Origin of the sequence: Kitasatospora sp. NPDC093550 (genome assembly GCF_044764985.1) — a bacterium.
GTDB lineage: Bacteria > Actinomycetota > Actinomycetes > Streptomycetales > Streptomycetaceae > Kitasatospora.
In genome coordinates this window covers 57,077-114,565 of sequence record NZ_JBIWJF010000022.1, presented here as the reverse complement: position 1 = coordinate 114,565, position 57,489 = coordinate 57,077, and the positions used below count along the sequence as shown (strand labels likewise).

At 73.3% G+C, this 57,489-nt stretch carries 48 protein-coding genes and 2 tRNA genes (1 of these 50 running past the window's edge); 36 read left to right on the top strand and 14 right to left on the bottom strand.

From position 1 onward, the window contains the following. Positions 1-672, top strand: partial view of a sigma-70 family RNA polymerase sigma factor gene (locus tag ACIRD3_RS29665; RefSeq protein ID WP_402222769.1) — the 3' portion only. Its footprint begins 300 nt before the window's first position; the window shows 672 of its 972 coding nt (coding positions 301-972); its start codon lies off the left edge, out of view; the stop codon is at positions 670-672. Between the two features lie 113 nt (positions 673-785). Further along, positions 786-1,040 (top strand): hypothetical protein, encoded by a 255-nt coding sequence (locus tag ACIRD3_RS29660; protein WP_402222768.1) that lies wholly within the window; start codon positions 786-788, stop codon positions 1,038-1,040. 25 nt (positions 1,041-1,065) lie between these two features. Here the strand turns inward: ACIRD3_RS29660 and mscL are convergent, their stop codons facing one another. The 4 genes from mscL to ACIRD3_RS29640 all read right to left on the bottom strand — a co-directional run bounded on the left by mscL (position 1,066) and on the right by ACIRD3_RS29640 (position 5,742). Continuing rightward, positions 1,066-1,485 (bottom strand): large conductance mechanosensitive channel protein MscL, encoded by a 420-nt coding sequence (mscL, locus tag ACIRD3_RS29655; RefSeq protein ID WP_402222766.1) that lies wholly within the window; start codon positions 1,483-1,485, stop codon positions 1,066-1,068. A 596-nt stretch (positions 1,486-2,081) separates the two neighbouring features. Continuing rightward, a complete protein-coding gene (locus ACIRD3_RS29650) occupies positions 2,082-2,387 on the bottom strand; it encodes an FmdB family zinc ribbon protein (RefSeq protein WP_402222764.1) in 306 nt (101 codons plus the stop codon). Positions 2,388-2,526: 139 nt separating this feature from the next. Then, positions 2,527-3,984, bottom strand: a complete 1,458-nt coding sequence (locus ACIRD3_RS29645) for an MFS transporter (RefSeq protein WP_402222762.1) — start codon at positions 3,982-3,984, stop codon at positions 2,527-2,529. Between the two features lie 273 nt (positions 3,985-4,257). Continuing rightward, positions 4,258-5,742, bottom strand: a complete 1,485-nt coding sequence (locus tag ACIRD3_RS29640) for a potassium/proton antiporter (RefSeq protein WP_402222760.1) — start codon at positions 5,740-5,742, stop codon at positions 4,258-4,260. Positions 5,743-5,984: 242 nt separating this feature from the next. On the opposite strand from ACIRD3_RS29640, the gene ACIRD3_RS29635 reads away from it, so the two are divergent. Continuing rightward, positions 5,985-8,702 (top strand): penicillin acylase family protein, encoded by a 2,718-nt coding sequence (locus tag ACIRD3_RS29635; protein WP_402222759.1) that lies wholly within the window; start codon positions 5,985-5,987, stop codon positions 8,700-8,702. Between the two features lie 56 nt (positions 8,703-8,758). Here ACIRD3_RS29635 and ACIRD3_RS29630 read toward each other — a convergent pair whose 3' ends face one another. Continuing rightward, positions 8,759-9,343 (bottom strand): 5-formyltetrahydrofolate cyclo-ligase, encoded by a 585-nt coding sequence (locus ACIRD3_RS29630; protein ID WP_402222757.1) that lies wholly within the window; start codon positions 9,341-9,343, stop codon positions 8,759-8,761. 62 nt (positions 9,344-9,405) lie between these two features. Between ACIRD3_RS29630 and ACIRD3_RS29625 the strand changes: the two genes are divergently transcribed. From ACIRD3_RS29625 to ACIRD3_RS29580, 10 genes are all read left to right on the top strand, one after another. Further along, a complete protein-coding gene (locus ACIRD3_RS29625; protein ID WP_402222755.1) occupies positions 9,406-10,365 on the top strand; it encodes a GGDEF domain-containing protein in 960 nt (319 codons plus the stop codon). Positions 10,366-10,416: 51 nt separating this feature from the next. Beyond that, positions 10,417-11,337 (top strand): UTP--glucose-1-phosphate uridylyltransferase GalU, encoded by a 921-nt coding sequence (gene galU, locus ACIRD3_RS29620; RefSeq protein WP_402222753.1) that lies wholly within the window; start codon positions 10,417-10,419, stop codon positions 11,335-11,337. Between the two features lie 22 nt (positions 11,338-11,359). Further along, positions 11,360-12,697, top strand: coding sequence for a gephyrin-like molybdotransferase Glp (gene glp, locus ACIRD3_RS29615; RefSeq protein WP_402222752.1), 1,338 nt, complete (start codon positions 11,360-11,362; stop codon positions 12,695-12,697). A gap of 126 nt (positions 12,698-12,823) precedes the next feature. Beyond that, positions 12,824-13,264 (top strand): cyclic pyranopterin monophosphate synthase MoaC, encoded by a 441-nt coding sequence (gene moaC / locus ACIRD3_RS29610; RefSeq protein WP_402222805.1) that lies wholly within the window; start codon positions 12,824-12,826, stop codon positions 13,262-13,264. Between the two features lie 34 nt (positions 13,265-13,298). Continuing rightward, the gene (locus tag ACIRD3_RS29605) at positions 13,299-13,817 is read left to right on the top strand and encodes a molybdenum cofactor biosynthesis protein B (RefSeq protein WP_402222750.1); all 519 of its coding nucleotides are present in this window, start codon (positions 13,299-13,301) and stop codon (positions 13,815-13,817) included. Positions 13,818-13,855: 38 nt separating this feature from the next. Continuing rightward, entirely contained in the window at positions 13,856-14,440 is a 585-nt protein-coding gene (locus ACIRD3_RS29600; RefSeq protein WP_402222748.1) for a GNAT family N-acetyltransferase, read from the top strand. Positions 14,441-14,590: 150 nt separating this feature from the next. Further along, positions 14,591-15,595 carry a hypothetical protein gene (locus tag ACIRD3_RS29595; RefSeq protein WP_402222746.1) on the top strand — a complete coding sequence of 335 codons (1,005 nt, stop codon included), beginning with the start codon at positions 14,591-14,593 and terminating at the stop codon, positions 15,593-15,595. A gap of 82 nt (positions 15,596-15,677) precedes the next feature. After that, positions 15,678-15,751, top strand: a tRNA-Ala gene (locus ACIRD3_RS29590). Between the two features lie 360 nt (positions 15,752-16,111). After that, positions 16,112-17,305 (top strand): glycosyltransferase 87 family protein, encoded by a 1,194-nt coding sequence (locus ACIRD3_RS29585; protein ID WP_402222745.1) that lies wholly within the window; start codon positions 16,112-16,114, stop codon positions 17,303-17,305. A gap of 60 nt (positions 17,306-17,365) precedes the next feature. Next, positions 17,366-18,985 carry a DUF2079 domain-containing protein gene (locus ACIRD3_RS29580; protein ID WP_402222743.1) on the top strand — a complete coding sequence of 540 codons (1,620 nt, stop codon included), beginning with the start codon at positions 17,366-17,368 and terminating at the stop codon, positions 18,983-18,985. Between the two features lie 88 nt (positions 18,986-19,073). On the opposite strand, the gene ACIRD3_RS29575 is transcribed toward ACIRD3_RS29580, so the two are convergent. Together ACIRD3_RS29575 and ACIRD3_RS29570 are read right to left on the bottom strand one after the other, a co-directional pair. Beyond that, positions 19,074-19,937, bottom strand: a complete 864-nt coding sequence (locus tag ACIRD3_RS29575) for a peptidase (RefSeq protein ID WP_402222741.1) — start codon at positions 19,935-19,937, stop codon at positions 19,074-19,076. A 2-nt stretch (positions 19,938-19,939) separates the two neighbouring features. Continuing rightward, a complete protein-coding gene (locus tag ACIRD3_RS29570) occupies positions 19,940-21,268 on the bottom strand; it encodes a VWA domain-containing protein (protein ID WP_402222738.1) in 1,329 nt (442 codons plus the stop codon). Between the two features lie 163 nt (positions 21,269-21,431). Here ACIRD3_RS29570 and ACIRD3_RS29565 point away from each other — a divergent pair, with 163 nt between their 5' ends. From ACIRD3_RS29565 to ACIRD3_RS29540, 6 genes are all read left to right on the top strand, one after another. Next, positions 21,432-22,289 carry an ATP-binding cassette domain-containing protein gene (locus ACIRD3_RS29565; RefSeq protein WP_402222736.1) on the top strand — a complete coding sequence of 286 codons (858 nt, stop codon included), beginning with the start codon at positions 21,432-21,434 and terminating at the stop codon, positions 22,287-22,289. Then, a complete protein-coding gene (locus ACIRD3_RS29560) occupies positions 22,286-22,972 on the top strand; it encodes an ABC transporter (RefSeq protein WP_402222734.1) in 687 nt (228 codons plus the stop codon). The genes ACIRD3_RS29565 and ACIRD3_RS29560 overlap by 4 nt, the downstream gene beginning before the upstream one ends. Positions 22,973-23,228: 256 nt before the next feature. Continuing rightward, positions 23,229-24,563: an FtsW/RodA/SpoVE family cell cycle protein gene (locus ACIRD3_RS29555; protein WP_402222732.1), complete on the top strand. Its 1,335-nt coding sequence runs from the start codon at positions 23,229-23,231 to the stop codon at positions 24,561-24,563. After that, the gene (locus ACIRD3_RS29550; RefSeq protein WP_402222730.1) at positions 24,563-26,071 is read left to right on the top strand and encodes a penicillin-binding transpeptidase domain-containing protein; all 1,509 of its coding nucleotides are present in this window, start codon (positions 24,563-24,565) and stop codon (positions 26,069-26,071) included. Before ACIRD3_RS29555 ends, ACIRD3_RS29550 begins: the two co-directional genes overlap by 1 nt. Positions 26,072-26,250: 179 nt before the next feature. Further along, on the top strand, positions 26,251-27,810 hold the full coding sequence (locus ACIRD3_RS29545; protein WP_402222728.1) for an amino acid permease: 1,560 nt from the start codon (positions 26,251-26,253) through the stop codon (positions 27,808-27,810). 128 nt (positions 27,811-27,938) lie between these two features. Then, positions 27,939-29,372, top strand: a complete 1,434-nt coding sequence (locus ACIRD3_RS29540; protein ID WP_402222726.1) for a glycosyltransferase 87 family protein — start codon at positions 27,939-27,941, stop codon at positions 29,370-29,372. An 81-nt stretch (positions 29,373-29,453) separates the two neighbouring features. Here the strand turns inward: ACIRD3_RS29540 and ACIRD3_RS29535 are convergent, their stop codons facing one another. Further along, entirely contained in the window at positions 29,454-31,214 is a 1,761-nt protein-coding gene (locus tag ACIRD3_RS29535) for a penicillin-binding transpeptidase domain-containing protein (RefSeq protein ID WP_402222724.1), read from the bottom strand. A gap of 229 nt (positions 31,215-31,443) precedes the next feature. Continuing rightward, complete coding sequence (locus ACIRD3_RS29530; protein ID WP_402222722.1) at positions 31,444-33,243, bottom strand: dolichyl-phosphate-mannose--protein mannosyltransferase; 1,800 nt, start codon at positions 33,241-33,243, stop codon at positions 31,444-31,446. Positions 33,244-33,348: 105 nt separating this feature from the next. On the opposite strand from ACIRD3_RS29530, the gene rsmI reads away from it, so the two are divergent. From rsmI to ACIRD3_RS29495, 7 genes are all read left to right on the top strand, one after another. Beyond that, positions 33,349-34,218 carry a 16S rRNA (cytidine(1402)-2'-O)-methyltransferase gene (gene rsmI, locus ACIRD3_RS29525; RefSeq protein WP_402222720.1) on the top strand — a complete coding sequence of 290 codons (870 nt, stop codon included), beginning with the start codon at positions 33,349-33,351 and terminating at the stop codon, positions 34,216-34,218. A 235-nt stretch (positions 34,219-34,453) separates the two neighbouring features. Further along, positions 34,454-34,879 carry a hypothetical protein gene (locus tag ACIRD3_RS29520; RefSeq protein ID WP_402222718.1) on the top strand — a complete coding sequence of 142 codons (426 nt, stop codon included), beginning with the start codon at positions 34,454-34,456 and terminating at the stop codon, positions 34,877-34,879. 84 nt (positions 34,880-34,963) lie between these two features. Continuing rightward, on the top strand, positions 34,964-36,613 hold the full coding sequence (metG, locus tag ACIRD3_RS29515; RefSeq protein WP_402222716.1) for a methionine--tRNA ligase: 1,650 nt from the start codon (positions 34,964-34,966) through the stop codon (positions 36,611-36,613). Between the two features lies 1 nt (position 36,614). Next, complete coding sequence (locus tag ACIRD3_RS29510; protein ID WP_402222714.1) at positions 36,615-37,493, top strand: TatD family hydrolase; 879 nt, start codon at positions 36,615-36,617, stop codon at positions 37,491-37,493. A 177-nt stretch (positions 37,494-37,670) separates the two neighbouring features. Then, positions 37,671-38,558, top strand: coding sequence for a 16S rRNA (adenine(1518)-N(6)/adenine(1519)-N(6))-dimethyltransferase RsmA (gene rsmA, locus ACIRD3_RS29505; protein WP_402222712.1), 888 nt, complete (start codon positions 37,671-37,673; stop codon positions 38,556-38,558). Further along, entirely contained in the window at positions 38,555-39,472 is a 918-nt protein-coding gene (locus ACIRD3_RS29500; protein ID WP_402222711.1) for a 4-(cytidine 5'-diphospho)-2-C-methyl-D-erythritol kinase, read from the top strand. The genes rsmA and ACIRD3_RS29500 overlap by 4 nt, the downstream gene beginning before the upstream one ends. 251 nt (positions 39,473-39,723) lie before the next feature. Beyond that, positions 39,724-41,541: an ABC-F family ATP-binding cassette domain-containing protein gene (locus tag ACIRD3_RS29495; protein ID WP_402222709.1), complete on the top strand. Its 1,818-nt coding sequence runs from the start codon at positions 39,724-39,726 to the stop codon at positions 41,539-41,541. Between the two features lie 76 nt (positions 41,542-41,617). On the opposite strand, the gene ACIRD3_RS29490 is transcribed toward ACIRD3_RS29495, so the two are convergent. Then, the gene (locus tag ACIRD3_RS29490) at positions 41,618-43,498 is read right to left on the bottom strand and encodes an FUSC family protein (RefSeq protein ID WP_402222707.1); all 1,881 of its coding nucleotides are present in this window, start codon (positions 43,496-43,498) and stop codon (positions 41,618-41,620) included. A gap of 315 nt (positions 43,499-43,813) precedes the next feature. Between ACIRD3_RS29490 and ACIRD3_RS29485 the strand changes: the two genes are divergently transcribed. The 4 genes from ACIRD3_RS29485 to ACIRD3_RS29470 all read left to right on the top strand — a co-directional run bounded on the left by ACIRD3_RS29485 (position 43,814) and on the right by ACIRD3_RS29470 (position 49,033). Beyond that, entirely contained in the window at positions 43,814-44,371 is a 558-nt protein-coding gene (locus ACIRD3_RS29485) for a hypothetical protein (RefSeq protein WP_402222705.1), read from the top strand. A gap of 160 nt (positions 44,372-44,531) precedes the next feature. Further along, positions 44,532-46,040 carry a WXG100 family type VII secretion target gene (locus ACIRD3_RS29480; protein ID WP_402222703.1) on the top strand — a complete coding sequence of 503 codons (1,509 nt, stop codon included), beginning with the start codon at positions 44,532-44,534 and terminating at the stop codon, positions 46,038-46,040. Between the two features lie 99 nt (positions 46,041-46,139). After that, positions 46,140-47,510, top strand: coding sequence for a S8 family serine peptidase (locus ACIRD3_RS29475; RefSeq protein WP_402222702.1), 1,371 nt, complete (start codon positions 46,140-46,142; stop codon positions 47,508-47,510). Positions 47,511-47,698: 188 nt separating this feature from the next. After that, positions 47,699-49,033 (top strand): MFS transporter, encoded by a 1,335-nt coding sequence (locus tag ACIRD3_RS29470; RefSeq protein ID WP_402222700.1) that lies wholly within the window; start codon positions 47,699-47,701, stop codon positions 49,031-49,033. Between the two features lie 51 nt (positions 49,034-49,084). Here ACIRD3_RS29470 and ACIRD3_RS29465 read toward each other — a convergent pair whose 3' ends face one another. Continuing rightward, complete coding sequence (locus ACIRD3_RS29465) at positions 49,085-49,681, bottom strand: flavodoxin family protein (protein ID WP_402222698.1); 597 nt, start codon at positions 49,679-49,681, stop codon at positions 49,085-49,087. 172 nt (positions 49,682-49,853) lie between these two features. Here ACIRD3_RS29465 and ACIRD3_RS29460 point away from each other — a divergent pair, with 172 nt between their 5' ends. The 5 genes from ACIRD3_RS29460 (at position 49,854) to ACIRD3_RS29440 (ending at position 53,882) form a co-directional block, all read left to right on the top strand. Continuing rightward, positions 49,854-50,294 carry a winged helix-turn-helix transcriptional regulator gene (locus ACIRD3_RS29460; protein WP_402222696.1) on the top strand — a complete coding sequence of 147 codons (441 nt, stop codon included), beginning with the start codon at positions 49,854-49,856 and terminating at the stop codon, positions 50,292-50,294. Between the two features lie 118 nt (positions 50,295-50,412). Continuing rightward, positions 50,413-50,485 (top strand) — tRNA-Thr (locus ACIRD3_RS29455). Positions 50,486-50,649: 164 nt separating this feature from the next. Further along, positions 50,650-51,318, top strand: a complete 669-nt coding sequence (locus tag ACIRD3_RS29450; RefSeq protein WP_402222694.1) for a LuxR C-terminal-related transcriptional regulator — start codon at positions 50,650-50,652, stop codon at positions 51,316-51,318. A 286-nt stretch (positions 51,319-51,604) separates the two neighbouring features. Beyond that, on the top strand, positions 51,605-52,567 hold the full coding sequence (gene galE / locus ACIRD3_RS29445) for a UDP-glucose 4-epimerase GalE (protein ID WP_402222692.1): 963 nt from the start codon (positions 51,605-51,607) through the stop codon (positions 52,565-52,567). 337 nt (positions 52,568-52,904) lie between these two features. After that, positions 52,905-53,882, top strand: coding sequence for a LuxR C-terminal-related transcriptional regulator (locus ACIRD3_RS29440; protein WP_402222690.1), 978 nt, complete (start codon positions 52,905-52,907; stop codon positions 53,880-53,882). 84 nt (positions 53,883-53,966) lie between these two features. On the opposite strand, the gene ACIRD3_RS29435 is transcribed toward ACIRD3_RS29440, so the two are convergent. After that, positions 53,967-54,464, bottom strand: coding sequence for a MarR family winged helix-turn-helix transcriptional regulator (locus tag ACIRD3_RS29435; protein ID WP_402222688.1), 498 nt, complete (start codon positions 54,462-54,464; stop codon positions 53,967-53,969). Positions 54,465-54,575: 111 nt separating this feature from the next. On the opposite strand from ACIRD3_RS29435, the gene ACIRD3_RS29430 reads away from it, so the two are divergent. After that, entirely contained in the window at positions 54,576-55,367 is a 792-nt protein-coding gene (locus tag ACIRD3_RS29430; protein WP_402222686.1) for a methyltransferase domain-containing protein, read from the top strand. Positions 55,368-55,440: 73 nt separating this feature from the next. On the opposite strand, the gene ACIRD3_RS29425 is transcribed toward ACIRD3_RS29430, so the two are convergent. Together ACIRD3_RS29425 and ACIRD3_RS29420 are read right to left on the bottom strand one after the other, a co-directional pair. Further along, positions 55,441-56,043, bottom strand: coding sequence for a TetR/AcrR family transcriptional regulator (locus tag ACIRD3_RS29425; protein ID WP_363576138.1), 603 nt, complete (start codon positions 56,041-56,043; stop codon positions 55,441-55,443). Positions 56,044-56,225: 182 nt separating this feature from the next. Beyond that, positions 56,226-57,227 carry an acyl-CoA desaturase gene (locus ACIRD3_RS29420; protein ID WP_402222684.1) on the bottom strand — a complete coding sequence of 334 codons (1,002 nt, stop codon included), beginning with the start codon at positions 57,225-57,227 and terminating at the stop codon, positions 56,226-56,228. Between the last annotated feature and the right edge of the window lie 262 nt (positions 57,228-57,489).

The window sequence follows — 57,489 nt, the reverse complement described above, 5'->3', positions numbered from 1 at the left end:
GTCGCGGTCGCCCGCCGGTACCCGCGCAGCGGCCTCCCGCTGCTGGACCTGATCCAGGAGGGCAACGCGGGCCTGGTGCGCGCCGTCGAGAAGTTCGACTACGCCAAGGGCTTCAAGTTCTCCACCTACGCGACGTGGTGGATCCGGCAGGCGATCACCCGCTCCATCGCCGACCAGTCCCGGACGATCCGGCTGCCCGTGCACCTGGTGGAGGAGCTGGGGCGGATCCGGCGCGTGCAGCGCGAGAAGTCCAAGGAGCTGGGCCGCGAGGCCGAGCCTGCCGAGATCGCGGCCGAGTTGGACACCACCGAAGCCCGGATCAAGGACGTGCTGGACTGGGCGCGGGACCCGGTCAGCCTCAACATGTCGGTGGACGACGAGGGCGAGACCCAGTTCGGCGACCTGGTGGAGGACACCGGGGCGACGTCCCCCGAGGACGCCGTGATGGTCATGCTCCGCCGTGAGGAACTGGACGACCTGATCGGGCGGTTGGACGACCGCACGGCCTCGATCATCCGCTCCCGGTACGGGATGGAGGACGGCCGCGAGCGCACCCTCACCGAGGTGGGCAAGCAGCACGGCCTCACCCGCGAGCGGATCCGCCAGATCGAGAAGCACGCGCTGGCCGAACTGAAGAAGATCGCCGACCATGCGGGATTCGAAGCCGCCTGACCGGCAGGCCGGTCGAGCCCACCCGGGCCCTGGTGCGGAGCGCTCCGCACCAGGGCCCGAGGCGTGCCGGCGGGCTCTTAGGCTGGAGTGAGCAGGACGGGACAGGACGGGACATGACGCACGACGGAGTGGACAGGGTGAGCGAGCAGGAGCAGGAGCAGGGGCGGCAGCAGCAGGGACAGGGACAGGACCAGGAGCACGGCCAGACGCCCGCGGCCAAGGCCAGGCTGGTCTTCCGGGACCCGCTGGACCAGCAGTCCCGGGACGACACCGACGCCGGCTGGAACGAGCGCTCCGGGTCGGGGGAGAGCGGCGGGCGGGGGCTGGACTGGTACCTGAGCCAGCGCCCGCCGCACCACGGGGGTTGAGGGACGGACGAGGACGGTCGGCGCCTCAGCGCAGCGGCGAGACCAGCGCGTCGCGGATCTCGGTCAGCAGTTGGACCTCCTTGGCTTCCGCCTCCGCCGCCACCTCGGCGGGGGTCTTGCGGCGCGCCGCCAGCCGGTTCATGGGCACGATCAGGGCGAAGTAGACGACGGCCGCGGTGATCAGGAACTGCAGGACGGCGCTGAGCACCGATCCCCACAGGATGAGGATTCCGGACGTGACCTCACCGGTCGGGCCGACCTCGCAGGGCCCCTTGAGGCAGGAACTGTAGGACCCCAGGTCCTTCGTTCCGAAGACGCCGACAATCGGATTGATCACGCCTTTGACGAAGGCGTTGACGATGCTGGTGAATGCCGCGCCGATGACCACGGCGACGGCGAGTTCGACGACATTTCCGCGCAGCAGGAATTCCTTGAAGCCCTTCATGCCGCCTCGAACGACGAAGTCGTCACCGGGTTACGGGTGATCTTCCGCAGTTCCGGACTGACAACCCGTCCGGCTCAGCGCACCCCCGCCCGGAGGCGGCTGCCAGGCCCGCGCGGGCCCGAGCGCGAGCGCCGCGGCCACCGCGAGAAGCACCAGCGCGGGCACCCCGGCCCGCCGCCGCACCGCGCTGCGCCAGCGGTGCCACCCGCCGCACCCGCGCCGGATCGGCGGGAAGCTGGGCACCTCCTGCCGGGGCGGCACGGTGGGCGCGGGCGGGGGGACGGAGTAGCTCGCGGTCGTCATCGACGCACCTCCGGAAGGTCGGGCGGTCGGCCCCGGTGGACCGGCTGACGACCCCCACGGTGCACACCCCGGGCGAGGCCGGAAAGCCCCTTCTCCCAGCCTGTGGACAAACCCGCCCCTGTGGACGACTTCGTACACTCACACAGGTGATTCCGGCCCGTCGGGCTGACGGGATCCGTGTCCCGAAGCCGCCGCCGCACCCCGCGGATCCCGCGAGGGAACGCGGAAAGACCCGCCGCCCCGCGTGAGAACGGGGTCGACGGGCCTTTCCGAGGACTACGGGGCGGCCGGCCTCAGCTCGCGGCCGGAGCCGGGCTGGACGGCGCCGAGGAACCGCTGCCCGAGGTGGACGGAGCGGACGACGCGGTGGTCGACGTCGACGAGGTCGACGACGAGCCCGAGCTCACCGAGCTGCTGGAGGAGGAGCGGCTGTCGGTCCGGTAGAAGCCGGAACCCTTGAACACGACACCCACTGCGGAGAAGACCTTGCGAAGCCGTCCCTGGCAGTCGGGGCACGTGGTCAGCGCCTCGTCGGTGAACTTCTGCACCGCCTCCAGGCCGTTGCCGCACTCGGTGCACTGGTACTGGTACGTGGGCACTTGTCTTCCTCCTGGCACTCTCGCCTGATGAGTGCTAACGATGGTCAATGATGCGGCATTCCGCTGGATCAGTCCAGCGACTCCGGTGTGAGATCGGCCCCGCTCCCGCCCCGGCGTCCGGCCGCGGACCACCGCCCGCTCAGCCCTTGGCCGCGCCCACCAGCTGCGCGGCGCCGGCGCGCTCCCCGGACCCGACGGCCGACCCGGCAGCCGGCCCGGACACCGGATCCGCGGCCGACCCGGCCATCGAAACCCCGGCCGAAACCCCGGCCGGACCCGCGGCCGAACCCGCCGCGGAGCCGGACCCGGAACCCGCGCCCGCCCCCGGCGCCACCAGCAGGTGCCGCAGCGAGAACAGCGCGAGCAGCCCCAGGCCGGCGCCGATCACCGGCACCAGGAACCCGGCCGACGGCCCGTGCCCGTCGATCAGCTTCCCCGCCACCATCGAGCCGACCGCCAGGCCCAGCCCGATGGCGCCGGTCAGCCAGGTGAAGGCCTCCGTCTTGGCGCCGTCCGCGACCAGTGTCTCGACCAGGGTGTAGCCGCTGATCAGGGTCGGCGCGATGGCCAGGCCGCAGACCAGCCCGGCGACGGTGAGCGCGACCAGGTTGGGCATCGCCCACAGCGTGGAGCAGCCCAGCACCAGCAGGGCGAAGCTGGCCAGCATCCGCTGCTGGACGGGCCGCCGCCAGGCGATCACGCCGTACAGCACGCCGGCCAGCATCGAGCCGCCCGCGAAGATCCCGTACACGGTGCCGCCCGCGTCGTGCTGTCCGACCGAGTCGGCGAAGGCGTTCACCGAGACCTGCATGCCGCCGAACACCGCGCCGACCCCGAGGATGGACCCGGCGAGCAGCCGGACGCCGGGGGAGGAGATCGCGGAGACGCGCTGGACGCCGGGCTGCGGCACGATCCGGGCGGGGGCGGTGCGCCGCTGGGCGGCGAAGGCCAGTCCGCCGACGACGGTCAGCGCGCCCTCGGCGATCAGGGCGGTCGCCGGGTTGGCGAGCGCGGCGATGCCGGAGGCCAGGATCGGGCCGATCACGAAGGTGAACTCGTCCGTGACGGACTCGAAGGCGAAGGCGGTGCTCACCCGGGCCGCCGAGGCGTCGGACGGGCCGTCGGCGGTGAACCGGGCGATCCAGCGGGCCCGGACCATCGCGCCGATCTGCGGCACGCTCGCACCGGCCGGCACGGCGGCCAGGAACAGACTCCAGGCCGGCGCGTGGCCGAGCGCCAGCGCGATCAGCGCGGCGACCGAGGCGCCGTGCACCAGGACGGTCGGGACGAGCACCGCGGCCTGCCCGTACCGGTCGGCCAGCCGCCCGGTCTGCGGCCCGATCAGGGCCTGGGCGACGGCGGCGACGGCGGTGACGGTACCGGCGGTGCCGTACGAGCCGTGGGTCTGGGTGACGAGCAGCAGGATGCCCATGCTGAGCATCGCGTACGGCAGTCGTGCGACGAGGGCGGGCGCCAGGAAGGTCCAGGCCCCGGGGGTGCGCAGCAGCTCCCCGTACCCGACGCGGGTGGGGGCCTGGGCTGCGGTGGTGTCCGCGGTGCTGTCCGCGGAGGTGTCGACCGTTCGGCGGGCCGTCACGGTCGGTCCTTCCTGCTGCCTGGTAGCGCGGCAGGGCATGGGGTGGCCCCGACGGCGCCGAGAGTCGTCCTCTCGCGCGTCGACCGGGGTAGATACCGGGTCGGGCCCGGTGTGGTTGCCGGGGGCCGGACCGCGGCCGCCGAGCGGTCGCGCCAACTCTGCGTCAGGCAGATGCTGGGGGTGGTCTAGCGGTGGTTATACGGCGTGGTCGAACCAGCATACAGTTACGCGCGTAGATTCCGCCAGTCCACCCCCTTTCCGCAGGCCCCGGCCTCAGCGCCCGTTGAGCCACCCGGCGAGCTTGCCGCCCCGGTCCACGGCCCGCAGCCGCCGCTCCGCCGCCTCGCTGACCTCGTCCGTGGTGACCACCAGCAGCTCGTCCCCGCCGCGCAGCACCGTCGTCTTGTCCGGCACGAAGGAGTTGCCCTCGCGCACGACCAGGGTGACCGCCGCCCCCTTGGGCAGCCGCAGCTCGCCGATCTCCACGCCGGACATCCGGGAGGCGGGGGAGAGCGCGACCGACAGCAGGTGGCCGTGCAGCTTCTCCAGCGGGGCGGACTCGATGCCGAGGTCTTGGCCCATCGCGCCCTCGCCGATCCGCAGCCGCTTGGCCACCCACGGCAGGGTGGGCCCCTGGAGCAGGGTGAAGACGACCACCAGGATGAAGACGATGTTGAACACGTCCTCGGCCTTGTGCGCGCCGGTCACCACCGGGATGGTGGCGAGCACGATGGGCACCGCCCCGCGCAGCCCGGCCCAGCTGAGCAGTGCCTGCTCGGCGGCCGGCACCTTGAACGGGGTCAGCGAGACCACCACCGACAGCGGCCGGGCCAGGAAGACCAGCACCGCGCCTATCACCAGGGCGGGCACCACCGAGGAGCCCATGGTGGCCGGCGTGCAGAGCAGCCCGAGCAGGACGAACATGCCGATCTGCCCGATCCAGGCCAGCCCGTCGGCGAAGCCGCGGACGGCGGGTCCGTGCGGCAGCTTGGAGTTCCCGAGGATCACCGCGCAGGTGTAGACGGCGAGGAAGCCGGAGCCGTGCAGCAGCGCGCCGCCGGCGTAGGCGAGCACGGTGAGCGCCATCACGGCGATCGGGTAGAGGCCCGAGGAGGGCAGCGCGACGTGCTTGATCCCGTACGCGCCGAGCTTGCCGACGGCGAAGCCGATCGCCGCGCCGATGGCCAGCTCGGCGAGGATCGTGCCGACCAGCACGTACCAGGGGTCCAGTTCCCCGGTGGTGGCGAAGGCGACGACCAGGATGACCACGGGGGCGTCGTTGAAACCGGACTCGGCCTCCAGCAGGCCGGTGAGCCGGTGCGGCAGCGGGACCATCCGCAGCACCGAGAAGACGGCCGCCGCGTCGGTCGAGGAGACGATGGCGCCGAGCAGCAGCGAGGTCCGCCAGTCCAGGCCGACCAGCCAGTGCGCGCCGGCCGCGGTGGCGAACACGCTGACCGCGACGCCGACGGTGGCGAGCACGGTGGCGGCCGGCATCACCGGCTTGATCTCGCGCCAGCTGGTCTTGAGGCCGCCCTCGGCCAGGATCACCACGAGCGCCGCGTAGCCGATCACCTGGGTGAGTTCGGCGTTGTTGAAGGTGAAGCCGATCCCGTTCTGGCCCAGCGCCACGCCGATCCCCAGGTAGATCAGCAGGCTGGGCAGCCCTGACCGGGTGGAGATCCGCACGGCGACCACCGCGAAGAGGAGGATCACGGAGGCTTCGAGGAGGAGCTGGTTCAGATGGGAGACGTTCACGCAGGGGCACCTCGGGCAGGCAGGGGCGGACGGGGTGTCTGGTGGTGCTGTGAGGTCGACCCGCGTTAAGAGGGCGTCAATGCTCCCCTTGCGGATCGTTACTCAGTCTAACATTTTGCCATATCTTTAGCTTGGTCCCCCGTTCACGGTGCCCGGCCGTCTCGGCCTAATGTGGTGCCCTGTCACGGCCGCAGGCCCTGAACACGCCCGCCCGCCCCGAAGTCAGGACCGCAAGGACCCAGATGCCCCGCTCGAAGAAGTTCCGGCGCGCCCGTCTGTTCGTGATCGTGCTGGTCGTGCTGCTGGTGGCCGGCGTCGGCTACGGCGGCTACCGCGGGGTCACCGCGGTCCGTGCCTCGTTCCCGGAGGTGGACGGCAGCGTCAAGGTCGCGGGCCTGAGCGCGCCGGTCGACGTCAAGCGGGACGCCAACGGCATCCCGCAGCTGTACGCCGACACCCCCGAGGACCTGTTCCGCGCCCAGGGCTACGTCCAGGCGCAGGACCGTTTCTGGGAGATGGACGTCCGACGGCACATCACCGCCGGCCGGCTCTCCGAGATGTTCGGCGACGGCCAGGTCGACACGGACGCCTTCATCCGCACCATGGGCTGGCGGCAGGTGGCGCAGAAGGAGTACGACACCAAGCTGACGCCGGAGACCAAGAAGTACCTGCAGGCCTACGCGGACGGCGTGAACGCCTGGCTCTCCGAGCACCCCGGCGGCGAGAAGGCCTCGCTGGAGTACGCCCTGCTCGGTGCCGTCAACAGCGGCTACACGCCCGAGCAGTGGACCCCGGTCGACTCGGTGGCCTGGCTCAAGGCGATGGCCTGGAACCTCTCGGGGAACCTCCAGGAGGAGGTCGACCGCTCGCTGCTGGCCCAGGACTTCAGCACGGACAAGATCGCCGAGCTGTACCCGGACTACCCGTACGCCCGCAACGGCACCATCGTGAAGACCGGCACGGTCAACGGCGACACCTACCGCCCCGCCGACGGCTCCGCGCAGCCGGGCGCGGGCAACGGCACCGCCACCGCCCAGGGCGCGGCCACCACCAAGGCGCTGCTGCAGGGCCTCACCGACCGGATCGACGGGATGCCGCAGCTGCTCGGCCGCCCCGGCCAGGGCATCGGCTCCAACTCCTGGGTCGTCGCCGGCACCCACACCACCACCGGCAAGCCGCTGCTGGCCAACGACCCGCACCTCGGCCCCGGCCTTCCCTCGGTCTGGTACCAGATGGGCCTGCACTGCCGGACGGCCTCCCCGGCCTGCCAGTTCGACGTCTCCGGCTTCACCTTCGCGGGCATGCCCGGCGTGATCATCGGTCACAACAAGGACATCGCCTGGGGCTTCACCAACCTCGGCGCCGACGTCACCGACCTGTTCCTGGAGAAGGTCACCGGCCCGGACACCTACCAGGTCGACGGCAAGGACGTGAAGTTCGAACTCCGCAAGGAGACCATCAAGGTCGCCGGCGGGGAGGACCGCACCATCACCGTCCGCACCACCCAGACCGGCGCCCCGCTGATCTCCGACCAGCGCAGCGAGCAGCAGAACGTCGGCAAGTACGCCCCCAACGGCACCTCCGCCCCCGACCGCGGCACCAGCGGCTACGGCGTCGCCCTGCAGTGGACGGCGCTCAGCCCCGGCAAGACCATGGACGCCGTCTTCGAGCTGGACAAGGCCAAGAACTGGGACGAGTTCCGCGCCGCCGCCAAGGACTTCACCGTCCCCGCGCAGAACCTGATCTACGCCGACGCCAAGAACATCGGCTACCAGGCCCCGGGCACCATCCCGGTCCGCGGCAAGGGCGACGGCACCTACCCCGCGCTGGGCTGGGACTCCGCGTACCAGTGGAAGGACCCGATCCCCTTCAACGCGCTGCCGTGGAGCCTCAACCCCTCCTCCGGCTACATCGTCACCGCCAACCAGGCCGTGGTGGACCCGGGCTACAAGTACAGCCTCACCAAGGACTGGGAGTACGGCACCCGCGCCAAGGAGATCACCGACCAGATCGAGGGCCTGCTCAAGAACAACGGCAAGATCTCGCCGGACGACATGCAGACCCTCCAGCTGGACAACACCAACGTGATGGCCAAGACGCTGGTCCCGCTGCTGCTCAAGCAGCAGATCGACGACCCGTACGTGCGCGAGGCCCAGGACCTGCTGAAGGACTGGAACTACCACCAGGACGCCGACTCGGCCGCCGCCGCCTACTACAACGGCGTCTGGCGCCAGCTGCTCACCCTCGCCTTCGGCCAGAAGTTCCCGGCCGACCTCCGGGCCAAGGACAACTGCCTGCTGGTCCGCCAGCAGGACGACCCGACCAAGCCGGACAGCGCCACCAAGATCGTCACCGAGTGCGGCACCCGGGACCCGGGCAAGGCCCAGCCGGACGGCGGCGACCGCTGGACCGAGGTGGTGCGCCAGCAGCTGGAGAAGCCCGACAGCTCGTGGTGGACGTACATCGACTCCCAGCACAACGTCCAGAAGGGCCTGGACAACCTGCTCAAGGAAGCGATGAAGAACGCGCGCCAGGAGCTGACCTCGCTGCTCAGCAAGGACGTCTCCAGCTGGAGCTGGGGCCGGCTGCACAAGCTGGAGCTCAAGGAGCAGACCCTCGGCACCGACGACTCCTCGATCGCCTCCGGCGTGCTCCACAAGCTGCTCAACCGCGGCCCCTACCGCCTCTCCGGCGGCTCGGCGGCGGTCGACGCGGCCGGCTGGAACGCGGCGGCCGGCTACCAGGTCGACTGGATCCCGTCGATGCGGATGGTGGTCGACCTCAACGACCTGGACTCCTCGCGCTGGATCAACGTCGGCGGCGCCTCCGGCCACGCCTTCCACGACAACTACAACGACCAGACCGACCTCTGGCTCAAGGGCAAGCTGCTCACCTGGGCCTTCGGCCCGGACGCGGTCGAGAAGGCCACCAAGCACAAGCTGGTGCTCACCACCGGCTGACGCCCGTACGGACACCCGGCGGCCCCGTTCCCTCCAGGGAGCGGGGCCGCCGCCGTTCACGCCTCCGGTCCCAGCCGCAGCACCCCCGAGGGCGTGACCGCCAGGTCCACCGGCCGGTCGTGCGGCTCGGCGGGCACCCGCTCCAGCAGCTCGTGCTCGTACAGCAGCACCGCCAGCACCGGCCGTACGCCCGCGCGCCCCAGCCGGGCCAGCACCCGGTCGTAGCTGCCGCCGCCGCGGCCCAGCCGGAGCCCGGCGCGGTCCACCGCCAGGCCGGGCAGCAGCACCACCGAGGCCGCCGTCACCGCCTCCGGGCCCAGCCGCGGGCCGACCGGCTCCAGCAGCCCCCGCCCGGCCGGCGCCAGCTCCCCGGGGCCCGCGTACTCGGCCCAGTCCAGGTCGTTGTCCGCCAGCAGCACCGGCAGCAGCACCCGCACCCCGCGCTCCCGCAGCGCGTCCAGCAGCGGCCGCGTCCCGGGCTCGGCGCCCACCGAGACGTACGCGGCGACCGTGGCACCCGGCCCGGCCAACTCGCCGGCATGCCCGGCCAGCGCGAGCGCCGCGTCCTCGCGCTCCCCGGCGGGCAGCTCGCGCCGCCGCGTCAACAGCCGTGTCCTCAGGTCGCTCTTCTCGTTGTGCACCGGATCCTCCACGTCTCCAGACCGTCGACGCGCAGAGCCTGCCACGCGAAAGGGCGCCCCGATTGTCCACCCCGCTGCTGGTCCAGGCCCTGGCCGCGCTGAGCGCCCCCGCGGTGGCCGGCGCCACCGTCCTCGGCCTGCGGGTCCGGCGCGAGCGGGCCGAGGCGGCCGCCGGCGCGCAGCGGCAGGGCGCCCGGATCGCCGAGCTGGAGGAGCGCTGCGCCGAGCTGGAGCGCACCGCCTCCTGCGACCCGCTCACCGGCGTGTGGAACTACCGCCACCTGCAGCTCACCCTGGACCGGGAGATCGAACGGGCCCGCCGGGCCGAGCACTCCGAGCAGGGCGAGGGGCCCCGCCCGCTCGCCGTGCTGATGCTGGCCATCGCCGGCTTCGACACCGTCGTCGCCGAACACGGCCGCGCCCGGGCGGGCGCGATACTGCGCGACCTCGCCCAGCGCCTCGCGATGGAGATCCGCCGGGCCGACACCCTCGGCCGCTACGGCGGCGAGGAGTTCCTGGTGGTACTGCCCGACACCGGCGCGGAGGGCGCCGCGCAGGTCGCCGAGCGGCTGGTCTGGTCGGTCCGCAGGCACCTGCTGCTCGACTGGTCCTCCGGGACGCGCGAGCCCCGCCCGGCGCACGGCAACGGCCTCACCGCCGCGGCCGGCGTCGCCGTCCTCCCGGAGGACGGCACCCACGCCGCCGTCCTGCTGCGGGCCGCGGACACGGCGCTCGCCGAGGCCCGGGCGGCCGGCGGCGACTGCTGGCGGATCTCGCCGCGCGCCGCCGGCCGCTCCGCCGCCGGCCCCGCCGACCAGCCCGCCGAGCGTCCCGGCGACCACCCCGCCGCCGCGCTTCCCGGGCCCGTCACTTCCGGTACGGATCACGGCCCGACTGCCGAACGTGACCGTTCGGAAAAGCCGGGTAGTCTGTCGCCCTGTGCCGGCGGGGACCCCCTCGCCCAGCCGGTCCCATCCCATACGCCAGCCTCTGTGGCCGTGCCCCGCGACGTGCTGTCCTAGCCGTCCGACCGCGCTCGGCCGGGCGAAAACGTGCCTGAGTAAGGTAAACGCATGACGACGACCAACTCCCGAGTTCCGGTAACCAAGGCCGTGGTACCCGCGGCCGGACTGGGCACCCGCTTCCTCCCGGCGACCAAGGCCACCCCGAAGGAGATGCTGCCCGTCGTCGACAAGCCGGCCATCCAGTACGTCGTCGAGGAGGCCTCCGCCGCGGGCCTGTCCGACATACTGATGGTCACCGGCCGTAACAAGCGCGCGCTGGAGGACCACTTCGACCGCGCCTACGAGCTGGAGGAGCTGCTGGCGCGCAAGGGCGACGAGCAGCGCCTGGCCCGGGTCCGGGAGTCCGTCGAGCTGGCCAACATGCACTACGTCCGCCAGGGCGACCCGAAGGGCCTCGGCCACGCCGTCTCGGTCGCCGAGCAGCACGTCGCCGGCCAGCCCTTCGCCGTCCTGCTCGGCGACGACCTGATCGACCCGCGCGACCCGCTGCTCTCCCGGATGATCGAGGTGCAGCAGGAGCTCGGCGGCTCGGTCGTCGCCCTCATGGAGGTCGACCCCTCCCAGATCCACCTCTACGGCTGCGCCGCCGTCAAGGCGAACGGCTTCGGCGAGGACGTCTTCCAGGTGACCGACCTGGTCGAGAAGCCCGAGCCCGGCGAGGCCCCCTCGAACTACGCGGTCATCGGCCGCTACGTCCTCGACCCGCTGGTCTTCGACGTGCTGCGCGAGACCCCGCCCGGCCGCGGCGGCGAGATCCAGCTCACCGACGCCCTGCGCGAGCTCACCACCCGCGAGCCGGCCGACGGCGGCCAGGTGCACGGCGTGCTCTTCAAGGGCCGCCGCTACGACACCGGCGACCGCGCCGACTACCTGCGCGCTATCGTCCGTCTGGCCGCCGAGCGCGATGACCTGGGCCCGGAGTTCCGCTCCTGGCTGCGGGAGTTCGTCGGCTCCGAGATGCAGGACTGACACGACAGAGAGCGAGCCGCCGATGACCGGGTCCACCGAGCACAGCACCACGCCCGCAGCCTGCTGCGACGACGGAGCGGACCCGGCACCGGCGGCCCCACGCCTCTGGACGGTGGACGAGCACCTCGCCGATGTGCTCGCCGCCGTCGGCCCGCTGCCCGCCATCGAGCTCGGACTGCTCGACGCCCAGGGCTGTCGGCTCGACGAGGACGTCACCGCCGACGGCGACCTGCCGCCCTTCGACAACAGCTCGATGGACGGCTACGCGGTCCGCACCGCCGACACCGAGGGCGCCACCGACGCCTACCCGTCGGTGCTCCCGGTGGTCGGCGACATCGCCGCCGGCGCCGGCGAACTGCCCAAGGTCGGCCCCGGCCAGGCCGCCCGGATCATGACCGGCGCCCCCCTCCCGCCCGGCGCGACCGCCGTCGCCCCGGTCGAGTGGACCGACGGCGGCACCGGCACCGGGGTGGCCGCCGCCGCGATGACCGCGCCCGTCCCGGACGAGGAGGTCCGCGTCCTGCGCCCGGTCGCCGACGGCGCGCACATCCGCCGCCGCGGCAGCGACGTCGCGGCCGGCGCCACGGTCCTGGAGGCCGGCACCCGGCTCGGCCCCACCCAGCTCGGCCTGCTCGCCGCGATCGGCCGGGCCACCGTGAAGGTCCGCCCGCGTCCGCGGGTCGTGGTGCTCTCCACCGGCAGCGAGCTGGTCCAGCCCGGTGAACCGGTCGGGCCCGGCCAGATCGCCGACTCCAACAGCTTCACCCTCACCGCCGCCGCCCAGGAGGCCGGCGCCATCGCCTTCCGGGTCGGCGCCGTCCCGGACGACGCCGACCGGCTGCGCGCCGTCCTGGAGGACCAGCTCGGCCGGGCCGACCTGATCGTCACCAGCGGCGGGGTCAGCGTCGGCGCGTACGACGTGGTCAAGGAGGTCTTCGAGAGCTACGGCGGGGTCGACTTCCGCAAGCTGCGGATGCAGCCCGGCAAGCCGCAGGGCTTCGGCCGGATCGGCGGCGCGGCCGGAGTGCCGCTGCTCGCCCTGCCCGGCAACCCGGTGAGCGCCTACATCTCCTTCGAGCTCTTCGTCCGCCCGGTCATCCGCACCATGCTCGGCGCCGCCGACGTGCACCGCCCGGTCGTCCGCGCGCTCTGCCCGGACGCCCTGCGCTCCCCGGCCGGCCGCCGGCAGTTCCTCCGCGGCCGCCACTCGGCGGCGGACGGCACGGTCCGGCCGGTCGGCGGCGCGGAGTCGCACCTGGTCGGCGCGCTGGCCCGGGCCGATTGCCTGATCGTCGTCCCGGAGGACGTCACCGAACTGCCCGCCGGCAGCGAGGTCGACGTGGTGTTGCTGGACTCCTGAGCCCGGCGCGCCGGGGGAGTTGTACGGTAGCGCGGTACTTCGACCTGCGCGCCCCTGGAGCCACCCGTGACGACACCTCCCCCCGGCGACCGCCTCACCCACGTCGACGACCAGGGCGCGGCCCGGATGGTCGACGTCTCCGAGAAGGCCACCACCGCGCGCACCGCCGTCGCGGCCGGGCGGGTGAGGGTCTCCCCGAAGGTGGTCGAGCTGCTGCGCGGCGAGGGCGTGCCCAAGGGCGACGCCCTCGCGGTGGCCCGGATCGCCGGGATCATGGGCGCCAAGAAGACCCCCGACCTGGTCCCGCTCTGCCACCCGATCGCCGTCTCCGGCGTCAAGGTCGACCTCACCGTCGCGGACGACGCGGTGGAGATCACCGCCACCGTGAAGACCGCCGACCGCACCGGCGTCGAGATGGAGGCGCTGACCGCCGTCGCGGTGGCCGGGCTGACCGTGATCGACATGGTCAAGGCCGTGGACAAGGGCGCCGCCATCGAGTCCGTCCGGGTGCTCAGCAAGACCGGCGGCAAGAGCGGCGACTGGTTCGCGCCGGAGGCCGGCGCATGAGCGAGCGCAACGAGTTCACCGTCGAGGTGGGCGCATGAGGGCGCTCGCCGTGACCGTCTCCAACCGGGCCTCGGCCGGGGTCTACGAGGACAAGGGCGGCCCGCTGCTGGTGGCCGGCCTGACCGCGATGGGCTTCACCGCCGACGGCCCCCGGGTCGTCCCGGACGGCGAGCCGGTGGAGGCCGCGCTGCGCGAGGCCGTCGCGGCCGGCTACGACGTCGTGCTGACCACCGGCGGCACCGGCATCTCGCCGATGGACCTCACCCCCGAGATGACCGCCCGGGTGATCGACCGGCAGATCCCCGGCATCGCCGAGGCCATCCGTGCGTACGGCCGGGAGAAGGTGCCCACCTCGGCGCTCTCCCGCGGGCTCGCCGGGCTCGCCGGACGTACCCTGATCGTCAACCTGCCGGGCTCGACCGGCGGCGTCAAGGACGGCCTGGCCGTCCTGGAGCCGCTGCTCGCCCATGCCGTCGACCAGCTCGGCGGCGGGGACCACCCCCGGCCCGACGCCCCGGCCCCCGGGGCTCCAGCATCCAGGAGACGGCACTGAACGCCGGCTGGCCGGTAGAACTCCACGAGGGGGAGGTCGTGCTGCGCCCGATCCGGGCCCGCGACCAGCGCGAGTGGCAGGAGGTGAGCCGCCGCAACCGGGACTGGCTGCGGCGGTGGGAGGCCACCGTGCCGCCCGGCCCGGCCGGCCAGGTCGCCGGGCCCCGGCCGACGTACCGGCAGATGGTCCGGTTCCTGCGGGGCGAGGCCTCGGCGGGCCGGATGCTCCCCTTCGTCGTGCTCTACAAGGGCCAGCTGGTGGGCCAGTTGACCGTCGGCGGGATCACCTGGGGCTCGATGTGCTCGGCGAACATCGGGTACTGGGTCGACGAGGCGGTGGCCGGCCGGGGCATCATCCCGACCGCCGTGGCGCTTTCGGTGAACTACTGCTTCCGCACCCTCGGACTGCACCGGATCGAGGTCTGCATCCGCCCGGAGAACACCCCGAGCCGCCGCGTGGTGGAAAAGCTCGGCTTCCGCTCGGAGGGAATCCGCCCGCGCTATCTCCACATCGACGGAGACTGGCGCGACCACCTGGTCTACGCGCTGACCGACGAGGAGGTTCCGGAGGGGATGCTGGAGCGTTGGCGGGCGCTCAGTTCCGGTCGCGAAGCCAGTAATTGAATATATGTTCGAAAGAAATATCGATATGGCATCGGCCCGATGGCGGACCGTCACAAACACCGGCAAAATAGTCAGAGAATCAGCTTGATCACACGACACGCCGCGCCAAATTGCTGCCAGGCCTTCCCCGGCGCCCGTACGGTGTGAATCGTGAGCAGTAGCGGCCTTATCTACGCCGTCATCGTAGGGGCCTGGGCCGCCTATCTGGTGCCGATGTGGCTCCGCAGGCAGGACGAACTCAACGAGGCGCGCCCGACGGAACGCTTCAGCACCGCCATCCGCCTGCTGGCCGGGCGTTCGGCGCTGGAGCGGCGGGCAGCCCGGGCCCTGGGCGACGAACCGCGTGACGACGAGCACAGCAACGACGGCCCTCCCGGGCGGGACGGGGCCGCCTCCGGCGACCCCGCGGAGCGGGAGCCCGAACCCCCGGCGGAGCGCCCGGTCGAACGGCCCGCCCCGGTGTCGCCGGGCGGAGCCGAGCGCCGGGCGCGGCTGCTGGCCCGCCGGCGCCGGATGGTCACCGCCCTCTTCCTCTCCTTCGCGCTCGGCGCGGTGGTCGCGGCGGTGGCCGGACTGGCCTTCCTCTGGGTCCCGGCCGTCCCGGCGGTCCTCCTCACCCTGTACATCGGCCACCTGCGCAAGCTGGAGCGCCAGCGGTACGAGGTGAAGCTCGACCGCGTCCGGGCCGCCCAGGCGGCCGAACGGCTGCGCAAGCGCGAGCAGCAGCGGGCCGAGGCCCCGGTGGCCGACGCCGCCCCGGCCGAGGCGCCCGGCGCGGCGGAGCAGGCCCCGGCCGCGCCCGCCGACGGGCGGGCCGAGCGCCGCCCGCACCTGCGGCTGGCGGCCGACCCCGAGGAGGCCACCGTCGCGGTCGCCTCCGCCTCCGCGGTGGCCGAGGCGACCGAGCACGAGGAGTGGGTCGACGGCATGCGCGAGCGCGGCGCGGCAGGTCCGGACTCCTGGGAGCCGGTGCCCGTCCCGCTGCCGACCTACGTGACCGCGCCGGTCGCGCCCCGGGTCTCCCGCGGCCTCGACCTGTCGGCCCCCGGCACCTGGACCGCGGGCCGCCCCGCGGAGTCCCGCAGCACCCCCCTGTTCGACCAGTACGCCGAGCCGCAGGCCCCCGAGGTCCGCCCCCGCGCGGCCAACGAATGACCCGGGCCACCCCCCGGCCGGCACCGCGCCCCGGGGGGTGGTCACGGACCCCCTCCGAAAGGTGCTAGAGTTTCTTCTCGTTGGGGCTGTGGCGCAGTCCGGTAGCGCACCTCGTTCGCATCGAGGGGGTCAGGGGTTCGAATCCCCTCAGCTCCACCCAACGGATCGGCTCCGGCCGGTCCACCGAATCCCGCCGGGAGGCAACTCCCGGCGGGATTTCGCGTTTTGTGACACCGGGTCGGCTCCGGGCCCGCCCCGGAGGGTGCTGTGGGCGGGATCACAACACCGGACGCGCGAGGTTTCTGACGCCGTTTGGGCTTCAGGGGTCTCGGTTATGGTGGGTGGGCCCAGACGCTGACGAGGGAACGATCTGGTCTATCTCAACGGGGTGCCATCGCGGTGCGCGAGTTCGGTCTGACACGGTGGGCGCGGCAGGCGGGCCCGGAAGAGCCGGGCGGCACCCCGACAACCGGAAGATCGAATTCCTGGACCCTCGCGGCGGCCTGCGTCGCGGCCGTGTCACTGGCGGTGTTCGCCTTCTTCCGGCACACCCACGCCGCCACCATGGTCGACATGCTGGTCTACCGGGCCGAGGGCCAGGCCGTCGTCCGCGGCGAGGACCTGTACGCGATGCGGCTGCCCGGCTGGGACCTGCCGGCCACCTACCCGCCGTTCGCCGCGATGCTCTTCGTGCCGAGCACCTGGTTCGACGTGAGCACCCTGCGCGTCCTGGTGATGCTCCTCAACTACGGGCTGCTCGCCCTGGCCGTGCACCTCTCGCTGAAGCTGGCCGGCTGGTCGAAGCAGCACCGGCCGGCCGTGGTGATCCTGGCGACCGGCCTGGGCATCTGGCTGGAGCCGGTCTTCACCACCTTCCAGTACGGCCAGGTCAACCTCGGCATCCTCTGCCTGGTCCTGTGGGACCTGACCCGCCCGGACCGCCACCGGTTCAAGGGCGTGGGCATCGGCCTGGCCACCGCCATCAAGATCACCCCGGGCCTGTTCGCGGTCTACCTGTTCCTGACCGGACGGGTCCGCGCCGCGCTGGTCTCGGCCGGCACCTTCCTGGCGGCGGGCCTGATCGGCTGGGCCCTGCTGCCGGACGCCTCGTACGGCTTCTGGACGACCTACCTGTGGGACCCGAGCCGGGTCGGCGTGACCGTCCTGGTGGACAACCAGTCGCTGCGCGGCGCCGTCTGCCGGCTGCTCGACGTCAACGACCCGGGCCCGGTCGGGCTGGTCGCGTCCGCGCTGGTGGGCGCCTTCGGGCTCGGCGTGGCGGTGCTGGCCGGTCGCTCCGCGCGGGTGCTGCGCCGGGCCGACGCGTGGGGCGGGGTCTGCGCCGCGTTCACCGCGCTGCTGGTCTCGCCGATCAGCTGGACCCACCACTGGGTGTGGTGCGTCCCGCTCATCGCCCTGCTGGTGGTCGAGGCCCGCACCAGGGCGCGACAGGTGCTCCTGGGCGTGACCCTGCTGGTCTTCCTCTCCCACGTCATGTGGACGGTGCCGCACCGGTGGGGGCGCGGGGTGGCCTGGTACTGGCAGCTGCCCGGGGCGATCTACCCGCCGATCGGGATCGCCGTCCTGGTCGTGCTGGGGGTGCGGCTGTACCGCGCCCGGCGGCAGGCCGTGGACGGGACCGGCGGCGGGGCCTGGGCGCTCCTGGCCGCCAAGCTCGACCGCGACCCCGCGCTGACCCACCGGACCTGACGGCCGGACCCGAGCCACCCGACCGACCCGACGGACCCAGACCGGACGGATCAGACTGACGTGACCACCCAGACCGCCCCCTCGCCGCCGCCCGCCGCCGCACCCGCCGTCCGCAGCGCCGCCGCGGCCCTGCTGGTCGGCCCGGCCCGGCGCACCGCGCTGCTCACCGCGCTCTGCTTCGCGGTGATGTGCGCCATCGGCCTGCAGGGCTGGACGTCGGTGTCGCTCGGCGGCTTCGACCTCGGCATCTTCGACCAGGGCGTGCGCGGCTACGCCCACTTCGGGCTGCCCGTCTCCTCGCTGAAGAGCTACCACCACGAGTTCCCGCCCGGCTTCTCGCTGCTGGGCGACCACTTCTCGCCGGTCCTGGCGCTGCTCGCGCCGCTCTACTGGATCTGGGACGACCCGCGCTCGCTGATCATCGGACAGTCGCTGCTGTTCGCGGCCGGGGTGCCGCTGGTCCGGCGGATCGCCGCGCACGCCTTCGCCGCCGCCCGGCCGCGCACCGCCCGCCGGGCCGCCGACCTGGCCGGGCTGGTGTACGCGCTCGGCTGGCCGCTGCTGGTCGCCGCCCGGGTCGGGTTCCACGAGGTCGCGTTCGCGGTGCCGCTGACCCTGCTGATGCTGGAGCGCGGCCTGGCCCGCCGGTACGGAACGGTGGTGCTCGCCGCCGTCCTGCTGTGCTGCACCAAGGAGGACCTCGGCCTGATGGTCGGGGCGTACGGGCTGGTGCTGCTGCTGCGCACCCGTCGCACCGGGGACCGCGCCGGGCGGTTCACCGGCCTCGGGCTGCTGCTGGGCGGGCCGGTGGCCTCGGCGGTGGCCATCACCTGGCTGATCCCCGCGATGGGCGGGGAGCCGGGCTACTACTGGAACTACGCGGCGCTCGGCACGGACGGCGGGGACGCCCTGCGCCACCTGCTGCACGACCCGTCCCTGCTGCTGCGGACGGCGTTCGACCAGCCGCTCAAGCCGCTGCTGCTGCTCTGGCTGTTCGGCACGGCGCTGCTGCTGCCGCTGCGCTCGGCCACCGTGCTGTGCGCCGCGCCGCTGCTGGCCGAGCGGATCCTGTCCAGCAACCCCAACCACTGGTCGATCGCCCGGCACTACGACTCGCTGCTCTGGCCGGTCCTGCTGACCGCCGCGATCGAGGTGCTGGGGCGGATGAGCGCGGCCGAGCGGCCGGCGGCGACCCGCCGGCGGGCGCGCCAGCTGGGCCTCGGCGCGGCCGGCGTCGCGCTGGTGGCCGCCGTACCGATCGGACTGCTGCAGCTCGCGGTGCCGTCCTCCTGGGAGGCCAAGCCGAGCGAGGCCGCGCTGGTGCGGGCGGCCTCGCTGATCCCGGACGGGGCCTCGGTGGAGGCGGACAACCAGATCGCGCCGCGGCTGACCGCCCGGACGGACGTGGTGCTGGTGGACGGCACGCCGCGCGGGCGCGAGTACGTGCTCACCCGGTCGAACAAGCGGTCCTTCCCGTTCGCCGCGGACACCGAGCAGGCCGCGCGGATCGACCTGCTGCTGGCGCACGGGTACCGGCAGCTGTGGGCGGAGGACGGCGTGGTGCTGCTGCACCGGGAGGGCACCGAGCCGGTCCCCGGCGAGCACGTGCCGGGGCCGGACAGCAAGCCCGTCCAGGACGTGGTGCCGTCCGACGTGGGGCACAACCTCTTCCGCGGCTGACGCCCGCGGCGGGGCCGGACACGGCCGAGGGCCGGCCGGAGATCATCTCCGGCCGGCCCTCGGCCTGTGCGGGGGCGGTCGGCGCCGGTCAGGGGCGGTCGGCGTAGGAGCCGCTCTGGTGGCTGCCCTGCGGCGGGACGGCGCCGTAGCGGCCGGGCCGCCGGCCGTGCGGGTGCCGGGTCAGGTTGTAGCCGACGACACCCGCCAGGGCGGCCAGGAAGCCGCCGCCGATCGTCCAGTACCAGCGGCTGTTCCAGCCGGAGAACCAGCCGGTGTACCAGTGCTTCTCCTCCGCCACCGGGGCGGCCGCCTTGGCGGTGCTCGCGCCGCCGCCGGCCGGCGGGACCAACGGGGCCTTCAGCTCGCCGCCCTCCGGCTGGGCGTTGTCGGAGTCGCCCTTGGCGGCCACGTGCAGCTGGACGGAGGCGGCGAGGCCGAGGTCCGGCTGCGGCACGTCGGTGACCGACAGCCGCACGTAGTAGGTGCCGGGCAGCGGGTCGCCGGACCACGGCTCGGCCCAGGTGCGGACCTCGCGCAGGGTGCAGTCGAGCGTCAGGGAGCCGACGTTCTGGTCACCGGTGGCGTTCTGGGTGCCGGCCGTGCAGGACTGGCGGCGGCGCAGGCCGTCGAAGACCTCGACGGACCAGGTCTGCGGGCCGTGCCGGTCGGTCGCGGGGGCCAGGTTCACGCTCAGCTTGACCGTCGGGGTCTGGCCCTCGGAGGCGCCGAACGCCCAGTACAGGTAGTCGCCGGTGGAGGCGGCGACCTTGGCGTCCTGGCCGGGGGAGAGGTTGACCGCGGTCAGGAAGGAGGTGCCGGCCTTGGTGGCCGGGGCCGGAGCGCCGCTCGCGGTGGCGGAGGGGGACGGCGCGGCCGAGGCGGCCGGGGCCCCCAGGGCGAGGGCGGGCAGCAGGGCGAGGGCGGCGAGGGCGCCGCGGATCGTCGTACGCATGGTCAGTTCTCCCGCCAGACGGAGATCCGCCAACGCGCGATCCAGCCGAACAGCAGGCCGAAGACCAGGCCCGCCAGGGTGAGGGTGAGCAGCAGGATCCAGCCGCGGCCGAGGCCCATCGCCGCGCCCTCGGGGGCGGGCGAGGAGGAGGCCAGGTCCACGGTCAGCTCCAGCGGCAGGCCGGGGTCGGCCTGGACGCCGGCCTGCGGGGCCAGCGAGTTGCTGACGATCAGGCAGACGGTGGTCTCCGGCTTCTCCTTGGAGTCCTTGGAGGAGGTCGGGCTCGCCGTGACGTAGCCCTTGGAGTCGTCGGTGGACCAGCGCAGGCCGGTGGAGATCACGTCGGTGCGGCCGCCCCCGGCGTCGGTGCCGCGGACCAGCTCCTGGCCGGTGGCACTGGTGGCCTGCAGCAGCACGCCGTAGTCCCGGGCCACCGGGCGGTCGAGGCCGACGCTGACCGAGGCGCGCAGCTCCTGGCCGGCCTTGACCGGGACCTTGTAGACGCGGTGCTCGGAGAACTTCTCGCGGTCGGTGTAGACGCCCGGGGCGAGCACCGGGGCGTTCTCGCACTTGTCGGTGCCGGCGGTCTTGACCGGGGTGACCGTGTAGGTGTCGTTGGAGCGGTCGACCAGCTGCTTCACCTTGTCGGTGAGCTGCTCCTGGGTGCGGACGTCGGTGTAGGTGCCGCCGGTCGCGTTGGCGATGCAGAGCAGCTGCTGGCGGGTCTTGTCGTCGTGCGCCAGGCCGAGGGTGTCGACCACCAGGTGGATGCCCTGGGCGGCGAGCTCGCGGGCCACGTCGCAGGGGTCCGGCGGGGCGCAGGAGTCCTCGCCGTCGGTGATCAGCACCACGCGGCGGGTGGTCTCGCCCTTGCCGAGGTCCTGGGCGGCGCCGCGCAGGGCCAGGCCGATCGGGGTCCACCCGGTGGGCCGCAGGGTGGCGACGGCGGTCTTGGCCTCGACCTTGTTGGTCTTGCCGACCGGGAAGAGCTGCCTGGTGTCCTGGCAGCCCTGGGCCTTGTCGTCGCCGGGGTAGGTCGCGCCCAGGGTGCGGATGCCGAACTCGGTCTCCGCGGGCAGCGCGTCGATCACCTCGTTCAGCGACTGCTGCGCCACCGAGATGCGGCTCTTGCCCTGGATGTCGGTGGCCCGCATGGAGCCGCTGACGTCCAGGACGAGGTCGACCCGGGGGGCCTCCTTGGACGCCGGAGCGGCACCGGCTGATGGTTCGTCGGCGTGGGCTGGCAGGCCGAGGAGCAGCGAGGCGCCCGTTATCGCCACTGCGGCCAGCAGGCTGCCGAGCCTGGTCTGTGGTCGTCGTCCGGTAGTCACCCGGCCGATCCTAGGGATCATCAGTTCGCCATGGCGAAACGAGCCCGGATCGTACGCCGACCATCCCCGGCGTGAACTCCGGCGCGCGGGTGGGCAATCCGCGCTCACGCCGGTCTTACGCGCGGTGGATAGCCTTCGTGCCCGACGGAGGAACGGGGGCGCGGTGGAGCTGGCGGCGGTCGGGAAGCGGTACGGGTGTGGCGGGCGGTGGATCCTGCGCGGGGTCGATCTGGCCGCCGGTCCGGGGGAGTTGGTACGGATCACCGGCCCGAACGGGAGCGGCAAGTCGACGCTGCTGCGGCTGGCCGCCGGGATCGAGCGGCCGAGCACCGGCCGGGTGGTGCGGCCCGGCCCGGCGGCGTACGTGCCCGAACGCTTCCCGCCGGCGCTGCCGTTCGACGCCGCCTCGTACCTGCTGCGGGTGGGCCGGGTGCACGGGCTGTCGGCGCAGCGGGCCCGGCGGCGGGCGGGCGAGTGGCTGGACCGCTTCGGCATCGCCGACCGGGCGGGCACCCCGCTGAGCCGGCTGTCCAAGGGCACCTGCCAGAAGGTCGCGGTCGCCCAGGCGCTGCTCGCCGAGGCCCGGGTGCTGGTGCTGGACGAGGCCTGGACCGGGCTCGACCCGGAGGCCCGGGCGGTGCTGGACGAGGCGGCCGCGGAACGGGCGGCGGCGGGCGGGACGGTGCTGTTCGTCGACCACGACCCGGCCCGGCTGGCCGGGCTGACCAGCGCCGCGTACCTGGTCGGCGCGGACGGCGGGATCCGGGCCGTCGAGCACGCGGCGGCGGCGCCGGCCGAGGACGGCCCGGTGATGGAGATCGAGGTGGACGTCCCGGACGGCGCCCCGCTGCCGGACCCGCTGCCCGGCACGCCGGAGCGCACCGCCCTGGCCGGGACGGCGGTCCGGCTGGCCGTGCCGGCCGCGCACTCGGACGCGCTGCTGCGCCGGCTGCTGCTCGGCCGTCCGGCCGTCCGGGTGCTGGCGGTGCGCCGGCGCGGGGCTGCGGAGGGGGACCGGTGACCGGGCGGATCGGCCCGCTGGCGCGGTACCACGTGGAGCTGCTGCTGCGGTCGCACGCCTGGCTGCCGCCGTTCCTGGCGTACGTGCTGCTGCTGGTGGTCGGGGTGACGGCGGGCGACCCGCTGCTGGGCAGCCTCGGACTCGGCGCGGGGGCGCTGCTGCCGGTGAGCGCCTGGTACGTGCGCGGCGCGCTGGCCGCGGAGCCGCCGGCCGCGCGGGCCTGCCTGGTCGCGGCGGCGGGCCCGGCCCGGGTGCACCTGGGCGCGCTGTCGGCGGCGCTGGCGTTCTCGCTGGTGCTGGCGGTGGGTCAGGTGGCGGCGCTGTGGTGGGCCGGCGGGACGGTCGCCGACCCGGGGGCGACCGGACGGCCGGCCGTCGGGACGGCGCTGCTGGCGGGGCTGCTGACCTCGGTGGTCTGCGCGCTGCTGGGGGTGCTGGCGGGGGCGCTGGCCGGCCGGCCGGTGCTGACCGGCGGGCCGTACGGCATCCCGGTCGCGTTGACGCTGGTCGTGCTGCTGCTGGTGGTGCCGGGCTCGCCGGCCAACGCGGCGGTGAGCGGCCTGGTGGAGGCGGCCCGGACCGGCCGGGTCGCGCTGCCGTGGGGGCCGCTGCTGCTCGCCGTCGTCCTGCTGGCCGCGGGCGGGGCGGGGGTCGCGGCGCTGGCCGGGAGGCGGCCGGAGTGAGCGGCCCGTGTGGGAGGCGTACCGATTCCGTCAAGAGCGGACACACCGTACCGAAGAGCCCATATCCATGGATAGTGCTCGTTAGGGTGACGAACCGGGGTGGGGGCGCCGCCGCAACCGGAGCCCGCGCCCCGGCCTGACAGCCGCTCACGTGTCGGGGCGGACCGGCTCCCGGTCCGCCCCGACCGGCATCCCCCGGACGGCGGCACCGGGCACCCCGCGATCCCCAGGACGGTCCGTGGCGACACCCTCCGCCGTGACGAGATCCGCCGCCCGGCCGGGCCGGCCGGTACGCGCCGGGCGCACCACCGAACTCGTCCTGGTGCTGGCCGCCGTCCTGACCGCCGTGTTCGGCTACGTCGAGGTCGGCGTCGACCTGGACGGCGCGGCACCGGCCGACGCGGCCGAGTACGGCGCGGCGCTCGGCGTGCTCGCCCTGGCGGCGCACGCCTCCGTCCGGTGGCGGGCCCGGTTCGCGGACCCGCTGCTGCTGCCGATCGCGGTGCTGCTGAACGGGATCGGCCTGGTGGTGATCTACCGGCTGGACCGGGCCACCTCCGGCCGCGTCGCCGCCCCCACCCAGCTGCTCTGGTCGGCCCTGGGGGTGGCGCTGTTCATCGCGGTCGTCCTGCTGGTGCGCGACCACCGGCGGCTGCGGCGCTACGCCTACCTCGGGGCCCTGGCCGCGCTGGTCCTGCTGGTGCTGCCGATCTTCTTCCCGCCGGTGTACGGCTCGCGGATCTGGATCGTGCTCGGGCCGCTCTCCTTCCAGCCGGGGGAGTTCGCCAAGGTCCTGCTGGCGGTCTTCTTCGCCGCCTACCTGGCGGTGCACCGGGACGCGCTGGCGCTCACCGGCCGTCGGGTGTGGCGGTGGCAGCTGCCGCGCGGGCGGGTGCTCGGGCCGGTCCTGCTGATCTGGCTGGCCTTCGTCGGCGTCCTGGTGCTGGAGACCGACCTCGGCACCTCGCTGCTCTTCTTCGGCCTGTTCGTGGTGATGCTCTACGTGGCCACCGCGCGCACCGGCTGGATCGCGATCGGGCTCGTCCTGGCGGCCGTCGGGGCGGTGACGGTGGGCCGGCTCTCGCCGCACGTGCACAGCCGGGTCGCGGACTGGCTGGACCCGCTGGGCTCGATCGCGGCGGGCCGGGGCGCCAACCAGATCGCCCAGTCGCTGTTCGCCTTCGCCTGGGGCGGCGAACTGGGCACCGGTCTCGGCAACGGGCACTCGGCGCTGATCGGCTTCGCCGCCAAGTCGGACTTCATCCTCGCCACCATCGGGGAGGAGCTCGGCCTGACCGGGCTGATCGCCGTGTTCCTGCTGTACGCGGTGCTGATCTCCCGGGGCTTCCGGACCGGTATCGCGCTGCGCGACCCGTTCGGGCGGCTGCTGGCGATCGGGCTGGCCGCGATCGTCGGGCTGCAGGTGTTCGTGGTCGCGGGCGGGGTGCTGGCGCTGATCCCGCTCACCGGGATGACCATGCCGTTCATCGCCCAGGGCGGCTCCTCGGTGGTGACCAACTGGATCATCGTGGCGCTGCTGGTGCGGATGAGCGGTGTCGCGCGTCAGCCCGTCCCCCACGAGGAGGTCTGATGGCGCGCCGACCGCCGCGGGGGAACGGTCCGCAGGGGCTGCCCGGGATCTCCGTCACCGGGCGGCGCGCGGGGACCTTCTGCCTGCTGCTGGTCGCGGCGCTGTGCGTCCAGGCCACCCGGGTGCAGGTCTTCCAGGCGAAGGACCTCGACCACAACAGCGCCAACCAGCGGCTCACCATCGAGCGGTACGCCCGGCCGCGCGGCGACATCCTGGTGGGCTCCGAGCCGGTCACCGGATCGGAGCCCACCGGCGGCCGGTACGCGTACAAGCGCAGCTACACCGACGGTCCGACCTACGCGGCCGTCACCGGCTTCGCCTCCCAGGCGTACGGCAACACCCAGCTGGAGGGCATCGAGGACGACCTGCTGACCGGCACCGACGGGCGGCTGGCCGGCTGGGCGCTGTGGGACGCCGTGGCCCGCCGGCAGAACCCCGGCGGGGATGTGCACACCACGCTGCACCGCGCCGCCCAGGAGGCCGCGGTGCGCGGGCTCGGCCGCCGGCAGGGCGCGGTGGCCGCGATCGAGCCGGCCACCGGACGGATCCTGGCGCTGGCCAGCACGCCCTCGTACGACCCGGGCGGCTTCGCCGGCTACGCCGCCGCCGACCAGGAGGCCTGGAACCGGCTGCAGGCCGACCCCGACCAGCCGATGCTCAACCGGGCGCTGCGCCAGACCTACCCGCCGGGCTCGACCTTCAAGGTGGTCACCGCGGCGGCCGCGCTCGCGAACGGGGTGGTCACCGACCTCGACGCGCCGACCGGGGCGCCCTTCCCGTACGTGCTGCCCGGGACGACCACGCCGCTGGTCGACGACAGCCCGGTCTGCGACCGGCCCGGGCTGTCGCTGGACGCCGCGATGACCGCCAGCTGCAACAGCGTGCTCGGCCACCTCGGGGTGCGGACCGGGCTGGACCGGATGGTGGCGATGGCGGAGGGCTTCGGCTTCAACGACGCGAAGCTGGACAGCCCGGTGCGCGCGGCCCGGTCGAACTTCGACACCCGGATGGACGAGTCGCAGCTGGCGCTCTCCTCGATCGGGCAGTTCGACACCGCGGCCACCCCGCTGGTGATGGCGATGGTCGCGGCCGGGGTGGCGAACGACGGGACGGTGATGCGTCCACAGCTTGTGGACAAGCTGACGAGGAGCGACGGCACCACGGTGCAGCTGATGAAGCCGGAGACGTACCGCCGGGCGATGACCCCGGCGGTGGCAGCGCAGGTGCGCACGCTGATGACCGGCGTGGTGGAGAACGGGACCGGGGGCAACGCCCGGATCGGCGGGGCCGTGGTCGGCGGCAAGACCGGGACGGCCCAGCACGGGGTGGACGACAGCGGGACGCCGTACGCCTGGTTCATCGCGTGGGCCGGGCCGGCGGGCTCGGACGCGGTGCCGCCGGTGGCGGTGGCCGTGGTGGTCGCCGACAGTGACGCCACGGACGTCACGGGTGGCGCCCTGGCCGCTCCGATCGCCCGCTCGGTGATGCGGGCGGTCCTCGGCGGATGAACCACCACACGGGCTCTGAGCTGCTGCTTTAGCTGCTCGATGGCAGATGCGCCGTTTGCGAAGTGTCCGGTTTGTGCAGCGATATACGCCGTTTCGGACAATGCGTGTATCCGGACTGTTCGTTTGCGACACTGGTGCTTTCGCCAGGTACTGTCCCATCTTTGTTCGGTTGGTCTTCCATGACACCTCCTGGCGTCTCGGGTGACCGGCCGCTAGGACACCCTCCCCCGCCTAGAAGGACCGCAGTTTTGGCCAGCAACACCCTCGGTGCGCGTCTACTGCGACGCAAGCCCGTCTCGACCCTGATCGCGGAGAGCGAGGGGCACGACGCCCTTCCGGCGGGCGCACCCGAGGAGGGCGGGCGTTCCGGCATCCACCTGCGCCGCTCGATCGGCCTCTGGCAGCTCTCCTCGATCGGCATCGGCGCCACCATCGGCACCGGCATCTTCTTCGTGCTGAGCACCGCGGTGCCCTCGGCCGGCCCGGCCGTCATCCTGTCCTTCGTGATCGCCGCGGTCACCGCCGGACTCACCGCGCTCTGCTACGCCGAGATGGCCTCCGCGATCCCGGTCTCCGGCTCGTCCTACTCCTACGCCTACGCCACCCTCGGCGAGGGCGTGGCCTTCGGCGTGGGCATCTGCCTGCTGATGGAGTACGGCGTCTCCGCCTCCGCGATCGCGGTCAGCTGGGCCGAGTACCTGAACAAGTTCCTCGACCTGGCCTTCGGGGTGAAGATCCCCGAGCAGCTGTCCGGCGCGCCGGACAGCACCCACTGGTTCAACCTGCCGGCGCTGCTGCTGGTCGCGATGGTCTGCTTCCTGCTGATCCGCGGCGTGAGCGAGTCGGTGAAGGTCAACGCGGCGATGGTCGGGATCAAGATCCTGATCCTGATCCTGTTCATCGGCGTCGCGCTGACCGGCTTCCACTCCGGGAACCTGACCCCGTTCATGCCGCTCGGCATCGGCGGCGTGCAGGTCGCCGCGTCCAGCATCTTCTTCTCCTTCATCGGCCTGGACGCCGTCTCCACCGCCGGCGAGGAGGTCAAGAACCCGCGCCGCACCCTGCCGATGGCGATCATCATCTCGCTGGTCGTGGTGACCCTGCTCTACATCCTGGTCGCCCTGGCCGGCATCGGCGCCCAGCCCTGGGAGAAGTTCGACGGCCAGGAGGCCGGCCTCGCCCAGATCCTCCAGGACATCACCGGCCAGAGCTGGCCCGCGATGGTCTTCGCGATCGGCGCGATCATCTCGATCTTCAGCATCACCCTCGTGGTGATCTACGGCCAGACCCGCATCCTGTACTCGATGGGTCGCGACGGCATGCTGCCCAAGCGCTTCGCCGAGCTCTCCCCGCGGACCGGCACCCCGATCTGGAACACCATCGTGGTCGGCCTCGGCGTGGGCGCCCTGGCCGCCTTCATCCCGCTGAACGTGCTGGCCGACATCACCAGCCTCGGGACGCTCATCGCCTTCTCGGTCGTCTCGATCGGCGTGATCATCCTGCGCCGCACCCAGCCCGACCTGCCGCGCGGCTTCAAGGTGCCCGGCTACCCGGTCGTCCCGCTGATCAGCGTCGGCTTCTGCATCTACCTGATCACCGGCCTGCACGCCGACACCTTCCGGGCCGGCGCGATCGCCCTCGCCGTCGCCGTGGTCGTGTACTTCGGCTACAGCATCAAGCACTCGCGCCTGGAGCAGGCTGAGCCGGAGGCCGTCCCGGCCGACCGCACCGCCGACTGACCCGCAGGCGAACCAGACGTGAAGGGCCGCCGACCGACAGGACACTCGGCGGCCCTTTTCGTACCGTCATCCGCCCAGTGCCCCACGCCATGGCGACAGGGCCGGGCCCGCACCCCTAACCTTCCACCATGGTGAGCACCCGCACGCCCGGCTACCTCCGCCCGCGCGGCCGCTTCACCGGCCGCCGCAGAACGCCGGCGCAGACCTTCGTGACCGAGGCGTCGTCCAGACCCGGCCGACCCCCGAGGGGCTTCTCGGTCCGCCCGTTCCCCCGACAGCGTGGCGAGAGCACCTTTCCGCCCACGCCCGATCGGCTGAATCCCGCCAAGCTCGCCGCGCTCGCCTCGATGCGGACCGTGCAACTGCTCGGCTGCCTGATCGCGGCCGGCTGGGCCGCCGCCTTCCCGCTCGTCTCCGACCTGCCCAACCAGCGCCAGTGGGGCCTGATCGCGGCCCCCGCCTACGCCCTCGCCGGGCTGCTCTGCCTGACCCTCCCGCGCCGCTTCGCGGCCCGGACGGCCGCCGCGGTCGCCCTCGTGGGCGCCGTCCTCGTACCGCTCGGACTGCTCGCCCTGCACGGCCGCCACCAGTCCGAGGTCATGGTGGTCGAACGCTCGGCCCACCTGCTGCTCACCACCGGCGACGCCTACCTGCCGCACCCGGTGGTGGTGACCGACTACAACCCGTACCTGCCGGCGATGGCCCTGTTCGGGCTCCCGCGCCAGCTGCTCGGCGACTCCACCGCCTTCGCCCGGGTCGCCGGGGACGCGCGGATCTGGTTCGCACTGACCTTCTTCGCCTGCCTGCTGGCCGCCTGGCGACTGCTGCGGCCCTCCCGCCCCGACGGCGTCGACCCGCGCGCGCCACTGCTGCCGCTGGCCGTCCTCACCGCCTCGCCGCTGATAGCGCTCGCGCTGGTCGTCGGCGGCGTGGACCTGCCGCTGATCGGCGTCTGCTGCCTCGCCATGGCCCTCGCCGAGCGGGACCGCACCGTCGGCGCCGGGCTGGTGCTCGCCCTCGCCTGCACCCTGAAGTGGACGGCCTGGCCCGCGCTGCCGGTCGCCGTCCTGCTGCTCTGGCGGCTGTACGGCCGTCGGCCCGCCGCCCGGACCGCGCTGATCGGGACCGGGGTGAGCGTGGCGGTGATCCTGCCCTCCGTCCTGACCCAGGCGGACGCGCTGGCGGAGCAGGTGGTGCGCTTCCCGCTCGGGATGACCGCGATCCGCACCCCGGCGGGCAGTCCGCTGCCGGGCAAGGTGCTGGCCGGCTTCGGGCCGACCGGGCACGCCATCTCGATGGCGCTGATGACGGTGGCGCTGATCGGGGTCGCGATCTGGCTGCTGGCCAGGCCGCCGGTCTCCGCGATCGCCGCGGCCGACCTGCTGGCCGCCGGGCTCGCGATCGCCTTCATGCTCGCCCCGGCCGGGCGGTTCGGGTACCTGGCGCTGCCGGTGGTGCTGATGATCTGGCCCAGGCTGGCGGCCCGGCGCTGGACCAGCCGGCGCCCGGCCCCGCCGGGCCGGGTGCCCGAGCCGGCGGAGCCCGCCCTGCCGCGGAGCTGAGCCGGAGGGTTTCCGGCCGCAAACACCGGAGCCCGCCCCTGCGGAGAAGCAGGGGCGGGCTCCGTGGCGTACTGACGGCCGTCAGCGGCCGGCGGCGGCCTTCAGGAGGGAGGCCACCGCGGGGCCGGCCGCGTCGACGCCGTGGCCGCCGCCCTGGACCTCGGCGGCCACCGCGATGTTGCCGCGGTAAGCGGTGAACCAGCTGTTGGTGGTGGACGCGCCCTGGACCTCGGCGGAACCGGTCTTGGCGCCCGCGTTGTCGGTGATCCCGGCCATCACCTGGCTGGCCGTGCCGCCGACCGCGGTGGCGTTCATCATCGCGCGCAGCTTGCCGGCGACGTCCGGCGAGATCTGGCGGGCGGCCGCCTGCTGCGGCAGGCCGGCGACCAGGATCGGCTGCTTGAACGCCCCGCTCTGGACGGTGGCGGTGATCGAGGCGATCGCCAGCGGGTTCATCTGGACCTTGCCCTGGCCGATGTAGTTCATGGCCTGCTCGTCCTTGCTGCCCGGCGTCGCCGGCACCTTGCCGTCGGCGTTCGGCAGACCGGTCTTCCACTCCAGGCCGATGCCGAACACGTCCTTGGCCGTGGCGGACAGCGTCTCCGGCTTGAGGCTGGTCAGGCCCTGGTTGATGAAGGCGGTGTTGCAGGACACCATGAAGTCCTGCTGGAGCGTGTTGTTCGGGAACGCGCCCGGGAAGTCGTTGGGGATCGGGACCGAGTTGCTGCTCTTCTCCGGACAGGCCACCACGGTGTCCGGGTTGATCCCGGCCTCCAGCAGCGCCGCCGAGGTGACGATCTTCATCGTCGAGCCCGGCGCGAGCAGTCCGGCGAAGGCCCGGTTCTGACCGTTGGCGGGCGAGTTGGCGAAGGCCAGCACCTGGCCGGTGCTGGGCTCGATCGCCACGATGGAGCCGGGCTTGCCGCCCAGGTCGGTCATCGCCTTCTCGGCGGCGGCCTGGACGGTGTTGTCGATGGTCACCTTGAACGGCTTGCCGGGCTTCGGCTCGACGATGGTGAACAGCTTGTCCGGGGCGCCCTTGCCGGCCGGGTCGCTGATCACCACGGCCTTGCCCGAGTCCTGGTCCTTGGCCGGGTCCGGCGGGAGCAGCTTCTGGGCGTTGTCCTGCAGGGTGTTCATCAGCGCCGGGGTGAGCGAGGCGCCCTGCAGCGGCTTGCCGTTGCGGTCCACCACGGTGGACGGCGGGGCGAAGACCTGCTGGGCGGCGATGGTCTCGTTGCCGGACAGGTGCGGGTGGATCACCGACGGCGCCCAGTGCACGGCCGGGGTGTTGTCGCTCATCTTCACGACGCCGAGGAAGCCCTGGTAGTCCCAGGCCCGGTTGGTGCCCTCGAACTCGGCGCGCGCCTTGAAGCTCATCAGCGTGCCGGTGGGCCCGGGGGTGGCGGAGGCGGACGGCGAGTCGGTGGCGCCCGGGGTGCCCGCCGAGGGCGTCGCGGAGGCCCCGGCGCTCGGCTTGGCGGGGCTGGGGGTACCGGTGGCGGCGGCGAAGACCTGCTGGGTGGTCGGACCGGTCGGGGTGAGGGTCAGCGCGCTCGGCTTCACCTGGTCCCGGAACGCCGTCAGCGCGGTGGTGGCCGCGGCCGGGTCGTCGGTCAGCGAGGCCGCCTTGGCGATGTCCCCGGCCGCCCAGGCCGCCAGGAAGTCCTTCGCGCCGGCCGCGGCCTGGTCGGCCGACGGCGGCTCGGCGACCACCGTGCGGGGCTTCTTGTCGGACCCCGAGCCGTCCGAGGCCATCAGGCTGTACGCGCCGTAGCCGCCGCCCGCGAGGACGGCGATGGACACGCCGGTGATGATGCCGATCTTCGCGCCACTGCGCATGGTGCAGGTCCCCCAGGGGTCTCGCGGCCGGGCGCAACCGGCCGGGGCCGGAAACGCGGTACGCCCCCACCCTAGGCAGGCGGAATCGGTACGCCCGCGAAACGCCCGCCACTTGTGACGGATCTGGTACGTGTCGTGCACCGCGTACGGACGATTCGGGGGGACGCGGTGCGCGTCGGGGGCGGGAGCGCGGGCGGCCCGGGTCTGACGGCCGGCTCGGGGCCGGCCGTCAGATCCAGCTGTTGAACCACATCCGGCGGCGCCAGTCCTCCAGCGGGATGGTCTGGCCGGTGAACAGCGGGAAGAAGAACAGGAAGTTCCAGACGATCAGCAGCACCAGCAGGCCGGCCGTCGCGGAGCCGATGATCCGGCGGTCCCGGGAGGCGCCGGGCGGGCCGATCAGGGCGCCGACCAGCATCGTCACCGCGAGCACCAGGAACGGGACGAAGACCACCGCGTAGAAGAGGAAGATCGTCCGCTGCTGGTAGGCGAACCACGGCAGGTAGCCGGCGGCCAGGCCGCACAGCAGGGCGCCGGCCCGCCAGTCCCGACGCAGCGCCCAGCGCCACAGGCAGTAGACCAGCGCCACGACGGCCGTCCACCACAGCAGCGGGGTGCCGATGCCCAGCACCTCGCGGGCGCAGTCGGCGGCGGTGCAGCCGGCCTGGCCCAGCTTGGGGGACTCGTAGTAGAAGGAGACCGGTCGGCCCAGCACCAGCCAGGACCACGGGTTGGACTGGTAGGTGTGCGGGTCGCTCAGGTGGGTGTGGAACTCGTAGACCGTCGAGTGGTAGTGCCACAGGGCCCGCAGGCCCTCGGGTATCCACGGGTAGTCGGTGGAGCGGCCGACCGCCCAGTCCCGGCCCCAGCCGCCCCTGCCCGGGGCGTTGCTGCTGGCGAACCAGCCCCACCAGGACGCGACGTAGACCGTCATCGAGACCACGACGACGGAGAGGAAGGCCGGAAGCACGTCCCGGGCGAGCACCGCCCGGAGCGGGTGGGGCGCGCCGGCCAGGCGGCGGGCGCCGACGTCCCAGAGCACGCTCATCAGGCCGAACGCCGCCATCACGTACAGACCGCTCCACTTGGTGGCGCAGGTCAGGCCGATGCAGACGCCGGCCGCGATCCGGTACGGGCGCCAGCCCAGGTTCACCCGCTGGGCGAGCTCCGCGTTCTCCACCCCGCCGAGCCGCTCGGCCAACAGGGCCCGGGTGCGGTCGCGGTCCAGCAGCAGGAAGCCGAAGGCGGCGACGATCCAGAACATCACCACGAGGTCCAGCAGGGCCGCCCGGCTGAGCACCAGGTGCAGGCCGTCCACCGAGAGCAGCAGGCCGGCCACGCAGCCCAGCAGGGTCGAGCGGAACATCCGGCGGGCGATCCGGGCCAGCAGCAGCACCGACAGGGTGCCGAGCAGCGCCACCGAGAACCGCCAGCCGAAGGGGTTCATGCCGAACAGCTGCTCGCCGAAGCCGATGATCCACTTGCCCACCGGCGGATGGACCACGTACGAGGCCGTCGAGCGGTACGGGACGGCCGCACCGGGCGTCATGATCGTGGTGTTGGCGTCCTCCGGCCAGCTGATCTCGTAGCCGCCGTGCCAGAGCGCGTAGGCGTCCTTGGCGTAGTACGTCTCGTCGAAGATGATCGCGTGCGGCTGGCCGAGGTTGGTGAACCGCAGGATCCCGGCGAACACCGCCACCGCCACCGGGCCCAGCCAGCCGGCCCAGCGGCACAGGAAGAACCACAGGCCCTGCGGCAGCGAGAGGCCCATGCCCAGCAGCAGCGGGGACTGCGGCACGTCGCGCGGGGTCACCCGCGGACCGTCCGGCATCGGCGGGACCAGGCGCTCGGCCAGCGGCGCCGTCGGGCGGGCGACGTACCCGTGGCGGGCCAGGCGCTCGCGCCAGGTCGGGGCCGCGGGGGCGGCGTGCACGGCGGGCTCCGCCGGGCGGGGGGACGGCAGGCCGAGGCCGCCCCACCCGGAGTGGTCCGTACCGGTGGGCGTCTGGGCCGCCGTGTCGCCGTTCATCCGCCACATCGTAGGGGCGCTCTTCGTACGCGCGTCCGCTCCCTCGGAAGCTGCCCGAATCGTCACCAAAAGCCCCGCGCGGTGGCAGCTGCAAGGATGGGGCCCGTGACAGGAGTACTCGTTCTCGCAGGCACCCCCATCGGCGACGTCTCGGACGCCCCGCCCCGACTCGTCCACGAACTGGCCACGGCGGACGTCATCGCGGCCGAGGACACCCGGCGGCTGCGCCGGCTCACCCAGGCGCTCGGGGTGACCCCGGCGGGCCGGGTGGTCTCCTACTTCGAGGGCAACGAGGTCGGCCGCACCCCCGAACTGGTCGACGCGCTGCTGGGCGGCGCCCGGGTGCTGCTGGTGACCGACGCCGGCATGCCCTCGGTCTCCGACCCCGGCTACCGGCTGGTCGCCGCGGCCGTCGCCGCGGAGGTCAAGGTCACCGCGGTGCCCGGGCCGTCCGCGGTGCTCACCGCGCTCGCCCTGTCCGGCCTGCCGGTCGACCGCTTCACCTTCGAGGGCTTCCTGCCCCGCAAGACCGGCGACCGGGCCCGGCAGCTCGCCTCGATCGCCGCCGAGCCGCGCACCATGGTCTTCTTCGAGGCGCCGCACCGGATCGCCGAGGCGCTGGCCGCGATGGCCGAGGCGTTCGGGCCGGAGCGCCCGGCCGCCGTCTGCCGCGAGCTCACCAAGACCTACGAGGAGGTCAAGCGCGGGCCGATCGGCGAACTGGCCGCCTGGGCGGCGGACGGCGTCAAGGGCGAGATCACCGTGGTGGTCGCGGGCGCCCCGCCGGCCGCGCCGCAGGAGCTGACCCCGGCCGAGCTGGCCCGGCTGGTGGCCGTGCGCGAGGAGGCGGGGGAGCGGCGCAAGGAGGCCATCGCGGCCGTCGCCGCCGAGCTCTCGCTGCCCAAGCGGGAGGTCTTCGACGCGGTCGTGGCGGCCAAGAAGGAGGGTCTGGAAGGGGGCCTGAAAAAGGGGTGAATTCCGGGGGTTGCGTTGCGCACGGGGCGTCGTACCTTGGAGGGAAGGCCCCGGTAAACACCCGCTGAGCTGAAGTTTCGGTCGCGGTTTTCGGCCCCTGGGAGGCCCTTCGTATAGGGCTCCCCAACCCGCATCCAAGTCTTCACAAGTGGGGCGTCGGCCGGGGCGGTCCGGGCATTTCCTGGAATGGAAAGACCCAGCCGGGCGAGCGCCCGGCGGGCGCTGGGAGACGGCTATGAGTGACATTGTCGGTAACCCCCGCGGTGGCAACGCGCTGAGCACGGCCGGCCTGGCCGGGCGGGCGCACACTCCCGTCGAGACCGTGCGGGAGGCCTACTCCTTCGCGTGCCTGCGATGCGGGTACGGCTGGGAGCAGTCGTACGACATCGAGCACCACGTGGCCAAGGACGGGCACGTCGTGTTCGAGTACCACGCCAACGGTGTCCGGGTGCCGTCCCCGCTGCTCAAGCCGACCTGCCCCGGGTGCGGTGGCCACACCGTCCGGATCATGCGCGAGGGCCGGGTGGCCTCCGCCGACCAGCCCTGGCAGCACGCCCCCGGCTACCCGGCGCACGCCGAGCCGGCCGGGCCGCCCCCGGCGGCCGAGCCCGCCAAGCCGCGCGGACGCTGGGCCCGGTTCTGGTCGCGGCTGCTGGGCTGACCCCCGAGGACGCGGGAGCACCGCCCCCGGCCGGGACGCAACTCGGTCGAGGGCGGTGCGCGTGCCCGACTAAGCTTGCCGACCATGGCGGCCACTGCAGACCACAGCACCACCGGGGCGAGCGCCCCGGCGTACTACGTTTCCACCCCGATCTACTACGTCAACGATCGCCCGCACCTGGGCCACGCGTACACCACCGTGGCGGGCGACGTCCTCACCCGCTGGCACCGCCAGCGCGGCGAGAAGGTGTGGTACCTGACCGGCACCGACGAGCACGGCCAGAAGATCATGCGGACCGCCGAGGCGAACGGCGTCAGCCCGCAGGAGTGGTGCGACAAGCTGGTCGAGGAGGCCTGGAAGCCGCTCTGGGAGCACCTGGAGATCGCCAACGACGACTTCATCCGGACCACCCAGCAGCGGCACACCGACCGCGTGCAGGAGTTCGTCCAGGACCTGTACGACAAGGGCGAGATCTACAAGGGCGGCTACTCCGGCCCGTACTGCGTCGGCTGCGAGGAGTACAAGCTCCCCAACGAGCTGCTCGACGGCGCGACCGAGGACGAGAAGCTCTGCCCGATCCACAAGAAGCCGGTGGAGTGGCTGGAGGAGGAGAACTACTTCTTCCGGCTGTCCGCCTACACCGAGAAGCTGCTGGAGTTCTACGCCGAGAACCCCGGCTTCATCGCCCCGGAGACCGCCCGCAACGAGGTGCTGCGCTTCGTCGAGCAGGGCCTGCAGGACCTCTCCATCTCCCGCTCCACCTTCAACTGGGGCGTGCCGCTGCCCTGGGACGAGAAGCACGTCCTCTACGTGTGGGTGGACGCGCTGCAGAACTACATCACCGCCGCCGGCTACGGCAGCGACCCGGAGCGCTTCGCCGAGCTGTGGCCCGCCTCCGTGCACCTGGTCGGCAAGGACATCCTGCGGTTCCACGCCGTCATCTGGCCCGCCATGCTGATGGCCGCCGGGCTGCCGCTGCCCAAGCGGGTCGTCGCCAACGGCTGGCTGATGGTCGGCGGCGAGAAGATGTCCAAGTCCAACCTGACCGGCATCGCGCCCACCGACCTGACCTCGCACTTCGGCGTGGACGCCTACCGCTACTACTTCCTGCGGGCGATCCCGTTCGGCACGGACGGCTCGTTCTCCTGGGAGGACTTCACCGCCCGCTACACCTCCGAGCTGGCCAACGACTTCGGCAACCTGGCCTCCCGGGTCGCCGCGATGGTCGGCAAGTACTTCGACGGGGTGCTGCCCGCCCCCGCCGCGCCGGGCGACGCCGAGCAGGCCGTCGCGGACGGGCTGGCCAAGGCCGTCGAGGCGGCCGACCGGAAGATCGGCGAGGAGCTGGACTTCGCCGGCGGCCTCGCGGCGATCTTCGAGTTCGTCAAGCAGGTCAACGGCTACATCACCGAGCAGGAGCCCTGGAAGGTCGCCAAGACGGCATTCGGAGAGGGCGGCTCCGCAGAGGGCTCCGCGGAGGGCCGGGCGCGCCTGGCGACCATCCTCTACACCGCCGCCGAGTCGCTGCGCGCCACCGCCGTGCTGCTCAACCCGGTGATGCCGTCCACCGCCGAGAAGCTGTGGGACTCGCTGGGCGCCGAGGCCGCCGGCCTGGGCGCGCTGTCCGCGCAGACCGTCGCCACCGCGGCCGACTGGGGCCGGCTGCCCGCCGGTGCCACCGTCACCAAGGGCGAGATCCTCTTCCCGCGCCTCGAAGAGAAGCCGGCCGCCTGACGTGGCCGTCAAGGACGACGACCGGTCGACCCCGCCGCCGCTGCCGGAACCCCTGGCGGTGGCGGTGGCCGACTCGCACACCCACCTCGACATGCAGTCCGGCACCCCGGCCGACGGCCTGGCCCGCGCCGCCTCGGTCGGGGTCACCACGGTGGTCCAGGTGGGCTGCGACATCCCCGGCTCGCGCTGGGCCGCCGAGCTGGCCGCCCAGTTCGAGCAGGTCCACGCGGCCGTCGCCCTGCACCCCAACGAGGCGCCGCGGATCTTCCTCGGCGACGCGGACGGCTGGTCCGGGCAGCAGCGGGAGGCCGGCGGCGCCGCCGCGCTGGACGAGGCGCTGGCCGAGATCGACCGGCTCGCCGCGCTGCCGCAGGTGCTGGCGGTCGGCGAGACCGGGCTGGACTACTTCCGCACCGGGCCGGAGGGCGTGGAGATCCAGAAGGAGTCGTTCCGCCGGCACATCGAGATGGCCAAGCGGCACGGCAAGGCCCTGGTCATCCACGACCGGGACGCCCACGAGGACGTCATCGCCGTCCTGCTGGAGGAGGGCGCCCCGGAGCGGACGGTCTTCCACTGCTACTCCGGCGACGCCGAGATGGCCAAGACCTGCGCCGAGCACGGCTGGTACCTGTCCTTCGCCGGTCCGGTCACCTTCAAGGCCAACCAGCCGCTGCGGGACGCCCTGCTGGCCACCCCGCTCGACCGGATCCTGGTCGAGACCGACGCCCCCTTCCTCACCCCGCACCCCTACCGCGGCCGGCCCAACGCCCCGTACCTGATCCCGGTCACGGTGCGCTCGATGGCGGCCACCCTGGGGCTGCACGAGGACGAGCTGTCGGCGGCCATCGCCGAGAACACGGCGCGGGCCTTCGGGTACTGAGCCTCGTACCGCGCGGCAGCGAGTCGCGTCCCGCGCGGTGACGGGTCGCCCCGGGCGGTAACGGGTCGCCCCGGGCGGCGGCGTCCCCGGGCGACAGCGCCCCGGGCGGTGCCCCCGGGTGCCGCCGTGCGGATCGGCGGGGCCGGACGGCGGCCCCCGCGCCCGTATCCTTGGCGCGTGAGCACCACCGACCCCACCCCTGACAGCCACCTCCTGGGCGCCGCCGACATCCGGGAGCTGGCCGCCGCGTTCGGCGTGAAGCCGACCAAGCAGCGCGGGCAGAACTTCGTCATCGACGGCAACACCGTGCGGCGGATCGTCCGGGCCGCCGAGGTGACGGAGCAGGACGCGGTGGTGGAGGTCGGGCCGGGGCTCGGCTCGCTGACGCTCGCGCTGCTGGAGGTCGCGCGGCACGTGACGGCCGTCGAGATCGACCCCGTGCTGGCCCAGCACCTGCCGGACACCGTCGCCGCCCGGATGCCGGGCAAGGCGGACTCCTTCGACCTGGTGTTCAGCGACGCCATGGAGGTCACCGAGCTCCCCGGGCCGGCGCCCACCGCGCTGGTCGCCAACCTCCCGTACAACGTGGCCGTACCCGTGCTGCTGCACATGCTGGCGACCTTCCCCAGCATCGAGCGGACCCTGGTGATGGTGCAGAGCGAGGTCGCCGACCGGCTCGCCGCCAAGCCGGGCAACAAGGTGTACGGCGTCCCCTCCGTCAAGGCCAACTGGTACGCCGACGTGAAGCGGGCCGGCGCCATCGGACGCAACGTCTTCTGGCCGGCCCCCAACGTCGACTCCGGACTGGTCTCGCTGATCCGCCGCGAGCCGCCGAAGACCAGCGCCGGCCGCGAGGAGGTGTTCGCCGTCGTCGACGCCGCGTTCGCCCAGCGGCGCAAGACCCTGCGGGCCGCCCTGGCCGGCTGGGCCGGCTCCGCCGCCCGGGCCGAGCAGGCGCTCGCCGCCGCCGGGATCGACCACAAGCTGCGCGGCGAGATGCTGACGGTCGAGCAGTTCGCCGCGATCGCCGAGCACAAGCCCCCGAAGGACGAGGACAGCGAGTGATCACCGTACGGGTGCCGGCCAAGGTCAACGTCCAGCTCGGGGTCGGCGGACTGCGCGCCGACGGGTTCCACGACCTGGCCAACGTCTTCTTCGCGGTCGCGCTGGGTGACGAGGTCACGGCCACCCCGGGCGAGGGCGTCACGCTCAGCTGCTCCGGACCGGACGCCGCCGTCGTCCCGCTCGACGACAGCAACCTCGCCGCCCGCGCCGCCCGGCTGCTCGCCGCCCACCACGGCATCGCCGACCCGGGCGTGCACCTGCACATCGCCAAGGCCATCCCGGTGGCCGGCGGCATGGCCGGCGGCAGCGCCGACGGAGCGGCCGCGCTGGTCGCCTGCGACGCGCTGTGGCAGCTGGACACCCCGAGGGAGACGCTGCTGGAACTCGCCGCGGAACTGGGCTCGGACGTGCCGTTCGCCCTGATCGGCGGGGTCGCGCTCGGCCGCGGCCGGGGCGAGATCCTGGCGCCGCTCGCCGTCGAGGGCACCTACCACTGGGTCTTCGCGGTCGCCGACGGCGGCCTGTCCACCCCCGCCGTCTTCCGCGAGTGCGACCGGCTGCGCGAGGAGGCCGGCACCGGCTCCAGCGACACCGACATCGCCACCCCCGACGCCGACCCGGCCCTGCTCGCCGCGCTCTCCGAGGGCGACGCCGTCGCCCTGGCCGCGGCGCTCGCCAACGACCTCCAGCCCGCCGCGCTCTCGCTGCGCCCCGCGCTCGCCGACACCCTGCGGGCCGGCACCGAGGCGGGCGCGCTCGGGGCACTGGTCTCCGGCTCCGGGCCGACCTGCGCCTTCCTCGCCAAGGACGCCGACGCGGCCGCCGCCGTCGCCGAGGCACTGCGGGCCTCCGGCACCTGCCGGACGGCGCACGCGACGTACGGGCCGGTGGCGGGGGCCGCGGTCGTGGCGTAGCGCCCGGGTGCCGCGTCGGGGCGGCGGGTCCGTGCGGCGGGGGGAAGGTCCGTGCTTCGGCGGGAGGTCCGTGCTGCGGGGAAGGACCGTGCTGCGGGGGAGGTTCGTGCTGCTGGAGTTCCGTGCTCCGGCGGGAGCGGCAGCGCGGTGAGGGTGTCGTCGCTGGCCCATTAGGCTGGGGAGATCGGGGTGTCCCCGATTCAGGGGCGGCGGGCCGCCCCGCGACCGCCGAACCCAGGAGCGCAGCACACGTGGCCGTCAACCTCGCCACCATCGAGTCCGTCACGAAGGTCTACGGCACCCGCACCCTGCTGGACGCGGTCAGCCTGGGCGTCAGCGAGGGCGACCGGATCGGCGTCGTCGGCCGCAACGGCGACGGCAAGACCACCCTCATCCGGATGCTCGCCAAGCTGGAGGAGCCCGACAGCGGTCGGATCACCCACTCCGGCGGACTGCAGATGGCCGTCCTCACCCAGCACGACTCGCTCGACCCCGAGGCCACCATCCGGCACGAGGTGATCGCCGACCGGGCCGACCACGAGTGGCTCGGCGACGCCCGCATCCGCGACATCATCGAAGGCCTCTTCGGCGGCCTCGACCTGCCCGGCTTCGCCGACGGCCTCGACACCGTCATCGGCCCGCTCTCCGGTGGCGAGCGCCGCCGGATCGCCCTCGCCAAGCTGCTGCTCGGCTCGCCCGACCTCATCGTCCTGGACGAGCCCACCAACCACCTCGACGTCGAGGGCATCAACTGGCTCGCCGAGCACCTGCAGAAGCGCCGCTCCGCCCTCGTCTGCGTCACCCACGACCGCTGGTTCCTCGACCAGGTCTGCACCCGGATGTGGGACGTCCAGCACGGCGAGGTGCACGAGTACGAGGGCGGCTACTCCGACTACGTCTTCGCCCGCGCCGAGCGCTCCCGGATCGAAGCCGTCGAGGAGCAGAAGCGCCAGAACCTGGCCCGCAAGGAGCTCGCCTGGCTGCGCCGCGGCGCCCCCGCCCGCACCTCCAAGCCGCGCTACCGGATCGAGGCCGCCAACGCCCTGATCGCCGACGTGCCGGAGCCCCGCGACAAGTCCGAGCTGATGAAGTTCGCCAACGCGCGGCTCGGCCGGACCGTCTTCGACCTGGAGGGCGTGACCGTCAAGGCCGGCCCCAAGCTGCTGCTGGAGAACCTCACCTGGCAGCTCGGCCCCGGCGAGCGGATCGGCCTGCTCGGCGTCAACGGCGCCGGCAAGACCTCGCTGCTGCGCGCCCTGCGCGACGCCTACGCCAGCGAGGGCGACGTGCAGCCCGCGTCCGGCCTCATCAAGGTCGGCAAGACGGTGCGGCTGGCCTACCTGTCCCAGGAGGTCGCCGAGCTCGACCCGACGACCCGGGTGCTGCAGGCCGTCGAGCAGGTCCGCTCGCGCGTCGACCTCGGCAAGGGCCGGGAGATGAGCGCCGGCCAGCTGTGCGAGCAGTTCGGCTTCGGCAAGGACAAGCAGTGGACGCCGGTCGGCGACCTGTCCGGTGGCGAGCGGCGCCGCCTCCAGCTGCTGCGCCTGCTCATGGACGAGCCCAACGTCCTGTTCCTCGACGAGCCCACGAACGACCTGGACATCGAGACCCTCAACCAGCTGGAGGACCTGCTCGACGGCTGGCCCGGCTCGATGATCGTCATCAGCCACGACCGCTTCTTCATCGAGCGGACCACGGACACCGTCCACGCCCTGCTCGGCGACCGGAAGATGCGGATGCTGCCGAACGGCGTCGACGAGTACCTGGAGCGGCGGGCCCGGATGGCCGCCGAGGCCGCCGCCGTCGCCGCTTCGGCGGCCGCACCGGCGGCCGAGACCGCCGCGACCGGGCTCTCCGGCGGAGACCTCCGGGCGGCGAAGAAGGAGATGCAGAAGCTGGAGCGGCAGATCGCCAAGCTGGACGAGAAGGAGTCCAAGCTGCACGCCCAACTCGCCGAGCACGCCGCCGACTTCTCCAAGGTCGCCGAACTGGACGCGCAGCTGCGCGTGGTCCGGGAGGAGAAGGAGGAGCTGGAGATGAGCTGGCTGGAGCTGGCCGAGCAGGTCTGAGCGCTGCCCTTCGGTGGGGCCGGCCGTTCTGGGCGCCCGGGAGGCCGGATCGGCCGGCCGTCCGGCAGTTCTATAGCTAGCCGTTCGCGAGGAGCGCTTCGAGTTCGTCCGCCGCACGGCCCAGCGCGCTGCGCGTCGGGTCGTGCGGCCCGGTCGGACGGTCCGCCGGCGTGGTCGGCGGCCTGTGCGCGCGGGCGGCGGCGGTCAGTTCGTCCAGCGCCCGGCGGACCCGGTCGACCTCGGCCGGGTCCGGCACCCGGCCGCCGTACCGGACCTGCGCCGCGAACGCCGCCACCGCGCCGCCCAGCCGCTCCAGCGCCGCCGTCGCCGGCAGCCACCGCTCGGCCAGCCGGCCGGTCGGCGGCGGTTCGGCCAGCCCCTGCCGCACCTCCTGGCGGGCGTCCGCCAGCGAGCGGTACGCCGTACGGCGCAGCCACACCTCGGCCCGGTCGGCGCTCCCGGTGACCACCGCGTCCAGGTAGGCCCGCAGCGCCGTCGTCGCGTCCACCAGCCGGGGCTCGATCCGGTGACGCGGACGCTCCGGCCACAACAGGTACCCGAAGACCAGGACGATCGCGCTCGCCAGCACGGAGTCCAGGACCCGGGGCCGGAACTCCGCCGCGCCGCTCTGGCCGCCGAGTTGGAGCAGGACCAGCGCCATCGGCGTCATCACCACGGTGTTCAACCCGTAGTGCACCGCCGTGACGTACGGCAGCAGGGCCACGCAGAGCGCGGCGACCGCCGTCAACGCCCACGGGTCGGTGGTCAGCACGAGCAGCGCCGCCGTCACCGCGACCCCGAGCACCGTGCCGATCGCACGGCTCACCGCGCGCAGGAACACCGAACCGAGGTCCGGCTTGAGGACGAAGGCGATCGTCATCGGGACCCAGTAGCTCCTGCCGAGCGGGTAGTTGACGGTGACCGCCGAACCGGCCGCGATGCACAGCGCGACGCGCAGGCCGTAGCGGAGGGACGACCGGGACAGCGGGCCCGGTACCGGCGTGGGTGTCGGCGCGGGGGCGGTGTCGAGACCGGTGGCACGGCCCGCCACGGTGTCCGCGGCGGCGCGCAACGCCACGTCCAGGGCCCGCCGGGCGGGCGTGTCCGGCCGCCAGTCGGGGACGTCGACCTCGCCGCCGCCCCGACGAACCGCCGCCGCAAGACGGCCCGGCACCCCGGCGACCTCCGGCGGGACGGGACGGCGCGCCCACAACAGGCCCGTCGCCGCCTCCGTGGCGGCGAGCGCGGCCTCGTACCGGCCGTCGGAGGTGCGGCCCCCGGGACCCCTCCCCGGGAGGAGGTCCTGGACCTGGTTCAGGCGGGCCGTCAGCACCTGCCGCGAGCCCGCCGCCCGCGACGTGCCCAAGTCCGCGAGAGTACGGCCGAGCGCGTCGTACGCGGCCGCGAGCGCCCGTACCCGGGGATCGGTCCCCGGCCGGCCCGACACCCCCGCCGGCAACCCCAGCACCACCACCAACGCCGCACCCGCGAGCACCATCGGTGCCGCCGCCCACCACGGGTGCGGCAGCGGCATCCCGCTCCCCAGCGCCGCCGACACCAACAACAACATCCCGGCCGCCGACCCGCGAGGCCCCGTCGCACTCAGGGAACCGGAGACGACGGCCGTCAACGTCAGCGCCACCCCGAGGGCGACCCCGCCGACCCCGGCGAACTGAAGGGCCGTGCCCACCAGCATGCCCAGCGCGGAGGCCGACACCGCCGCCCCGATCCGGACCACCCGCAACCGCGAAGGCTCGACCCGGTCGTTCATCGTCGCGTGCATCGCCCCGAGCCCGGCGAACACCCCCAGGTCCAGCCGGTGCGCCACCAGACCGGCCGCCAACGGCACCGCCATGCCCACAGCCGCCCGGAGCATCAACGCCCACGGCAACGGCACCCGCGCCGGCCGTACGGCACGCACCCACCAGGGGGCGGCCTCCGGGGAGCCCGAACTCATGCGGTCACGTCCGTTCTGCGGCCTGGGTCGCTGCTGTGCGACGCTGCGCGGCAGATGGGCGTACCGGACCAGTCTACCGAGGCCCCGACGACCGTTCGTACGTGTCGGGTTCGTACCGATCGCGTACGGGCGGGCCAAGGTCCCTGCCCGTCCGACAGGGGCGATGGCTACCATGACGGAGGCGAAAACCGCCCCCACGGCGGGCGGTCGCCGACCAGGACGGTACGACCGAGAAGTTGACGGTGTGTTGCGGCACGAAACCACCGGGGTACGCCCGGGACGGTGCCCGGCCGTACGGGGGAGAGGTGGACTGCCGTGGCAGATGACGGCAAGCCGGGGACGACCGCCAACCCGACGGAGCCCGCGGGGACGAACCCCGCGCCTCCGTCCGCTGACGCCAAACCGTACGTGCTGCCCACCAATCCGAAGATGTACGGTCCCACGATCAGCGAGTCGCAGACCTACGGGGACGCCAACTCGCTGGTCGCGGCCTTCGGCGATCACGACGTCAAGGTCGAGCTGGATACGCTGACCGAGTTTTCGAAGAAGGTCGAGGCCCTGCTGCAGGTCATGGAGGGCTCGGCGGCGGCGCCCTACAAGCTCCAGGAGCAGAAACTCACCGAGCAGAGCTTCGCCAGTGCGAAGTTCGCGGAGGCGACGGCGCTGACGACCGCCTACGACAAGGTGCATGCCCAGCTCGTCCAACTGCACAAGGATTTCGCGAGCCAGATCCAGGCGATGCAGACGGCGGTTTCGAAGACGGCCGGAAACTACGCGGCCAACGAGGACCACACGACGGCCGCGCAGAACACGGTCGCGAAGAGTGCGGGTGCCACCACGTCGACGCCGGGGTCGGACGACCTCAAGTACTGATGGCGGTCTGCGGAGGGTCATACGGGGAAACGGGGAGCAAGCAGTGTCAGGCGGAACGAACTTCGAAGGCATTGACCACGCCCACCTGCGGAAGATGGTCGACAGCACGGATCCTGCGACGGTCCTCAGCCGAGGCACTCAGCTGCAGGCGGCTGGCAGAGTGCTGAAGGAGCTGAGTTCGGCGCTCAAGGCGCACGTCAGCAGCGTCACCTGGGAAGGCCCTGCCGCCGAGAACTTCAAGACGTGGGCGAGCAACCTCCAGCAGTCGGCGCAGATCATCGGCGACCACGCCACGACCGCCGGTGACGCGATGCACCAGGCGGGTGAGGCGCTCAGCACCGCCAAGTCCGCTGTTCCTGCGGTGCCACAGGCGGAGATCGACACGGTGGCCAAGCGCAACTCGCAGACGGTCTACATTCCGGCGGGAGCACAACTCGCCGTTGGGCAGTCCGTCGACGATTACATGCACTCCGTCGACAAGAACTGGGTCACCGAGTATCAGGCCACTCAGGCCCAGGCGAAGATCGCCAAGGAGCACCAGGACGCCGTTCTCCAGATGGAGAAACTGGCCCAGGCTTACAGCGCCGCGACGACGACGCTGAATGGGATCCCCACTGATGTGGTGCTGCCGGGAACGCCCGGTGCAGGGAGTAACAAGGACGAGTCGACTACTGCCTCGGGCGGTGGGGGCGGCTACGGCAGCTCCGCCCGCAGCCCTCGTACACGTGGCGGCAGCGTCGGTAGCAGCTACAGCCCCTCCGGCGGGGGCAGTCACGGCGGCGGCTCGGTCACGGCGTACCACCCGGGATCGGATCCCACCGGTCCGTCCGGCGGCCACACCGGCCCGATCCCGCCGCAGGGCGGCGGCCAGTTGCCGCCCGCGCCGCAGGACCCGGGCTCCACGATCCCGCCGTCCCACCCGTCGGACCCGGTCAACCGTCCGGGCACCGGATTGGACAGCCTCCCGACGGCGCCGACCCAGACGGGCCCGAACGGCCCCGGCGGTGGTCCTCTGTCGACGACGACCGGGCCGACCAGCCCCGTCTACCCGAGCGGCCCGACCGGCCCCGGTGGCGGGCCCAACGGTCCCGGTGGGGGGCCGATGCCCGGCCTGCCGCTCGGTCCCGGTGGCGGTTCGGTCAAGTCCAAGGGCGGTGGCAGCGACTACCTCCCCGGCAAGGGTGGCACCGTCAACCCCCGCATGCCGTTCGGCGGCCAGACGCCCGGGAAGAACGGCACCCCGGGCATTCCCACCGGGACGGTCTTCGGTTCCCGTGAGGCGGGGCCGGGCGGCGGCGGGACCAACGGCAACAGCATGGGAATGCACCCCGGCATGGGGGGCGGCCACGGCGGAGCCGTCGGTGCGGGCGGAGGCTCGCGGGGCCGGGGCCTGGCCTCGACCACCGGGGGCATGGTCGGCGGCCGCAAGGGACCGACCGCCGGCGGTGAGTTCACCCCCGGCGGTACCGGCCTGCGCAACCGAGCGGCTGCGGCGGGAGCCGCCGAGGGCGGCACCCGCCCGGGCCAGAACGGCATGATGGCCCCCGGCATGGGGGGCCACGGAGGCCGCAACGAGCGCAACCGCCGCCAGCGGGCTGACTACCTGCACGAGGACGAGGAGACCTGGACCAGCGGTACTCCGGAGAGCAACCCGGACGTGATTGAGTAGGACCTCGACGACTGCCCGGCCACTGGGCTATCCCAGTGGCCGGGCAGGCTTGTTCGGGGCACGCTTCCCGGTCGGTGGAGAGAGTGACGAGGAGTCGTGATGGGGCGGACGAACACGCGCACGCGTTGGCGAGCGACTGCTGCGGCACTTCTGGCAGCGGGAATCGTGGTCGGCCCGGTCACTGCACCGGCGGTTGCCGAAGACACGATCCGGCAGCAACAGTGGCACTTGGACGCCATGCATGCTCCGGAGATGTGGAAGACGTCCCAGGGGCAGGGCATCACTGTTGCGGTGATCGATAGCGGGTTCAAGCTGGATCATCCGGACCTGGAAGGGCAGTTTCTGCCCGGTAAGGATTTCAGTGGGAGCCCTGGTGGCGTGGGGTCATTCGCGGACGGCCACGGTACAGGCATGTCCAGCCTCATTGCCGGTACCGGCAAGGGGATGGGAGGAACCGGAGCGCAAGGCTTGGCGCCGGGTGTCAAGATTCTGCCACTGAAGATCAACACGGGCTCAGTCGGGGCACTCGTCTCGACCGATTTCCTCGGCCAGGTTGGGCAAGCCATCACCTACGCGACCGAGCAGGGCGCAAAGGTGGTCAACATCTCCCAGGGGATCGGCGCTGTCACGGCCTTTCCTGAGGACGTTGCGAAACTGAATCAAATCATCGCAACTGCCAACGCCAAGGGTGTACTCGTCGTTGCAAGTGTCGGAAACGAAGGCGACAAGGGAAATCCGATCGAGTACCCCGGCGCCCTTCCGGGGGTCATCGGCGTTGGCGCCTCGGATCAGAATGGCTCAGTCACGGCAGAGTCCGAGCGGGGATCGCAAGTAGCCCTTGTCGCGCCCGGTATGGACATGATTGCTGCTTGTACTTCTCCTACTGGCTATTGCAAGAGCCACGGCACCTCTGATTCGACCGCATTGGTATCGGCCTCGGCGGCGCTGGTCTGGTCGCTGCATCCGACCTGGACGGCCAACCAGGTTCTCCGTGTCCTCATCAACTCAGCTGGTAAGCCGGCCAGCGGAGCGAATCGGACCGACACTGCTGGATATGGCGCGGTGCGGCCACGTATCGCATTGACGAATCCGGGAGATCCAGGACCGGCTGATGTCTCGCCGCTCCCCCCGGCCGCGACGGCCGTGCCCTCAGCCGCCCCGTCGGCTTCGGCAAGCGTGTCTGCTACCCCGTCGCCGGTACCGAGTCCGACCGAGGTGGCGGTCGGCGCGCCGACGGTGCAGCCGAAGGCTGGTGCGTCGTCCGGGTCGGGCGGCGGTGCGTTGCCGATCGTGGGTGGTGTGGTGGCCGGGTTGGTGGCGGTGGCCGGCGTGGTGTTCGTCGTGGTGCGGCGGCGGAAGGCGGCTGTGCGGGCCGGTGTTCAGGCGCAGCAGGCGGTGGGCGGGGTGATGCCTCCGCCGCCGTCGTACCGGCCGCCGGTGTCGCCGGAGGAGAACCCGTACGCGAAGTAGTCGCTCCTGCGGGCGGGCCGACCGCTTCGACCGCGGCCGCAGGCGTGCGCTGATGGATCCGGGGCCAGTGCCCCCCGACCGCGGCGGTATCCGGGGGAGTGCGGCCCGGGCGTGGGGTGGGGGGTGTGCGCCGGGGTCACTCGGGTGGGGGCTGGTGGGGGTGGGGGCGGGGTGGTGAGGGTGGTGGTATGGATGCGGAAGGTGCCTGGCAGGCGGGGCAGTTGCGGCGGGCGGCGGTTGCGGCGCTGATCGGGACGGCGATCGAGTTCTACGACTTCTTCATTTACGGGACGGCGGCCGCGTTGGTGTTCGGGCCGGTGTTCTTTCCCGGGCTGGGTGCGGTGGGGGCGCTGTTGGCGGCGTTCTCGGTGTACGCGGTGGCGTTCTTGGCCCGGCCGCTGGGGGCGGTGGTGTTCGGGCACTTCGGGGACCGGGTGGGGCGGAAGGCGACGCTGGTGGTGTCGCTGCTGTTGATGGGGTTGGCGACGGCGGCGGTGGGGGTGTTGCCGGGGTTCGCGGTGTGGGGGTGGTGGGCGCCGGCGGTGCTGGTGGCGTTGCGGGTGTGCCAGGGCGTCGGCTTGGGCGGGGAGTGGGGCGGGGCGGCGCTGTTGATCGCGGAGAACGCGCCGGCCCGGCGGCGGGGGCGGTACGGGGGGTTCCTGCAGTTGGGGCCGACGGCGGGCTTCGTGTTGGCGAACGGGGTGTTCCTGGCGCTCCAACTCGGCCTGGACGAGCGGGCGTTCCGTGGGTGGGGTTGGCGGGTGCCGTTCCTGGCCTCGTTCGCGCTGGTGGCGGTGGGCCTGTTCGTGCGGTTGCGGATCGAGGAGTCGCCGTTGTTCCGGTCGGCGGAGCGCGGGGTGCGGCCGCCGGTGCTGGAGGTGGTGCGGGAGCACTGGCGGCCGGTGTTGGCGGGCGGCGGGGCGATCACGGTGGGGTACGCGTTGTTCTACCTGACCACGACGTACGCGCTGGCGTACGCGACGTCCGGGCTCGGGGTGGCGAGCGCGGTGGTGCTGTCGATGCTGCTGGCCGGTGCGGTGGGGATGGCCGCGACGGTGTGGCTGAGCGCCTCGCGCAGTGACCGGTGGGGGCGGCGGCGGACGCTGCGGTGGGCGACGGGCCTGGCGGCGGGGTGGTCGCTGGTGCTGTTCCCGCTGGTGGAGACGGCGAGCCGGTCGCTGATGTTCGTGGCGTTGGCGGGGGCGATGGTGGTGCTGGGCTGTCTGTTCGGCCCGGTGGCGGCGTTCCTGCCGGAGCTGTTCCCGACCCGGGTGCGCTACACGGGTGCCGCCCTGACGTACAACCTGGGCGGGGTGGTCGGCGGTGCGGCGACGCCGTTGGTGGCGACGCGGCTGACCGAGGCGTACGGGACGGCGCAGCCGGCGGGCTGCTACCTGGCGGTGCTGGGCGTGCTGGCCCTGGGGTGCCTGCGGTTGCTGCCGGAGACCACCGGCACCGAGCTGGGGGCGGTGGACGGCGGACGCCGCCGGGCGCCCCTGCTGGGGGCGGATCCGGCGGCGTAGCAGCGGCACGGAAGCGGCGTCGATGCCGCCTGGCCGCGAGCGGGGGTCCGGTCAGCCGGCCAGGGCGGCGCGGCCGGCCAGGACGACGGCGGTGTGCCGGGCGACGCGCTCGCCGAGGTGCTCGGCGGTCGCGATGTCGGCCTTGTGGACGGCCTCCGGGCCGGCGTCGGCCGGGCTGGAGGCGGCGGCGCCGTTGAAGAAGCCGAGGCGGTTGAGGTCGTTCTCGGAGCCGGTGGTGGCGTTCCAGCCGGGCTTGAGGCCGAGGTTGACCCAGTTCATGCCGTGCTGGGCGGCGAGGGTCTGGAAGAAGCCGAGGGTGCCGGCCTTGTCGCCGCTCTTGGAGGCGGAGTTGGTGAAGCCGGCCGAGACCTTGTCCTTCCAGGCGTCGGTGAACCAGCGCTTGCTGCTGGCCTCGGCGAAGACGTGGAAGGCGCCGGAGGCGGTGCCCATGTAGGTGGGGGAGCCGAAGACGATCGCGTCGGCGGCGTCCAGCTGGGCCCACTGCTCCTCGGTGATGGTGTCGACGGCGATGGTGACGACGTCGGCTCCGCCGGCGGCGGCGCCACGGGCGACGGCCTCGGCGATCACGGCGGTGTGGCCGTAGCCGGAGTGGTAGGCGAGGGCGACGGTCGGGCGGATGGCGGTCATGCGGGCACTCCAGGGAGGGGCGGGGCCGGCGCGGGCCGGCGGAGCAGGCGGTGGGGACGGACCGGGGGCAGGGCGTGCCGGGCGGCCCAGGTCCGTCGTGGTCTCCAATATAGACCAGGTCTCTATTGGTTACCAAGAGCGGATTGGAGACCGCAGGGCTACCCTGGTGGGCATGACGACCGAGGAAGCGGCCCGGAGCAAGGGACGCGAACGCGAAGAGGGGCAGCAGTCGGAGCATCCGGAGCAGCCGTACGACGTCTTCGGCCGGCTCTGTCCGAGCCGTGAGCTGTTCGCCGAGCTGGCCGACAAGTGGTCGCTGCTGATCCTGATGAGCCTCGCCGCCTGCGGGCCGCAGCGCTTCTCCGAGCTCCAGCGCGGGGTCGGCGGGGTCAGTCGCAAGATGCTCACCCAGTCGCTGCGCAACCTGGAGCGCAGCGGCCTGGTGCTCCGCACGGTCTACCCGGAGACGCCGCCGCGGGTGGTCTACGACCTGCTGCCGCTTGGCCGCGAGCTGGCCGGGCTGGTCACGCCGCTCGGCCGGTGGACGGAGGGCCGGGCCGGGCAGATGATGGCGGCCCGCGCGGAGTTCGACGCGGCGCACGCCGAGGGCTGAGGCCGCCCGGGGTGGGGGCAAGGAGCGGGTGGGGCCCGGGGTCGGGGCCGATTTCCCTTCCGGGCCGACGGCCGTGTAATGTCTTCCTTGTTCGACCGGCCCGGTGAAAACCCGGCAAGCCCCTATAGCTCAGTCGGTAGAGCGTCTCCATGGTAAGGAGAAGGTCTGCGGTTCGATTCCGCATGGGGGCTCAACTGAAGGACCCCCGCCTGACGGCGGGGGTCCTTCGCGTTTCCGTCGGCGGCCGTCGCCGGACGGGCTGGCGGGTCGGGTACGGAATGCGCTGTGATGGTGCGTCATCGGCCGTCCGCCCGAAGGTGCGGGCCGCGAGCCGGACCCCGACCGGGAGGGCGTCATGGGCGTTCGACTCGTGGTGGTGGACGACCACCGGCTGTTGGCCGAGGCGCTGGCCACCGCGCTCCAACTGCGCGGCCACCGGGTGCTCGCGGTCGGCTCCCCGTCCGGTGTCGCCGCCGACCTGGTGGCCGGGCGGCGGCCCGAGGTGTGCCTGCTGGGGGTGGCCGCGCCGGGGGAGCCGGGTGCTTTCGACGGGCTGCGCCGGATCCACCGGGAACGTCCCGAGGTGGCCGTGATCGTGCTCGGGCCGGTGGGTGAACTGCGCGGTGTGGCCGCGGCGTTCGCCGCCGGGGCGGCCGGGTACGTGCCCAGCGACGAGCGCATCGAGGTGGTCGAGCGGGCCATCGGACGGGCCAGGGCGGGCGAGGCGGCGGTCGCCGTGGACATCCTGCGCGGGGCGTTCGACCAGCTGCTGCGTCCGGCGGCCGAGCCGGACGACGAGGCCGTCCGGCTGCTGCGGCTGCTGACCCGCCGTGAGGTCCAGGTGCTGGCCAGGATCGCGGACGGCGAGGACACCGCCGCGATCGCCGCCGGGATGCGGATCGCCGCCAGCACCGCCCGGACGCACGTCCAGCGGGTGCTGATGAAGCTCGGCGCGCGGACCCGGCTGGAGGCGGCCGCGGTGGCGGCGCGCACCGGCCTGCTGGAGCGGATGGCCGGACCCTGAGGCCCCGAGCCGGACCCTGGCGCCCAGTGCCGGACCCTGGCCCCCGGTGCCGGTGCCGGTGCCGGTGCCGGTGCCGGTGCCGGTGCCGGACCCTGGGCCCACGGCCGGGACACGGCGCACACCGCGGGCCAGGATGTCCACGCGCTGAGGACTTGGTGAAAAGCCTGCGCCCGGCCACCCGCGTGGTCCGGAGCACCCCGGCGGATTGGGAGAATGGCCGCAGTCGTACGCATTCCGTCGATGGCCCCGCCGACCGGGCGGGCCATCGCCCGCTGGAGGTCTCAACATGAGTAAGTACCTGGTCACGGGTGGCGCCGGCTACGTCGGCAGCGTGGTGGCCGCCCACCTGCTGGAGGCGGGGCACCAGGTGACCGTCCTGGACGACCTCTCGACCGGCTTCCGCGAGGGCGTCCCGGCCGGCGCCGAGTTCGTCGAGGGCCGGATCCAGGAGGCCGGCGAGGTGCTGGACGGCTCCTTCGACGGCGTGCTGCACTTCGCCGCCTCCTCGCAGGTCGGCGAGTCGGTCGCGGACCCGGAGAAGTACTGGCGCAACAACGTGGCCGGCTCGCTGGAGCTGATCAGCGCGATGCGCGCGGCCGGTGTCCGCAAGCTGGTGTTCTCCTCCACCGCCGCGACCTACGGCGAGCCGGAGGCCGTGCCGATCGCCGAGACGGCCCGCACCGCCCCGACCAACACCTACGGCGCCACCAAGCTCGCCGTCGACCACCTGATCACCAGCGAGGCCGTCGCGCACGGCCTGGCGGCCGTCTCGCTGCGCTACTTCAACGTGGCCGGCGCGTACGGCGCGTACGGCGAGCGGCACGACCCCGAGTCGCACCTGATCCCGCTGGTCTTCCAGGCCGCGCTCGGGCAGCGCCCGCACATCGCGGTGTACGGCGACGACTACCCGACCCCGGACGGCACCTGCATCCGCGACTACATCCACGTCGCGGACCTGGCCGAGGCCCACCTGCTGGCGCTGGACGCCGCCAAGTCGGGCGAGCACCTGATCTGCAACCTGGGCAACGGCAGCGGTTTCTCGGTGCGCGAGGTGATCGAGTCGGTCAAGCGCGTCACCGGCCGGGAGATCCCGGTGCAGGTGGCCGGCCGTCGCGCCGGGGACCCGGCGGTGCTGGTGGCCTCGGCCGCCCGTGCGCACGAGGCGCTGGGCTGGACCCCGCGCCGCCCGAACCTGGACGACATCGTCGCCGACGCCTGGAAGTTCACCCTGGAGAAGAACGCCGGCTAGTCCGGCCGCGCCCCGCACCCCGCACCCCGCACCTCGCACCGCGCACCCCGGCCCCGCCCGCGGGCACCGCACCCGGACCGTACGGGAGCGGTGCCCGCGGCCGGGAGTACCGGCCCGCGCACAAGTCGGTCCACTTACGCACCTTCTGACGAAACTTCACCAAATCGCCACGAGGGCGTTTCCCGACCCCGTACGCTGAGTGCGGTACCGGTGGGGGCCGGCGCCCTTTCGACCTCACCGGCCACCGGTGGGGCGGGCGGAGCGGCGGATCCGGAACGCGGACGCCGGACCGGTCCCCGCTTCCCGGGCTCGGGCGGTCTGAGCAGGGGGAGGGACGATGGGGCGGATTCGCGTCCTGGTGGTCGACGACCACCGGATCTTCGCCGAGGCACTGGCCGCGGCGCTCGCCGCCGAGCCCGACGTCGAGGTGGGCGCGGCCGGCAGCGCGGCAGCGGCCGAGCGGGCGCTGGAGCGCGCCGCCGCCGAGGGCCGGGCCTATGACGTGGCGCTGATCGACGCCGACCTCGGGGCCGGCGGGTCGGTCGGTCCGCCGGGGGCGGCTCCACCGACGGCCCGCAGACGGCCCGGCGCGGAGCCCGCCGAGGAGGCCCGGCGGCGGGCCGTGCCGCCCGTGCCGCCGCCGCGACGCCCGGCGGTACCGCCCGGGACGCCCTCCCCGCTGTCGTCGCCGTTGTCGTCCGGGCCGCAGGGCGTGACGCCCGGCGGGGCACGCCCGGTGGCGGATCCGATCCGGACGGACCAGCTGAGACCCGCGGCCCCACCGCCCGACGGCATCAGCCTGCTCGCCCGGCTCCGCCGCGGCCACCCCGGACTGCGTGCCGTCGTGCTGGCCACCGCCGACGACCCGCTCCGCGCCGCCCGCGCCCTGCACGCGGGCGCCACCGGCTGGGTGGCCAAGGAGAGTTCACTGGCCCGGCTGCTCGCGGTGGTCCGGGGCGTGCTGCGGGACGAGACCCATCTGCCGCCGGCGCTGCTCACCGGGGTGATCCGCGAACTCACCACCGCCCGGCGGGACCGCACCGAGAGCGAGCGGCTGGTGGACACCCTCACGCCGCGGGAGAAGCAGATCCTGCGCTGCATGGTCGCGGGCCTGGGTCGCCAGGCCGTCGCGGAGCGGCTCTACCTGTCGCCGCACACCGTCCGGACGCACATGCAGAACGTGCTCGGCAAGCTCGGGGTGCACTCCACGCTGGCCGCCGTCGCGGTCGCCCGCCGGGCCGGGGTCAGCCCGGCCGAGCCGGCCGTCCTGCCCTCGCCGCCGCCCTCCGTGGCGGCCGCCGTCGAGCGGCCGTGACGTCCGGTCGGCGGTCGAGCTGACGGAGCCCGGTCGGGGGAGCCCGGGTGACCGGGCCCCGGGCTGACGGAGCCCGCCCGCGGTTCAGCCCGGGATGTTGTCGAACGGCGCGACCAGCTGCCGCAGCAGCGCGGCGAGTTCGGTCTGCTGGCCGGCGGTGAGCTGGGCGAGCAGTTCGCGCTCGTGCGCGAGCAGTCCGGCGAGCGCCTGGTCGGCCCGGTCCCGGCCGTCGTCGGTGAGCCGGACGAGGACGCCGCGCCGGTCGTCCGGGTCGGGCAGCCGCTTGACCAGGCCCTTGCCGGTGAGCCGGTCGATCCGGTTGGTCATGGTGCCGGAGGTGACCAGGGTCTGGGTCAGCAGCTGGCCCGGCGAGAGCTGGTACGGGGAGCCGGCCCGCCGGAGGGCGGTCAGGACGTCGAACTCCCAGGGCTCCAGGCCGTGCTCGGCGAAGGCGGTGCGACGGGCGCGGTCCAGGTGCCGGGCGAGCCGGCTGACCCGGCTGAGCACTTCGAGCGGTTCCACGTCGAGGTCGGGGCGCTCCCGGCGCCACGCTGCGACCAGCCTGTCGACCTCGTCCTCCATGACGATCAGTGTATCGGTGGATGTGTCGATGTGAAGTCTCTTGACATCGAGAAATGTGCCAGCGAGGCTGCATCGAGATATCTTGATATCGAGATACTTCGAGGTGACGCCATGACCACCCCCCTCTGGGACCCCGCGCAGTACCTGCGCTTCGCCGACGAACGCACCCGCCCGCTGCGCGACCTGCTCGCCCGGGTCCCCGCCCTTCCGCACCCCGGCGAGGAGACGATCCTCGACATCGGCTGCGGACCCGGCAACTCCACCGCCGTCCTGCGCGAGCGCTGGCCGCACGCGCGCATCACCGGCGTCGACAACTCCGCCCCGATGCTCGCCACCGCCCGCACCGAGGGCGAACCCACCGCCGACTACCTGCTCGCCGACGCCCGCGACTACGACCCGGCGCCGGCCCGGCCGGACCTGGTCGTCTCCAACGCCACCCTGCAGTGGGTGGACGGCCACCTCGGGCTGCTGCCGCGCTGGGCCGCCGCACTGCGCCCCGGCGGAGCCGTCGCCTTCCAGGTCCCCGGCAACTTCGACGCCCCCAGCCACACCCTGCTCGCCGAGCTGCGCCGCAGCCCGCGCTGGCGCGACCTGCTCGGGGAGGACGCCGTCCGCGCCGGGGTCCACCCGCCCGAGCGCTACCTCGACGCCCTGGCCGCCGCCGGCTGCCGCCCGGACGTCTGGGAGACCACCTACCTCAGCCCGCTCCCGGGGCCGGACCCGGTCCTGGAGTGGGTCAAGGGCACCGCGCTGCGCCCGGTCCTGACCCGGCTCGCCGACCCGGCGGACCAGGCCGCGTTCCTCGCCGAGTACGGGCGGCTGCTGCGCGAGGCCTACCCGGCCGGGCCGTCCGGGACGGTCTTCCCGTTCCGGCGGATCTTCGCGGTCGGGGTCAAGCGGTAGCCCGGCGCGAGGCGGGAGCGCCCGGGGTCGAACGGGTGAGGTGGACGGGGAAGGGAAGAGGAGGGGAGGCGGCTCAGCCCTGGCGGTCGCCGACCAGCTTCGGGTGCCGCTCCAGGCCCTCCAGCCCGTGCCAGGCGAGGTTCACCAGGTGTGCCGCCACCGTCGCCTTGTCCGGCTTGCGGACCTCCAGCCACCACTGGCCGGTCAGGGCGACCATCCCGACCAGCATCTGCGAGTACATCGGGGCCAGTCGCGCGTCGAAGCCGCGGGACTTGAACTCCAGGCCCAGGATGTCCTCCACCTGCGTCGCGATGTCGCTGATCAGCGAGGCGAAGGTGCCGGTCGACTGGGCCACCGGGGAGTCCCGGACCAGGATCCGGAAACCGTCCGTCGAGGTGTCGATGTAGTCCATCAGCGCGAACGCCGCCTGCTCCAGCAGCTCGCGCGAGTGCCCGCCGGTCAGCGCCCCGGTCACCATGTCGAGGAGCAGCTGCATCTCGCGGTCCACCACCACCGCGTACAGCCCCTCCTTGCCGCCGAAGTGCTCGTAGACCACGGGCTTCGACACCCCGGCGCGCTCGGCGATCTCCTCCACCGAGGTGCCGTCGTAGCCGCGCTCCGCGAAGACCGTCCGGCCGATCTCCAGCAGCTGCTCGCGCCGCTGCTTGCCGGTCATCCGGACCCGGGTGCCCCGGCGGCGCGGGGCCGTCGGCGGGGCTGCGGCCCCGCCCGCCGGTGCAGCGGCCCGCGGACGGGCCGACGCCGTGGCGGTCGCCGGGTCCGTCCGCGTGCTGTGGTGACCGCCTGTGCTGTCTGCGCTGCTCCCGTTCACCCCTACATCATGCTGGAAGCGCCGCCTCATGCGGCGCGGCGGGCGGCGATCCGCTGCGCGTCCGGCCAGCGGACGTCCCGGACCCAGCCGGCCAGCTCGAACCAGCGGATCAGCCGTGCCGAGGAGTCGATCTGTCCGCGCAGCACCCCGTGCCGGGCCGCGGTCGGGTCGGCGTGGTGCAGGTTGTGCCAGGACTCGCCGCAGGAGAGCACCGCGAGCCACCAGACGTTGCCGGAGCGGTCCCGGGAGCGGAACGGGCGCCGGCCGACGGCGTGGCAGATCGAGTTGATCGACCAGGTGACGTGGTGCAGCAGCGCCACCCGGACCAGCGAACCCCAGAAGAAGGCGGACAGCGCGCCCGCCCAGGAGAGCGTCACCAGGCCGCCGACCAGCGGCGGGATCAGCAGCGAGATCGTGGTCCAGAGCCAGAACAGCCGGGAGATCCGCCTTATGGCCGGGTCGCGGACCAGGTCCGGGGCGTACGTCAGCTGCGGGGTCTGCTCCTCGTCGAACATCCAGCCCATGTGCGCCCACCACAGGCCCTTCATCAGCGCCGGGACGCTCTCGCCGTAGCGCCAGGGCGAGTGCGGGTCGCCGTCCTTGTCGCTGTACCGGTGGTGCTTGCGGTGGTCGGCCACCCAGCGCACCAGCGGTCCCTCGACCGCGAGGCTCCCGACGACCGCCAGGACGAGGCGCATCGGGCGGTCGGCCTTGAACGCGCCGTGGGTGAAGTAGCGGTGGTAGCCGACGGTGATGCCGTGGCAGGTGAGGAAGTACATGGCGACGGTGATCGCGACGTCCGTCCATCCGAGCCCCCGGCCCCAGGCCACCGGCACGGCGGCCAGCAGCGCGGCGAACGGCACGAGGATGAACAGTCCGAGCGCGATCCGCTCGGCCGGACCCTGCTTCTCCCCGCCACGGGTGGCGGAGACTCGGGTGGCTGCGGTGTCGGTGTCGTCGGTGGGATCGGGAGACGGAGTGCGGGACGCGTCGGTCCCCGCGCGCGCCTCACCTGCCTGAATGGTCATGGGCATCCCTTTGCGGCGTCCCGGAACGGGAGCGGAAGCGGAGGCTACGATGGCGTAACCTACGGCATCGTAGGTTGCGCTCCGTGTCCAGGGGAACACCCCGCCGCGCGGCGCTTGAGTGAATTCACCCGACTGGATGGATGAACCGTGGACCCGGGGAGTTCGGCCGGTGACGACGCGTCCGGGACGGCCCGGCGGCCGGGCGCACGGCGGATCCGCGGCTTGCGGATCGGTGCAAGTCGATACCCACGGCGGGGTCCAC

What these genes read in the sequence shown, in the direction of transcription:
- ACIRD3_RS29450 (WP_402222694.1), top strand. Translation starts at nt 50,650, where the DNA reads ATGGGCGTTCGACTCGTGGTGGTGGACGACCACCGGCTGTTGGCCGAG.
- mscL (WP_402222766.1), bottom strand. Translation starts at nt 1,485, where the DNA reads ATGAAGGGCTTCAAGGAATTCCTGCTGCGCGGAAATGTCGTCGAACTC.
- metG (WP_402222716.1), top strand. Translation starts at nt 34,964, where the DNA reads ATGGCGGCCACTGCAGACCACAGCACCACCGGGGCGAGCGCCCCGGCG.
- ACIRD3_RS29465 (WP_402222698.1), bottom strand. Translation starts at nt 49,681, where the DNA reads ATGACCGCCATCCGCCCGACCGTCGCCCTCGCCTACCACTCCGGCTAC.
- ACIRD3_RS29550 (WP_402222730.1), top strand. Translation starts at nt 24,563, where the DNA reads ATGGCGCGCCGACCGCCGCGGGGGAACGGTCCGCAGGGGCTGCCCGGG.
- ACIRD3_RS29460 (WP_402222696.1), top strand. Translation starts at nt 49,854, where the DNA reads ATGACGACCGAGGAAGCGGCCCGGAGCAAGGGACGCGAACGCGAAGAG.
- ACIRD3_RS29440 (WP_402222690.1), top strand. Translation starts at nt 52,905, where the DNA reads ATGGGGCGGATTCGCGTCCTGGTGGTCGACGACCACCGGATCTTCGCC.
- glp (WP_402222752.1), top strand. Translation starts at nt 11,360, where the DNA reads ATGACCGGGTCCACCGAGCACAGCACCACGCCCGCAGCCTGCTGCGAC.
- ACIRD3_RS29530 (WP_402222722.1), bottom strand. Translation starts at nt 33,243, where the DNA reads ATGAACGGCGACACGGCGGCCCAGACGCCCACCGGTACGGACCACTCC.
- galE (WP_402222692.1), top strand. Translation starts at nt 51,605, where the DNA reads ATGAGTAAGTACCTGGTCACGGGTGGCGCCGGCTACGTCGGCAGCGTG.
- ACIRD3_RS29490 (WP_402222707.1), bottom strand. Translation starts at nt 43,498, where the DNA reads ATGAGTTCGGGCTCCCCGGAGGCCGCCCCCTGGTGGGTGCGTGCCGTA.
- ACIRD3_RS29475 (WP_402222702.1), top strand. Translation starts at nt 46,140, where the DNA reads ATGGGGCGGACGAACACGCGCACGCGTTGGCGAGCGACTGCTGCGGCA.
- moaC (WP_402222805.1), top strand. Translation starts at nt 12,824, where the DNA reads ATGGTCGACGTCTCCGAGAAGGCCACCACCGCGCGCACCGCCGTCGCG.
- ACIRD3_RS29425 (WP_363576138.1), bottom strand. Translation starts at nt 56,043, where the DNA reads ATGACCGGCAAGCAGCGGCGCGAGCAGCTGCTGGAGATCGGCCGGACG.
- ACIRD3_RS29430 (WP_402222686.1), top strand. Translation starts at nt 54,576, where the DNA reads ATGACCACCCCCCTCTGGGACCCCGCGCAGTACCTGCGCTTCGCCGAC.
- ACIRD3_RS29535 (WP_402222724.1), bottom strand. Translation starts at nt 31,214, where the DNA reads ATGCGCAGTGGCGCGAAGATCGGCATCATCACCGGCGTGTCCATCGCC.
- ACIRD3_RS29470 (WP_402222700.1), top strand. Translation starts at nt 47,699, where the DNA reads ATGGATGCGGAAGGTGCCTGGCAGGCGGGGCAGTTGCGGCGGGCGGCG.
- ACIRD3_RS29635 (WP_402222759.1), top strand. Translation starts at nt 5,985, where the DNA reads ATGCCCCGCTCGAAGAAGTTCCGGCGCGCCCGTCTGTTCGTGATCGTG.
- ACIRD3_RS29545 (WP_402222728.1), top strand. Translation starts at nt 26,251, where the DNA reads ATGACACCTCCTGGCGTCTCGGGTGACCGGCCGCTAGGACACCCTCCC.
- ACIRD3_RS29540 (WP_402222726.1), top strand. Translation starts at nt 27,939, where the DNA reads ATGGTGAGCACCCGCACGCCCGGCTACCTCCGCCCGCGCGGCCGCTTC.
- ACIRD3_RS29435 (WP_402222688.1), bottom strand. Translation starts at nt 54,464, where the DNA reads ATGGAGGACGAGGTCGACAGGCTGGTCGCAGCGTGGCGCCGGGAGCGC.
- ACIRD3_RS29660 (WP_402222768.1), top strand. Translation starts at nt 786, where the DNA reads ATGACGCACGACGGAGTGGACAGGGTGAGCGAGCAGGAGCAGGAGCAG.
- ACIRD3_RS29575 (WP_402222741.1), bottom strand. Translation starts at nt 19,937, where the DNA reads ATGCGTACGACGATCCGCGGCGCCCTCGCCGCCCTCGCCCTGCTGCCC.
- ACIRD3_RS29520 (WP_402222718.1), top strand. Translation starts at nt 34,454, where the DNA reads ATGAGTGACATTGTCGGTAACCCCCGCGGTGGCAACGCGCTGAGCACG.
- ACIRD3_RS29605 (WP_402222750.1), top strand. Translation starts at nt 13,299, where the DNA reads ATGAGGGCGCTCGCCGTGACCGTCTCCAACCGGGCCTCGGCCGGGGTC.
- galU (WP_402222753.1), top strand. Translation starts at nt 10,417, where the DNA reads ATGACGACGACCAACTCCCGAGTTCCGGTAACCAAGGCCGTGGTACCC.
- ACIRD3_RS29420 (WP_402222684.1), bottom strand. Translation starts at nt 57,227, where the DNA reads ATGACCATTCAGGCAGGTGAGGCGCGCGCGGGGACCGACGCGTCCCGC.